At 71.3% G+C, this 56,984-nt stretch carries 48 protein-coding genes and 4 pseudogenes (1 of these 52 running past the window's edge); 25 read left to right on the top strand and 27 right to left on the bottom strand.

What is annotated here, in order from left to right:
- Positions 1–182: 182 nt before the first annotated feature.
- On the bottom strand, positions 183–1,811 hold the full coding sequence (locus ACZ4UV_RS50740; protein ID WP_467849694.1) for a carboxylesterase/lipase family protein: 1,629 nt from the start codon (positions 1,809–1,811) through the stop codon (positions 183–185).
- A gap of 74 nt (positions 1,812–1,885) precedes the next feature.
- On the bottom strand, positions 1,886–4,333 hold the full coding sequence (locus ACZ4UV_RS50745) for a glycoside hydrolase family 3 C-terminal domain-containing protein (protein WP_467849697.1): 2,448 nt from the start codon (positions 4,331–4,333) through the stop codon (positions 1,886–1,888).
- A 186-nt stretch (positions 4,334–4,519) separates the two neighbouring features.
- On the opposite strand from ACZ4UV_RS50745, the gene ACZ4UV_RS50750 reads away from it, so the two are divergent.
- The 5 genes and pseudogenes from ACZ4UV_RS50750 to ACZ4UV_RS50770 all read left to right on the top strand — a co-directional run.
- The gene (locus ACZ4UV_RS50750; RefSeq protein WP_451022528.1) at positions 4,520–5,671 is read left to right on the top strand and encodes an ROK family protein; all 1,152 of its coding nucleotides are present in this window, start codon (positions 4,520–4,522) and stop codon (positions 5,669–5,671) included.
- 271 nt (positions 5,672–5,942) lie between these two features.
- Positions 5,943–6,518 (top strand): hypothetical protein, encoded by a 576-nt coding sequence (locus ACZ4UV_RS50755; protein WP_467849703.1) that lies wholly within the window; start codon positions 5,943–5,945, stop codon positions 6,516–6,518.
- A gap of 168 nt (positions 6,519–6,686) precedes the next feature.
- Positions 6,687–7,925 (top strand): 4-hydroxybenzoate 3-monooxygenase, encoded by a 1,239-nt coding sequence (locus tag ACZ4UV_RS50760; protein ID WP_467849706.1) that lies wholly within the window; start codon positions 6,687–6,689, stop codon positions 7,923–7,925.
- A gap of 1,188 nt (positions 7,926–9,113) precedes the next feature.
- Positions 9,114–9,803, top strand: a complete 690-nt coding sequence (locus tag ACZ4UV_RS50765; RefSeq protein WP_467849709.1) for a transposase — start codon at positions 9,114–9,116, stop codon at positions 9,801–9,803.
- Positions 9,804–9,867: 64 nt separating this feature from the next.
- A pseudogene (locus ACZ4UV_RS50770) lies at positions 9,868–9,960 on the top strand (IS5/IS1182 family transposase); the annotation flags it as partial.
- Between the two features lie 21 nt (positions 9,961–9,981).
- On the opposite strand, the gene ACZ4UV_RS50775 reads toward ACZ4UV_RS50770, so the two are convergent.
- Positions 9,982–10,398 carry a nuclear transport factor 2 family protein gene (locus ACZ4UV_RS50775; RefSeq protein WP_390044631.1) on the bottom strand — a complete coding sequence of 139 codons (417 nt, stop codon included), beginning with the start codon at positions 10,396–10,398 and terminating at the stop codon, positions 9,982–9,984.
- 714 nt (positions 10,399–11,112) lie between these two features.
- Between ACZ4UV_RS50775 and ACZ4UV_RS50780 the strand changes: the two are divergent.
- Both ACZ4UV_RS50780 and ACZ4UV_RS50785 read left to right on the top strand, forming a co-directional pair.
- Positions 11,113–11,334 (top strand): annotated as a pseudogene (locus ACZ4UV_RS50780) (IS701 family transposase); the annotation flags it as partial.
- A 140-nt stretch (positions 11,335–11,474) separates the two neighbouring features.
- A complete protein-coding gene (locus tag ACZ4UV_RS50785; RefSeq protein ID WP_451020025.1) occupies positions 11,475–12,260 on the top strand; it encodes a class I SAM-dependent methyltransferase in 786 nt (261 codons plus the stop codon).
- A gap of 333 nt (positions 12,261–12,593) precedes the next feature.
- Here the strand turns inward: ACZ4UV_RS50785 and ACZ4UV_RS50790 are convergent, their stop codons facing one another.
- Complete coding sequence (locus ACZ4UV_RS50790) at positions 12,594–13,790, bottom strand: MFS transporter (RefSeq protein ID WP_451020026.1); 1,197 nt, start codon at positions 13,788–13,790, stop codon at positions 12,594–12,596.
- 106 nt (positions 13,791–13,896) lie between these two features.
- On the opposite strand from ACZ4UV_RS50790, the gene ACZ4UV_RS50795 reads away from it, so the two are divergent.
- A complete protein-coding gene (locus tag ACZ4UV_RS50795; RefSeq protein WP_351493652.1) occupies positions 13,897–14,478 on the top strand; it encodes a TetR/AcrR family transcriptional regulator in 582 nt (193 codons plus the stop codon).
- Positions 14,479–14,500: 22 nt separating this feature from the next.
- On the opposite strand, the gene ACZ4UV_RS50800 is transcribed toward ACZ4UV_RS50795, so the two are convergent.
- A complete protein-coding gene (locus ACZ4UV_RS50800) occupies positions 14,501–17,521 on the bottom strand; it encodes a glycosyl hydrolase (RefSeq protein ID WP_467849717.1) in 3,021 nt (1,006 codons plus the stop codon).
- 188 nt (positions 17,522–17,709) lie between these two features.
- Positions 17,710–19,482, bottom strand: a complete 1,773-nt coding sequence (locus ACZ4UV_RS50805) for an ABC transporter ATP-binding protein (protein ID WP_451020028.1) — start codon at positions 19,480–19,482, stop codon at positions 17,710–17,712.
- A gap of 246 nt (positions 19,483–19,728) precedes the next feature.
- Here ACZ4UV_RS50805 and ACZ4UV_RS50810 point away from each other — a divergent pair, with 246 nt between their 5' ends.
- From ACZ4UV_RS50810 to ACZ4UV_RS50820, 3 genes are all read left to right on the top strand, one after another.
- Positions 19,729–19,992: a DUF2630 family protein gene (locus ACZ4UV_RS50810; protein WP_390044619.1), complete on the top strand. Its 264-nt coding sequence runs from the start codon at positions 19,729–19,731 to the stop codon at positions 19,990–19,992.
- A 287-nt stretch (positions 19,993–20,279) separates the two neighbouring features.
- Entirely contained in the window at positions 20,280–21,179 is a 900-nt protein-coding gene (locus tag ACZ4UV_RS50815) for a phosphotransferase (RefSeq protein ID WP_467849722.1), read from the top strand.
- A gap of 1,214 nt (positions 21,180–22,393) precedes the next feature.
- Positions 22,394–23,545, top strand: a complete 1,152-nt coding sequence (locus ACZ4UV_RS50820; protein ID WP_451020030.1) for a DNA gyrase subunit B — start codon at positions 22,394–22,396, stop codon at positions 23,543–23,545.
- Positions 23,546–23,948: 403 nt separating this feature from the next.
- Here the strand turns inward: ACZ4UV_RS50820 and ACZ4UV_RS50825 are convergent, their stop codons facing one another.
- The 4 genes from ACZ4UV_RS50825 to ACZ4UV_RS50840 form a co-directional block, all read right to left on the bottom strand.
- On the bottom strand, positions 23,949–24,764 hold the full coding sequence (locus ACZ4UV_RS50825) for a helix-turn-helix domain-containing protein (RefSeq protein ID WP_451020031.1): 816 nt from the start codon (positions 24,762–24,764) through the stop codon (positions 23,949–23,951).
- A 10-nt stretch (positions 24,765–24,774) separates the two neighbouring features.
- Positions 24,775–25,803 carry an SDR family oxidoreductase gene (locus tag ACZ4UV_RS50830; RefSeq protein ID WP_467849727.1) on the bottom strand — a complete coding sequence of 343 codons (1,029 nt, stop codon included), beginning with the start codon at positions 25,801–25,803 and terminating at the stop codon, positions 24,775–24,777.
- A 386-nt stretch (positions 25,804–26,189) separates the two neighbouring features.
- Positions 26,190–26,807: an NAD(P)-dependent oxidoreductase gene (locus ACZ4UV_RS50835; protein ID WP_467849730.1), complete on the bottom strand. Its 618-nt coding sequence runs from the start codon at positions 26,805–26,807 to the stop codon at positions 26,190–26,192.
- Positions 26,808–26,858: 51 nt separating this feature from the next.
- On the bottom strand, positions 26,859–27,710 hold the full coding sequence (locus ACZ4UV_RS50840) for an inositol monophosphatase family protein (RefSeq protein WP_467849735.1): 852 nt from the start codon (positions 27,708–27,710) through the stop codon (positions 26,859–26,861).
- A 115-nt stretch (positions 27,711–27,825) separates the two neighbouring features.
- On the opposite strand from ACZ4UV_RS50840, the gene ACZ4UV_RS50845 reads away from it, so the two are divergent.
- The gene (locus ACZ4UV_RS50845; RefSeq protein ID WP_451016636.1) at positions 27,826–28,764 is read left to right on the top strand and encodes a LysR family transcriptional regulator; all 939 of its coding nucleotides are present in this window, start codon (positions 27,826–27,828) and stop codon (positions 28,762–28,764) included.
- A 267-nt stretch (positions 28,765–29,031) separates the two neighbouring features.
- Here the strand turns inward: ACZ4UV_RS50845 and ACZ4UV_RS50850 are convergent.
- The 3 genes and pseudogenes from ACZ4UV_RS50850 to ACZ4UV_RS50860 all read right to left on the bottom strand — a co-directional run.
- Positions 29,032–29,181, bottom strand: a pseudogene (locus ACZ4UV_RS50850) (cupin domain-containing protein); the annotation flags it as partial.
- 500 nt (positions 29,182–29,681) lie between these two features.
- Positions 29,682–30,227 (bottom strand): hypothetical protein, encoded by a 546-nt coding sequence (locus ACZ4UV_RS50855; protein WP_467849743.1) that lies wholly within the window; start codon positions 30,225–30,227, stop codon positions 29,682–29,684.
- A 76-nt stretch (positions 30,228–30,303) separates the two neighbouring features.
- Positions 30,304–31,311, bottom strand: coding sequence for an ArsR/SmtB family transcription factor (locus ACZ4UV_RS50860; RefSeq protein WP_451016634.1), 1,008 nt, complete (start codon positions 31,309–31,311; stop codon positions 30,304–30,306).
- Positions 31,312–31,367: 56 nt separating this feature from the next.
- Here ACZ4UV_RS50860 and ACZ4UV_RS50865 point away from each other — a divergent pair, with 56 nt between their 5' ends.
- Both ACZ4UV_RS50865 and ACZ4UV_RS50870 read left to right on the top strand, forming a co-directional pair.
- Complete coding sequence (locus ACZ4UV_RS50865; protein WP_451016633.1) at positions 31,368–31,700, top strand: Rossmann-fold NAD(P)-binding domain-containing protein; 333 nt, start codon at positions 31,368–31,370, stop codon at positions 31,698–31,700.
- 8 nt (positions 31,701–31,708) lie between these two features.
- Entirely contained in the window at positions 31,709–33,037 is a 1,329-nt protein-coding gene (locus ACZ4UV_RS50870; protein WP_467849757.1) for an MFS transporter, read from the top strand.
- 103 nt (positions 33,038–33,140) lie between these two features.
- Here ACZ4UV_RS50870 and ACZ4UV_RS50875 read toward each other — a convergent pair whose 3' ends face one another.
- The 7 genes from ACZ4UV_RS50875 to ACZ4UV_RS50905 all read right to left on the bottom strand — a co-directional run bounded on the left by ACZ4UV_RS50875 (position 33,141) and on the right by ACZ4UV_RS50905 (position 38,538).
- Entirely contained in the window at positions 33,141–33,278 is a 138-nt protein-coding gene (locus ACZ4UV_RS50875; protein WP_467849761.1) for a hypothetical protein, read from the bottom strand.
- 182 nt (positions 33,279–33,460) lie between these two features.
- Positions 33,461–33,640 (bottom strand): hypothetical protein, encoded by a 180-nt coding sequence (locus tag ACZ4UV_RS50880; RefSeq protein ID WP_467849766.1) that lies wholly within the window; start codon positions 33,638–33,640, stop codon positions 33,461–33,463.
- 13 nt (positions 33,641–33,653) lie between these two features.
- Entirely contained in the window at positions 33,654–34,541 is an 888-nt protein-coding gene (locus tag ACZ4UV_RS50885; RefSeq protein WP_467849770.1) for a hypothetical protein, read from the bottom strand.
- 115 nt (positions 34,542–34,656) lie between these two features.
- Positions 34,657–36,309 carry a caspase, EACC1-associated type gene (locus ACZ4UV_RS50890; protein ID WP_467849775.1) on the bottom strand — a complete coding sequence of 551 codons (1,653 nt, stop codon included), beginning with the start codon at positions 36,307–36,309 and terminating at the stop codon, positions 34,657–34,659.
- Between the two features lie 2 nt (positions 36,310–36,311).
- Positions 36,312–36,683, bottom strand: coding sequence for an effector-associated constant component EACC1 (locus tag ACZ4UV_RS50895; protein ID WP_390044591.1), 372 nt, complete (start codon positions 36,681–36,683; stop codon positions 36,312–36,314).
- 334 nt (positions 36,684–37,017) lie between these two features.
- Positions 37,018–37,500, bottom strand: coding sequence for an MSMEG_6728 family protein (locus ACZ4UV_RS50900; RefSeq protein WP_451016628.1), 483 nt, complete (start codon positions 37,498–37,500; stop codon positions 37,018–37,020).
- Positions 37,501–37,875: 375 nt separating this feature from the next.
- Positions 37,876–38,538, bottom strand: coding sequence for a Tat pathway signal sequence domain protein (locus ACZ4UV_RS50905; protein WP_451016627.1), 663 nt, complete (start codon positions 38,536–38,538; stop codon positions 37,876–37,878).
- Between the two features lie 309 nt (positions 38,539–38,847).
- On the opposite strand from ACZ4UV_RS50905, the gene ACZ4UV_RS50910 reads away from it, so the two are divergent.
- The gene (locus ACZ4UV_RS50910) at positions 38,848–39,591 is read left to right on the top strand and encodes a TetR/AcrR family transcriptional regulator (protein WP_467849789.1); all 744 of its coding nucleotides are present in this window, start codon (positions 38,848–38,850) and stop codon (positions 39,589–39,591) included.
- 73 nt (positions 39,592–39,664) lie between these two features.
- On the opposite strand, the gene ACZ4UV_RS50915 is transcribed toward ACZ4UV_RS50910, so the two are convergent.
- Positions 39,665–40,849: an acyl-CoA dehydrogenase family protein gene (locus ACZ4UV_RS50915; RefSeq protein ID WP_451016626.1), complete on the bottom strand. Its 1,185-nt coding sequence runs from the start codon at positions 40,847–40,849 to the stop codon at positions 39,665–39,667.
- A 318-nt stretch (positions 40,850–41,167) separates the two neighbouring features.
- Here ACZ4UV_RS50915 and ACZ4UV_RS50920 point away from each other — a divergent pair, with 318 nt between their 5' ends.
- The 9 genes and pseudogenes from ACZ4UV_RS50920 (at position 41,168) to ACZ4UV_RS50960 (ending at position 51,161) form a co-directional block, all read left to right on the top strand.
- Positions 41,168–42,751, top strand: coding sequence for an ABC transporter substrate-binding protein (locus ACZ4UV_RS50920; RefSeq protein ID WP_467849801.1), 1,584 nt, complete (start codon positions 41,168–41,170; stop codon positions 42,749–42,751).
- Between the two features lie 2 nt (positions 42,752–42,753).
- Positions 42,754–43,710, top strand: a complete 957-nt coding sequence (locus tag ACZ4UV_RS50925) for an ABC transporter permease (RefSeq protein ID WP_451016624.1) — start codon at positions 42,754–42,756, stop codon at positions 43,708–43,710.
- Positions 43,707–44,606 (top strand): ABC transporter permease, encoded by a 900-nt coding sequence (locus ACZ4UV_RS50930; protein WP_351493691.1) that lies wholly within the window; start codon positions 43,707–43,709, stop codon positions 44,604–44,606. Before ACZ4UV_RS50925 ends, ACZ4UV_RS50930 begins: the two co-directional genes overlap by 4 nt.
- On the top strand, positions 44,606–46,333 hold the full coding sequence (locus tag ACZ4UV_RS50935; protein ID WP_467849808.1) for a dipeptide ABC transporter ATP-binding protein: 1,728 nt from the start codon (positions 44,606–44,608) through the stop codon (positions 46,331–46,333). Before ACZ4UV_RS50930 ends, ACZ4UV_RS50935 begins: the two co-directional genes overlap by 1 nt.
- A complete protein-coding gene (locus ACZ4UV_RS50940; RefSeq protein WP_467849812.1) occupies positions 46,330–48,339 on the top strand; it encodes a CocE/NonD family hydrolase in 2,010 nt (669 codons plus the stop codon). The genes ACZ4UV_RS50935 and ACZ4UV_RS50940 overlap by 4 nt, the downstream gene beginning before the upstream one ends.
- Entirely contained in the window at positions 48,336–49,004 is a 669-nt protein-coding gene (locus tag ACZ4UV_RS50945) for a TetR/AcrR family transcriptional regulator (RefSeq protein WP_467849819.1), read from the top strand. Before ACZ4UV_RS50940 ends, ACZ4UV_RS50945 begins: the two co-directional genes overlap by 4 nt.
- Before the next feature lie 109 nt (positions 49,005–49,113).
- A complete protein-coding gene (locus ACZ4UV_RS50950; RefSeq protein ID WP_451016619.1) occupies positions 49,114–49,800 on the top strand; it encodes an LURP-one-related/scramblase family protein in 687 nt (228 codons plus the stop codon).
- A gap of 85 nt (positions 49,801–49,885) precedes the next feature.
- A pseudogene (locus ACZ4UV_RS50955) lies at positions 49,886–50,103 on the top strand (ATP-binding protein); the annotation flags it as partial.
- Between the two features lie 197 nt (positions 50,104–50,300).
- Positions 50,301–51,161, top strand: coding sequence for an endo alpha-1,4 polygalactosaminidase (locus ACZ4UV_RS50960; protein WP_467849826.1), 861 nt, complete (start codon positions 50,301–50,303; stop codon positions 51,159–51,161).
- A gap of 88 nt (positions 51,162–51,249) precedes the next feature.
- Here ACZ4UV_RS50960 and ACZ4UV_RS50965 read toward each other — a convergent pair whose 3' ends face one another.
- Positions 51,250–51,606: a polysaccharide deacetylase family protein gene (locus ACZ4UV_RS50965; protein WP_451016617.1), complete on the bottom strand. Its 357-nt coding sequence runs from the start codon at positions 51,604–51,606 to the stop codon at positions 51,250–51,252.
- Positions 51,607–52,175: 569 nt separating this feature from the next.
- Between ACZ4UV_RS50965 and ACZ4UV_RS50970 the strand changes: the two genes are divergently transcribed.
- Complete coding sequence (locus ACZ4UV_RS50970) at positions 52,176–52,415, top strand: hypothetical protein (RefSeq protein WP_451016616.1); 240 nt, start codon at positions 52,176–52,178, stop codon at positions 52,413–52,415.
- A gap of 46 nt (positions 52,416–52,461) precedes the next feature.
- On the opposite strand, the gene ACZ4UV_RS50975 is transcribed toward ACZ4UV_RS50970, so the two are convergent.
- The 5 genes in view from ACZ4UV_RS50975 to ACZ4UV_RS50995 are tightly spaced (at most 32 nt apart) and all read right to left on the bottom strand, a layout consistent with a single transcriptional unit that may run on beyond the window.
- Positions 52,462–53,397 carry a sugar phosphate isomerase/epimerase family protein gene (locus tag ACZ4UV_RS50975; RefSeq protein ID WP_467849840.1) on the bottom strand — a complete coding sequence of 312 codons (936 nt, stop codon included), beginning with the start codon at positions 53,395–53,397 and terminating at the stop codon, positions 52,462–52,464.
- Positions 53,394–54,002: a nucleoside deaminase gene (locus tag ACZ4UV_RS50980; RefSeq protein WP_467849846.1), complete on the bottom strand. Its 609-nt coding sequence runs from the start codon at positions 54,000–54,002 to the stop codon at positions 53,394–53,396. The genes ACZ4UV_RS50975 and ACZ4UV_RS50980 overlap by 4 nt, the downstream gene beginning before the upstream one ends.
- Before the next feature lie 2 nt (positions 54,003–54,004).
- Complete coding sequence (locus ACZ4UV_RS50985) at positions 54,005–55,558, bottom strand: GMC oxidoreductase (RefSeq protein WP_467849853.1); 1,554 nt, start codon at positions 55,556–55,558, stop codon at positions 54,005–54,007.
- Between the two features lie 32 nt (positions 55,559–55,590).
- Positions 55,591–56,721 (bottom strand): ROK family protein, encoded by a 1,131-nt coding sequence (locus ACZ4UV_RS50990; protein WP_451016638.1) that lies wholly within the window; start codon positions 56,719–56,721, stop codon positions 55,591–55,593.
- Positions 56,722–56,729: 8 nt separating this feature from the next.
- Positions 56,730–56,984: the final stretch of a carboxylesterase family protein gene (locus ACZ4UV_RS50995; RefSeq protein ID WP_451016613.1), read on the bottom strand. 1,086 nt of this gene lie beyond the right edge of the window; the window shows 255 of its 1,341 coding nt (coding positions 1,087–1,341); the start codon falls outside the window, past its right edge; its stop codon occupies positions 56,730–56,732.

Consider the following 56,984-nt stretch of genomic DNA (forward strand, 5'->3'; position numbering starts at 1 on the left):
GGCGCTCGGGCTTGGCCTCACCCCCCCTGGCGTTGCTCTCTGCGCCCCGGCGGGGGGGGGGGGGGCGCGGCGCGGCGGCGCCGCCCCGGCGGCCCCCCCCCCCCCCCCCCCGGGCGCCCCCTCGACGACGACCGCCTGCCCGCTGACGGGCGGTCATTGGTCGTGCCCAACGCATCGTGCCCTCAGGAGCCGTGGCTGACCGCCATGGTGTCCCAGAACGAACACCGGTGTTCGGCGGAGACCTGGGCGTCGTCGATCAGGACACTCCTGCCTCCCGCCCGCAGCGACAGCGTCAACCCCTTGCCGCTGTGGTAGGCGGGCCAGGCGGACTGCCGGGCGACGTGCGGTCGGCCGGTCTTCGTGAAGGCGCCCCAGTACTGCGTCATCTCGCGGGCCAGCCGGCGCTCGCCGGCGTCGAACAGCGGGGCGATCGGCGTGCCGTTGTCGAAGCTGGGCCAGATGTAGGCGAGTTCCGCGGCGTGGCCGGCTCCCCAGACGTAACCGGGTATCTGCGTCAGGCCGGGCCCGGTGCGGTGGTCGAACTCGTACGAGTAGGTGGGGGTGTAGCGCTCGAAGGTCCGGACGAGCGAGCGCTGCCCGCACCCGCCGATCCCGCCGATCACCCCCGAGTCGGTCATGATCGCGCCGACGAGGTACGCCGCGGTGTACGTGCCGGACGACTCGGGCCACGGGTAGCGGGCGAGGACCTCGACGGCCCGGTCCCCGGCGACGCTCTGGACGAAGGCGAGGTAGGCCTCCTTGCCCGCCCCGATGTAGCCCTGGGCGAAGGTGCGGCCCTCGTCACGGTTGGCACCGACGACCAGCGGCACGCGGGCGAACCGGCCGCTGTCCACCGCCTCGCGTACGTTGACCGGAAACGTCGGGGTCCCGTCCACGAAGGCGGCCGAGAAGGTCCGGCTCGCGTCGAGGAGCGAACCCGCCGAAGCCGACCGGAGACAGCCGAGGACGGCGGCCTGGTCGGTGGAGTCGCAGCCGGCCTGCCGGGCGAACGCCGTGCCGGCCGTCTCGGCCTGAGCCTGCGGCTCGCTGGGGCAGGATCCGCTCTGCATCATGGCACGGGCGAACAGACCGCGGGAGCCGGGCGACACCAGATGTCCGCAGACGGACCAGCCGCCCGCGGACTCGCCGTCGATGGTGACCGCGGCGGGGTCCCCGCCAAAGGCCGCGATGTTCCGCTGCACCCAGCGCAGCGCGGCCTGCTGGTCCATGAAGCCGTAGTTGCCGGACTCGCCGCCCTCCTCGGTGAGGGCGGGCAGCCCGAGGAAGCCGAAGACGCCGAGCCGGTAGTTGAGCGAGACGCCGATGACGCCCGTCTCCCGTACGAGCTTCGACTCGTCGTTCTGCGCGCCGCTGCCGTTGGTCAGGCCACCGCCGTGGATGAACACGTGCACGGGAAGACGGGCGCCGGCCCGCACTCCCGCCGGCCGCCACACGTTGACGTCCAGACAGTCCTCGGTCTCGCTGCGCGGGCCGTTGCCGCTGGGGAGTACGGGGCAGGGATTGCCGAAGGCGGTGGCTTCCCGAACGCCGGCCCAGCGCGCGGCGGGCCGCGGCGGTTTCCAGCGCAGGGCGCCGGTGGGGGAGGCCGCGTAGGGGATGCCCAGGAACCGCTCGACGCCTTGGGAGACGGCGCCGCGCACGGCGCCCTGGTCGGTGGGCACCACGGTCGCCGCACTCGCGGACGCCGTCACGGACGCTGCCGCCGACGCCGTCGCGGGCAGCAGCCCGCCGGCGGTCATGGACAGGATCAGCGCGCCGCCCAGGGCAGTGCGGATTCTGCTCGCAGTCATGGAGACCTCTCTGGGGGGATGCCGGCCGCGGCGGTGCGGCCGGCACGCCTGATGGTGGGGGAGTGGCCGGGCGGTCAGCGGGTGACGCCGACGCCGCCGTGCAGGGGGAGCGTCCGCGACGAGGAGCCGACCCACACGTCCCGTTTCCCGGTGCCGAGCACCCAGGCGTGGGAGGACGTGTTCCAGTACTTCAGCTGCTGGGCGTCGACCCGGATGCGTACCGTCTTCGACTGCCCCGCGCGCAGCCGCACCTTCTGGTAGCCGCCGAGCGAGCGCGCCGCCTGCGGCGCGGTGGTCGCGCGGCTGGCCCCGACGTAGACCTGGGCGACCTCGGCACCGGCGCGGGTGCCGGTGTTCTTCAGGGTGAACGAGACGGTCAACGCGCCGTGACTCTGCCGTACCGCGAGGTCGCGATAGGCGAAGGAGGTGTACGACAGTCCGTAGCCGAACGGGAAGAGCGGGGCGGACCGCTCCTTGTCGTACCAGCGGTAGCCCACGTAGACGCCCTCGGAGTAGTTCTCCTGGTCGTCCACTCCCGGGTACCTGAGCGGGTCGCCGGCCACCGGTGTCGCGGACTCGCTCGCGGGGAACGTCTGGGTGAGCTTGCCCGAGGGGTTCACGTCGCCGAAGAGCAGCCCGGCGGTGGCCTCGGCGCCGTTCTCCCCGGGGTAGTACATGTCGAGCACCGCCTTGACCTTGGACAGCCATGGCATGGTGATCGACGACCCGGTGTTGAGGACGACGATCGTGTTCGGGTTGGCGTCGGCGACGGCGGAGATGAGCCCGTCCTGGTCGGCCGGCAGGGAGAGGTTCTTCCGGTCGAAGCCCTCGGTGCCGTCGTCGTAGGCGAAGACGACGGGGGTCTTGACCTGGCGGGCCAGGGCCACCGCCTGCTCCCGTGCGGCCTGCGCGGCCTGCGGGGTGACCCAGTTCAGCCGGACCTTCGTCGGTCCGCCCTGGATCGCGAGGGCACCGGCCGCGAAGCTGTGCGCTCCCGCCGTGAGGTGCACCGTGGCGCTGCTGGAGCCCAGGAAGCCGGTGATGACGCTGTTCCCGTCGATCTTCACCAGGCCGTACGCGGCGGGGAGGTCGAAGACGAAGGAGTAGTCGCCGTCGGTCGGCACGATGAGGGTGCCGCTGTAGTCGAAGGAGGCGTCCGGTGTGACGGGGATCGTACCGTCCGCGTCGACCGGCAGGGCGGGGCTGAGGGCCGAGGCGGGAATGGGGTCGCCGGTGTCGACGCCGGCCGCGTAGCGCACCGTGGCGTGCCGGCCGGCCCGCGCGGTGATGGTGTCCAGCGGCGAGGCAGCGGAGTCCGGTACGACGTTGGAGCTGCCGCCGCCGGTGACCTTCGGCGTCTTCGCGGTCGGGCCGACGAGCCCGATGCTGGTGTCCTCGCCGGTCAGCGGAAGCGCTTCGCCGGTGTTCTTCAGCAGGACCGCGCCGGATTCGGCCACCTTCTGGGCGACTTTCGCGCCGCCTTTCGGATCGCGTGCGGGCCGGTGGGCCGCCGCACCGTCGAGGAGACCGAATCTCGTCATCTGCTGCAGAATGCGCGCGACCGAATCGTTCAGCTCCGAGACCGGAATGGTGCCGTCGGTTATCGCGGTCTTCAGTTCCTCGCCGAGGTGGACGCCGCTCGGCATCTCCTGGTCGAGGCCGTTCACGATGTCGGTCGTCGCATGGGTCGCGCCCCAGTCCGACATGACCCAGCCCGTGAAGCCCCACTGCTCCTTGAGGACCGAGTCGAGCAGCTCGTCGCTGCCGCAGCCGTGGCTGCCGTTCACCGAGTTGTACGAGCACATCACCGCCCCGGCGCCGGCCTTGACGGCTGCCTCGAAGGCGGGCAGCTCGATCTGACGCAGGGGCTGCTCGGCGACGTTGACGTTCACCCCCATGCGGTTGTCTTCCTGGTTGTTCTCCGCGTAGTGCTTGACGGTGGCGATCAGGCCCTGGCTCTGGACGCCCGCGACCTCGCCGGCCACCATGCGGGAGCTGAGCAGCGGGTCCTCGCTGAAGGTCTCGAAGTTCCGCCCCGCGTACGGCACCCGGACGGTGTTCGTCATGGGCGCGAGCAGGACGTCCTGGCCGAGCGCGCGGCCGTCGCGTCCGACGGTCCGGCCCAACTCCCGGGCCAGCCCGTCGTCGAAGGACGAGGCGAGCGCGACCGGCGCCGGCATCGCGGTGGCGTGCTCGTTGACCCGGACGCCCGCCGGACCGTCGGTGAGCCGCAGTTCGGGGATGCCGAGGCGGGGCACCCCCGGGATGTACCCGGCCTGCCCGAGCGCCCGGGGATCGGTGCCGCCATGGACGAAGGACAGCTTCTCGTCCAGCGTCATCCGGGCGATGAGGGCGGCGACGCGGGCGGACACCTTGACGGTCACGTCCGCGCTGCCCGCGCCCGAGGCGCCGGGAGCCACGGCCGTGCTCCCGGCGAGGAGCGCCGCGCTCACCGCCGCGATCAGCGCCGTACGGCGTAAACGGCTGCCGTGGCGTCGTACCGATCTCCGATCGGGCTCCATGCGGACTCCTCACCACTGAAGTGCTCGACGATTTATGTCTCCGCTGGACAGAATTCGACTCAAAGCAGGTGGCTCTATAAAAGATCGAACGTTCAAGGAGGTTAAATTCGCACATTCGACGCGTCAACCCTCTGGAATTCCGCTCTTGCCAGACATAAATTGACGCCCTCACAAGGGAGGTGACACGTGTCGGCTCGTGACGAGGTCCTGGCCCATGTCCGGCGGTACGGGAGCGCGTCGCGCCCCGAACTGCAGGCGGCGCTCGGCATCAGCCGTCCGGTCGTCGCGGCCGTCGTCCGCGACCTCCTCGCCGAGGAGCTGCTGACCGAGCACCGGGGGGAGAACACGGGCGGCCGTGGGCGCCCCGGCCGACGGCTTCGGCCGCGCTATCCGGCGGGCGCGGTCGTCGGGGTGGACGTCAGCCACCGGCATCTCACCGTCGCCGCGGCCACCCTCGACCTGGCCGTCCGGGCCGAGCGGCGGGTGGCGATCGATGTGGACAGGCGGCCGACCGCGGCCCTGGACATCACGGCCGACGTGATCCGGCAGACCGTCGAGGAGGTCCGGCTCACGGTCGACGGCCCCGTGAGCGCGTGCGTCGTCGGCATACCGGGGCCGCTGGACATGAGCAAACGGGCGATCGCCTCGCCCACCATCCTGTCCAGCTGGTCCGGGCTCGATCTTGCGGCCGAACTGGGCTCCCGGACGGGACTGATGGTCTCCCTCGACAACGACGCGAATCTCGGAGCCCTCGCCGAACACCGGCACGGTGCCACCGACAACCGCGGCAACCTCATCTACGTCAAGGCGTCCGACGGCATCGGGGCGGGCCTCATCGTCCACGGGATCCCGGTCAGCGGCAGCTTCGGGGCCGCGGGCGAGATCGGGCACACCCAGGTCATCCCGGACGGAGACTGGTGCCGGTGCGGCAACCGCGGCTGCCTGGAGACGATCGTCTCGGTCCGTCAGGTGCTCCAGCAGGTCCAGCACTTCTACCCGGGCGACACCGACCTGCGGTCCCGGCTGCCGGAGATCGCCCACCACCCGGTGGCCCGGAAGATCTTCGCCGAGTCCGGCCGTACCCTCGGCCGGGTCCTGGCCAATCTGTGCGCACTGCTCGACCCCGCGGCCGTCATCATCGGCGGCGAGATGAGCCAGGCGGGCGAGGCGTTCGTCGACGGCGTCCGCGACTCGATCGAACGGCTCGCCCAACCCGGCTTCGACAGCCGCGTCCTGGTCGCCGCGTCCGCCCTCGGCACCCGCGCCGAGCTGATCGGGAGCCTCACGCTCGCCCGGGACATCGCGCTGCGGGGCCGAATCCGGCAGGCCGCGGGCTGATCAGCGGCGGACGGGTCGGCGGGTCGTACCTCCTCGGCGCCCCCGTCGTACCAGCGCGGCTCCGATCGCCCGACCGGCGCTCGTGGTCGTCGCCGACGCCGTCAGTGGCTCTGCCTGCAGGTCGGCTGGAAGGCCGCCGTACCATCGAAGGGCGATCGGCGGCTTTCACCGCGTGGCCTCACGCCCGCGCCGTGCCCGTGTGACGCGATCAGCAGTGCGGTCACCGACGGAATCGGCCCGGGCCGGGAGCTGATATCAGGGACAGGCAAGGATGAGCGAGCAGAGCAACCCCACCGCCACGACGGGTACGACGGTCAAGCCGTTCGCACTGGACGGTCCCACGCTGCGCCGCCGCCACCGACGGGCGGTAGGCCAGCTTGCCCTGTGCGTGTTCGTGCTCGTCCCCTGGACCGTTTTCCTGGCCGTTTCGCTGCCCGATCGCTTCGAGGCTCGGTACTGGCCCATGGTCTGGGTGGGCTTCGACGTCATGCTGCTCGTGTCGCTGGCCGGCGCCGGGCTGGCGGTCTGGCTGAGGCGGCAGGCACTGGTCCCGATGTCCTTCGTGGCGGCCACGCTCCTGGTCTGCGATGCCTGGTTCGACGTTTCCCTGAGCTGGGGGCGAGGCGACGTGTGGGGAAGCATAGCCTCGGCCGTGCTGGTAGAACTGCCGCTCGCCTTCCTGCTCGTCATGCGCGCGCGCCGGGTGCTCAAGATCTCGGCTCGGCTGGCATGGCAGCGACTCGGACTGGCAGGCGAACCTCCACCGCTGTCCAAGATGCCGCTGTTTGTCACCCTGGCAACCTCAAGCAGCGTCCAGTTGGACCTCAAGGAAGCCGAGGACATCTGACGGCCTCGGGACCGGCCCGGGAGTCGTGCCTTGGCAGCCGCCCCGCCTCTGCCGCCCAAGACACCACTCCGGTGCGGGAGGCCTGTCCATGCATCGGGAACGGCGACTCGTCGTGGTCGAGGCCCCAGTCCGCCGGTTGCGCGGCTACGCTGGCTCCGGAGGTGCCAAGTGGCCGAGGCGCAGCGGCAGTTGGACGAGGTGCGGGAGTCCGCGACCGTTGTGGTGGTCGGCGGGGGTCCGGCCGGGCTGACCGTGGCCGCTCTGCTGCGCCGGTGCGGCGTGGACGGTGTCGTCCTGGAGCGCCGCAGCCGTGAGCACGTGGCGCAGCGGCAGCGGGCCGGCATCGTGGAGGCTCGCGCCGTTCGGATGTTCGAGTCCTGGGGGCTGGCTGACCTGGTGCTGGCGGGGCCGCCGCACGACGGCATCCTGGAGTTCCGGGTGGACGGCGTGAGCCACCTCGTCGACGACAGCGGCGGCGGGGAGGGCCCCGGGGCGCGTCTGTGTCCCCAGCAGGTCCTCGTGCACAGGCTCACGGCCGCCCTCCTCGCCGACGGCGGCGACCTGCGCTACGAGGCGGCCGACGTCACCCTGCACGACCTGACGGGGGAGCGCCCGGTGGTCCGCTACCGCTCCGCCGACGGCACCCCGCACGCGATCACCTGCGCCTTCGTCGCCGGCTGCGACGGTGACCACGGCGTCACCCGCGCCGCCGTCCCGGGCGGCCACCTCACGGCGCACACCTTCGACCACGGCATCGGCTGGCTCACCGTCCTCGCCGACGCCACACCCCCCGCCCACCCCCTGCTCGCCGTCAGCGCGCAGGGCTTCGCCGCGCACTTCCCTCGCGGGCCGCACAGCAGCCGCTACTACCTCCAGTGCCCGCCCGACGACCTGCCCGGCGCGTGGCCCGACCACCGGGTCTGGGGCGCGCTGCGCACCCGGCTCGCCGACCCCGCCCTCGCCGCGGGCCCGGTCACCGACCGCGAGACCTTCCGGCTGCGCAGTCTCGTGACCGACCCCATGCAGTACGGCCGGCTGTTCCTCGTCGGGGACGCCGCCCACATCGTGTCCCCCATGGGCGGCAAGGGCATGAACCTCGCCCTGTACGACGCCGACCTCTTCGCCCGCGCCGTCCGCGACCACGTCCGCGACGGGGACGACACCGCACTGCGCACCTACTCCGAGCGCTGCCTGCGGCGCGTATGGAGCGACCAGGAGTTCTCCCACTGGCTGACCCAGACGGTCCACGACGCCGGTGACAGCACCCGCTGCGGCCCCTTCCTGAACCGTCTGGCCCGAGCCCGCCTCGACCGGCTCTTCACCTCCCCGGCTGCCGTGCGGGCCTTCGCGGAACTGATGGCCGGCCTGGACCCGGCAAAGGAGCGCCCCGCCTCCACCGGCCGCTGACCGCCACAGGAACTCGCACGGACCGGCGCGACCCCGGCGCGGCTGCGGCGCGGCTCCGTGAGGACGCCGCCCGCCCGCATGCCTCGTGGCCCCCTTTCGCGCGCAGTACCCGATTCATCCCGTCGGGTCAAGTCACGACCCCTCGGAGCGTGACCGTGCGGTGTCCGCCGGGCGTACTTGAAGTGCGGGCCTCACCGGAAAAGAAATCCGGAAAACAAATGAGGCAGAACGGTGGGACTTGAATCCGCACCGGAATTTCCGGGGCAGATGGAAAACCCCGTGCATCGACAGGAGAGAATCCATGAATCGCATTTTTCGAACCAGCAGCAGGAACGGTTCCGGGCGTCGGCGCTTCGGTCTCGCGGCGCTCGCGGCCTCGGCCGCGGTGGTCACCGGGGGCGTCGTCCTGCCGGCGTCCGCCGCTTTGGCCGCCCCGATGCCCGCCGCGCCTGTCGCGAGCTTCGTCCACGGTGGCGGCGCCGGCGGCGACGGAGGTGCAGGCGGTGGCGGCCTCATCGGCGGCGGCTCCCCGGCCCGGCGTGGGCCGGGGCGCTCTTGAACATTCCACGGCGCAGCCACCGTACGGAAGACACTTCATTCGAAATGAGGAATGCCATGCGTACGCGTTCTTGGAAGGCCCGTCTCGGACTCACGGCCTCGGCCGCACTGGCCGCCGGTGTCGCGGTCGGCGCACTGGCCCCGGCCGCGACGGCGGCGCCGGCACCCCAGAGCCGCATGGCCGTCGCGGCCGCTTCCCGCCGACAGCGCCAGACCGGGCGGCAGCCACATCCTGTTCGGCGCTGTCAGCGCGGGCGACGGCAGTGTGCGGATCGGCGACCGGGTCTGCGCGGGCAACTGCGCCGGCACCGTCAACGGGAGCAACGGCAGCCGGGACGGGGGGGATCTGCGCCGGACGGTGCAACGGCAGCGCCAACGGCGGCACGGGCGGAGCCGCGGTGGGCACCGGCGACGGCGGCCGCGGTGGCACGGGCGGCACCGGCGGGATCTGCCTGGGACTCGGCTGCGCGACCGGCGGCCGGGGCGGCACGGGCGGCGACGGAGGCACCGGCTGACGTCCCCACCTCGGCTCGTGCAGGGCGCCACCGGGCCGGTCACCTGCAGACAGACCGCATGCGGCACTGGCAGAACGGGCGTACAGAGTCGCCCCCATGGAAACAGCGACCTGTCATGGTGAACATAAAGCGTGACCCGGTGGTGCTGGCCGATCTGGCCGTCGGGAAGGCCCGCTCGAAGATCACCGATCTCCGCGAGGCACTGACCGGCCGCTTCGAAGACCACCACGCCTTCTTGACGTCCCAGGCCCTGGCCCACATCGATTCCATCGACGTGTTCGATCAACGCATCGATGCCAAGACCGCGCCCTTACGCCGGCAGCACGACCTCCTGGTCACCATCCCCGGCGTCTCAACCCGCCTCGCACAGGTCGTGATCGCCGAGACGGGCGCCGACATGACACGCTTCTCCACCGCGGCCGCTCTGGCAAGCTGGAGCGGCGTGGCTCCTGGAAACAACCAGTCAGCGGGCCGAAGTTACTCAGGCGCCACGACGCACGGCAACGTCTGGCTGAAGGGCGCCCTCGGCGATGCGGCAGCCGCCGCGGCACGGACCAAGGGCACCTACCTCAACGCTCACTACCGACGGCTGATCAGACGCATGGGCAACAAACGCGCACTCGTCGCGGTCATGCACAAGATCGTCATTGCCGCCTGGAACATGCTCACCAACGACACCGACTACCAGGACCTCGGACCCAGCCACTGGCAACAGCATCCGCAGCAGGTCAAGCGACGCCAGCAACGGCTCATCGCCGAGCTGAGCGCCCTCGGGGTCGACACTTCCGGCCTCGCACCCGCTTGATTTCCCGTACCCCAGCCGTACTGCCGGGGCAATCAGCCCTGCCCTCGTGTGGCCATTTTCGAGTCAGATCCTCCGAGACTGCCGCCTGAAGGGCGACGGTGTCCACCACGCCATGCTCGGCGTCGCCCGCCTGCACAATGCCGTCCTTACCAGCTAGGACCAGGTGAGACGTTCTTGGTCAGCCGGGCTTTGTCATCCCGTTCAAGGGAGTTCGGCGTGGCGAGATCTTGCGATGGCTGATCCGCCAGCCGTCAGCGGTGCGCACGACGGTGTCGTCATAGGAGACGGAACCGCACGAGCCGTCCGCCTTGATGCCCAACCCCTTGGATCGGACCTGCACCCGACCGTCCACCGACGCCATTACGACGACGTTGGTGACGTGATGCGCGACGGGGTTGGCGGCTCCCAGCACCCAGGCCGCTTCTCGGATGGCCGCCACCCCGGACAGCGGCGCCTGGCCGAAGTCAGTGAGGTCGTAGACCACATCGGAGGTGAACAACTCCTCCAACCGGTCAAGGCTTCCGTCGTCAACGAGGTGACCATGCAACGAGACCAGTTCGGTGATGGCCAAGCGATCTTCAAGAGCGAGCGACACACGCGTCCTCTCCGGCCCGGCGTGGAGAGCGCCAGGCCGAGCATCGATCCGTCAACAGCACGGCACCACAACGCTCAACGCGTTCGGGCGCGTCTGGCAGGAACAGGGCCGTGCACGTCGTGATCGTTCCTTACGGGCGGTCAGCCTGCCACCGACTTCTCCACCTGCGCCCTGCCACCGTCAGCCGAAGCACGGTTTCGTCAGGCAGTACGGACCTGCGGGCGCCTTCCGGAAGTCGTCTCGTCCGTCCAGCCAACCGCAGAGCCGTTCCGCGAGAGTGAGGTCCTCGGGGAACAGAGCGTATCCGTGTTCCGGGCATCGGGCGTTGGGATCCCAACCCCACATGTGGCCTTCGGGCGTGCTGTAGTCGACGAGGGACCAGATCGCACAGCCCCATGTCAGGAGCGGTACAACAGACCGCGGGTAGTTGGGGGTTCCGCGCCAGCCCAAGTACGCCTCCAGCAGCCGACCACTGTCGCTGAAGCTGTAGTCCGTATCGAGAGCCAAAGCCTCACCCCGGCGGCCGAACCCACCGTCGGCGACTTCGAGAGGGATCCGCCTGAGGAGCGGCGGCATCCTGCTCCCGGATCGCATGGATGATCTCGTCGTCGGTCATGCCGCCCTTCGTAGCAGCTGGCACCGATGACTTGCCCGGACTGTCCGAGACAACTGATTGCAGCCACCCTTGATCAACGAAGGCTGTGTAAAAGAACGGTGACACGGTGCCGCGCAGGCCACGGCACAGATCCCACCCGCTGGAAGGAAGCCTTTCGACGGTCTGACGGGGCGCTTGGCGGCCGGTTCGCGCGGGTCGAACCGAGTCGACGACCGCTGGTGCTCGGGCTCCTGTCAGATCTGCCACGCAAGAACTGCCGGCGGTTCGCCGAGTGGGCCGGAGAGGCCGACCGCTGTGGCGTGCAGTACATGCTGTGCCGTGACGAGACCGGCGAGTTGTGCGTCCCGCGTGTGTGGACGCGCGACCACGCCTGTTGCCGGGACGCGGGCCTGGGCGAGGACACCTACCTCGCGCACCTCGCGACAGGAACCGAGCTGATGCGGCAGACGTCTCCCGCACCATGATCTCCAACGAGCACCAAGAGCACACGAGCTCCACCGGGCGCACCACGCCGCCCGCGGTGACTGTGGATCCGCCGAAGGTCAACGACTACAACAGCTTCGCCGAGGCCTACACGGCCGAAAACGAAACCAACCTCATCAATGCCCACTACGAGCGGCCCGCGATGCTGGCACTGGCCGGAGATGTGGCCGGCCGGCGGATCCTCGACGCCGGCTGCGGGTCCGGGCCCCTGTTCGCGGCGCTGCGCGACCGTGGCGCCGTCGTGAGCGGTTTCGATGCGAGTGCCGGGATGCTGGAGCTGGCCCGGAGGCGGCTCGGCGATGCGGACCTGCAGGTGGCGGACCTGGGCAGCCCGCTTCCTTACTCGGATGACACGTTCGACGATGTCGTCGCCTCCCTGGTGCTGCACTACCTGGAGGACTGGGGGCCGGCGCTCGCCGAGCTGCGCCGCGTGCTCAGGCCCGGCGGTCGGCTGATCGCGTCTGTCGACCATCCCTTTGCCATCAACCTCATGCACCGGCAGGCCGGCCGCGAGGCCGAGTACAAGTACTTCGACACCACCAACTGGACCGAAGAGTGGACCATGGGCGGCCAGACCGCTCTGATGAGCCTCTGGCACAGGCCGTTGCACGCGATGATCGAGGCTTTCACCGGGGCCGGCTTCCGGATAACCGTCATCAGCGAGCCGGAGCCCGATCCAGCCGCCCGCGAGCTGTTCCCCGAAGTCATCGCGGCCAAGCCGCGCTTCCTGTGCTTCCTGTTCTTCGTCCTGCAGGCCGAGTAACAACCGGACACGCCCACCCCCCTGTCACTGGAGTCAGACTCAGTGAGTGGTTTTGAACCGGCAGGAGTCCGTCGTCCACCGACAGCATTCTCGACATCGGTGGAGCTCTGGAGATCACGCCCGGACTGGGCGGCTGGATCAATGGGACAAGCGGCTCGGGCCACCGGCACGAAGCGCGGACCGAGGGCTCGACGACGCCCGGCGGTCCGGGGCCGTCGGCACAACCGGCGAGACGGAAGCCCGGGCAGAGGTCGGTGCCCGGCTCGGCATCCTCGGCAACAGCTTCGTGGGGCCCGCGAGCGGGAGCCGGCGGGTACCTGACGGGCTCCGGCCTCAGGTGCCCGCCGGTTCCGGATCGCCCGCCTCCCGGGGCGAGCGCGCGGCCGGTGTGGCGAAGACGGCGGCGACCACCAGGACGAGCACCAGGATCAGGGCGTGCCGCAGCCCGAAGTGCTCACCGAGGTAGCCGAGGGAGGGCGGGCCCACCAGGAAGGCCACGTACCCGACGGTCGCGGCGAGCGCGACGCGGGCGGCGGAGTCGGCACCGGAATCGCCCGCCGCGGAGAGCGCCACGGGAAACCCGAGGGATGCCCCGAGGCCCCACAGGACGGCGGCGGCAGCCGCGACCGCCTGGTTGTCGACGAAGATCACGAGGGCCAGCCCGGCGGCCCCGACGAGCGCGCTCCCGCACAGCGCCGCCGCCCGCCCGAACCGGTCGACGAACCGTCCGCCGACGAAGCGCCCCACGGTCATCGCGGCGGCGAAGACCGCGTACACGGCCGAGCCCAGCGCGGCGTCGAAGCCGTGGCCGTCCACCATGACCAGGGGCAGCCAGTCGTTCGCGGTGCCCTCGGCCATGGCGAGCGCGAGGATGACACAGCCGATGAGCAGCAGTGCGGGATCCTTCCACACCGCGGCGCGCGGCGCGCCCGTCGCGCGGCGTCCGGCGGCGGTCTGCCGGCCCACCTCGGCCGGGACCCGCCGGATGACCAGGGCCAGCGCGCCCAGCACCACCGCGGCCACGACGAGCAGATGGACCAGGACCGGGAAGTCGACCGCCGTCAGGCACATGCCGGCCACCGCCCCGAGCACGGTGCCGAGACTGAAGAAGCCGTGCATGGCGGGCAGCGTGGAGCGGCCGAGCAGCCGCTCGACCTCGGCGCCCTCGACGTTGAGGGCCACCTCGCCGCCGCCCATGCCGAGACCGAACAGTCCGAGGCCCAGCGCGACACAGGCCCCCGAACCGACGGCGGCCCCCACCCCGACCACCGCGGCACCGGCGGCGACGGCCGACGTGCCGGCCAGGATGACGAGCCGGGCACCCCAGCGGGCCACGACCGTGCCCGAGCACAGGATGCCGAGCATCGAGCCGACCGAGAGCCCGAACAGGATCAGACCCATCTGCGCCGTGGAGGCGCCGAGCAGGTCGCGTACGTCCGGGGTGCGGGTGACCCAGGAGGAGATGGTCAGCCCGGGCGCGAAGAAGAGGACGAAGACGGCGGTACGACGCCGGGCGAGGTCAGAGGTCATGAGCGGTGGCTCCAGCGGGATCCGTACACAAGTCTGTACGACCGTACACACTGACCTGTACGTCTGTACACACTCGGCAGGGGGCAACCCATGGCACATTGAGGGCGTGAGCGGCACACGACGCGAGATCCCGAACGATCCCGGACGCAAGGAGCGGATCCTCGATGCAGCCCTGGACGTGATCTCCGAGAGCGGCGTACACAGCACCACCCACCGGAAGATCGCGGCGCGGGCGGACGTCCCGCTGGGCTCGCTCACCTACTACTTCGACGGCATGGCGGACCTGCTCGCCCAGGCCTTCGCCCGGCTGTCGGACACCATGTCCGGGCTCTACCGGCGGACCCTGGAGTCCGCCGGCTCCACGGCAGAGGCCGAGGCGGCCGTCGTCGAGCTGATCTGCGGTCCGGCCTACGCCACGGAACGCGACATGACCCTCATCTTCGAGATGTACGCCTACGCCAACCACAACGAGGCGGTCTCCGCCACGACCCGCACCTGGCTCGAACGCAGCAGGGACAGCCTCGCCCTGCACTTCGCGCCCGGAGTGTCCCGCGCCCTCGACGCGCTGATCGAGGGCTGGCCGATGCACCGGGCGTTCGCCGACGCACCCCTGGACCGCCGGCTGGTCACCGAAACGGTCCGCGCGATCGTCGCCGCCGACCCACGCCTGTCCGCGGACGCCACCTGAACAGCGTCGCCCTCTCCCCGGATCAGGCCACGGTCCGCTGGACGTAGGGGACGAGCCGGACCGGGCCGACGAGGCCGTACGCCTGGCGTGTCGCCGTCCCGAACACGCCCGGGTTGCTGACCCGCAGCCGGTTGAACAGCGGGGTGGCGACCTCGACTTCGACCGTGTTGGTGCCCGCGCGGAGCACACCGCCGAGGTCCACCTCGGGGTCGAGGCGGTCCACGGGTCCGACCCGGGTGCCGTTGACGGTCACCCGGCAGGTGTCGCCGACGCTGCCGAGCCGCAGCACGGCCCCCGTGGACGAGGTCCAGTTCTCCGGCAGTGTGACGGTCGTCCGGTAGCGGCCGATGCCGCCCACGTCGGCCAGCTCCGGGATCTGCGACCAGGGCAGCAGCGCGTCGAGGGCCACGGTGTGCCCGACGACCTCGGTGCTGGTGGCGTCGGCGCCGGGCCGCCAGTCGTCGACGGTGAGGGTCCACTGGTCGAGGGCGACGGGCGCGGGCACCTCGGGGATCTGCGCGGTGACCGTGCGGCCGTTCGACAGGGTCGTGACGTACGTCCCTGCCGTCGCGGCACGCACGGCCAGCGAACCGTCCGCGAACAGCACGCTGTCCGCCTCGGTCGCCACCGCGTGCGGACGTGTCCCGGTACGGTCCCCGAACGCGGCGGGCCGCGCCAGCGCGACGACGAGCGTCTCACCGGGCTGGAGCGCCACCCGGAACGTGAACGCGTCCCCGTCCTGGGTGTACTCGGCGAGCCGGGTGACCTGCCCGGTCCAGGGATCCAGCAGATAGGGGACCGTGCCGGAACCGGCGCGCCGGGTGCTGCGCACCGTCACGTCGTGGTCGACGGCGGCGACCGGCGGCTTGACGGTCTCGGCGTGCTTGCCGTTGCAGAAGTAGTAGAAGTCGGCGTCGTCGGTCGCCCGGTGCGCGTTGAGCAGGGTCGAGGGCGTGCCGTAGGCGACGTCGGGCGTCACGCCGAGGTCCGCGAAGGCCGCGCCGACCAGGGTCTTGTCGGTGACCTTGCGGACGTTCGGGAGGGCCAGCAACTGGGCGGTCAGGGCACGCAGTTCGTCGGTCTCGGCGTCGTCGGGGAGGCCCGGGGTGAGGGCCTGGTCGAAGGCGCCGAACAGTACGGTGGGCAGCCCGGCCCGGGCGAACGCGAGCAGCTTGCGGGCGTCGGCGACGGCCAGCGTCGGGCTGGAACCGTAGAAGAAGTCGCCTTCGAGGAACAGCGCCTTGTAGGCGGGCCCGTCCGGCGCGAGCCGCTTTCCGGACACCCTGGCCGAGGGCAGGTCGAGCAGTGGCCCGCTGAGGAACTGGTGGGTCCAGCCGAGCGGGACGCCGGTGGAGGTGAGCCAGGACGCTCCGATGCCGGTGGCGCTGTACCCGGTCTGCCGGAAGACGGCGACGTCGGCGCGGACGGTGCCGGACTGGAGTACCTGGTGCACCCGTCCGAGGTAGCCGGCGATGTCCGGGACATGCTGCCAGGTGGGCTGGCGCGGCCCCCAGGACTCTCCGTACCCCACCGTCCCGTTGTAGGGGCTGAACGCCGCGAACCCGGGCCAGGCGGTCCCCGGCGCCGTCGCGTAGGAGAAGCCGTGGATCACGGTCTGGTTGACGCCCGCCGCGTACGCGCCGCCCATGGTGCGCAGGAACTTGTCCCAGGTCGTGTTGTAGGCGCCGCCCGCGTACGCGCCCGCCTCGCAGGACAGGATGCGGTGCCCGGCCATGTCCCGGCCGCCGGCGAGACAGCGGTAGTCGTCCAGGTTCTTGAAGCCGAGCGACTCGCCCTCGGGGATGTCGAGGACGGCCGCCGAGGCGATGGCGTCGGTCTGGAGGCCGTACGGCTGCGAGCGCAGCTTCATGCCGTGGCCGTGCGCCCAGTCCCGCAGGGCCCCGAGGTGGTGCTCGTTGAACAGGTTCGACACGGTCTCCCAGAAGTCGTGCCGGATCTCCTGGGTGAGCCGGGCCTCGAAGGCGAAGATCTGGTTGCCGTTGTCGAGGACGACGGCCGGCAGGTACGGCAGCAGGTCGCGCCCGGTGTGCCGGCGGAACGCGTCGGGCAGCGCGGGCGTCCACTGCAGGCCCTTGGTCTCCAGCTCGACGGAGTCCTCGAAGAAGGCGCCGCCCGCCGATGCGAGCAGTCTGCGCAGGCCGGCGTCAAGGATCTCGCGGTCCCAGTACCGGGTGACGGCCGCGGTACCGGCCGCGCTGAAGTGGTCGACGACGTACGCGGCGGGGGAGGAGTGCGGGCCCGCCTCGGGCTGCTGTCCCGAACCCCGCTGCCAGTACGCCAGGATCACCCAGGTCGCCGAGTCCGGCGGGGTCCAGGTCAGCGTGGAGCCGGAGACCCGGGCGGTCAGGTCGGTGACGCTGTCGGCATCCAGGCCGGTCGCCTTGCCGCTGGAGTAGGCGGTGTTGACCCGGGCGGCCTGTATCGCGAACAACCGCTGCACGGTCACTCCGGAAGCGGCCGGGTAGACCGAGGCCGGCACCGGTCCGTCGTACCCGGCACCGCCCGTCAACGTGACCTTGCCGTAGACGAGTTCCTTGACCGCCGCCTCGTCGTCGGGGGCGACACCGGGTACGGCGACGGGCCAGCTCGGGCCGAGGGTGAGGTCCACGGTCAGTCCGCGCCGGGCCGCCTGGCGCAGCGCGGCCTTCACACCGTCGCGCCAGGGGGTGCTGCCCCACCCGTGGCGTCGGGTGTCCAGAACGGAGGTGTCGGCGATGCTGTGGTGCACGGCCGCGATCTCGGCCCCGCCGAATCCCGCGTCCGCCATCTGGTCGATCTCCCGCGCGATCTCGGCCGGATCGACCAGCCCGTCCGGCCACCACCAGCGGAACTTCGGCCGCACGGCCTTGGCGGGCTGGGCGAACCAGTCGGCGGCGGGTCCGGCCGCTGCGGAGACGGCACCACCAGGTGCGGCGAAGGCACCGGCCGCAGGCCCGAGAGCGGCGAGGGCACCGGCCGACAGACCGGCCGCAAGCACCGACCGGCGGGTCGCCCCGCCGCGCTGAGAGGAGGATTCGAGCATGGTTCAACCCCAAGTGGTCCCAAGGGCGGTTACGGACAAGGGTGATTGAATCGTTTCAATCGAGGTGGACGCGGGAACGGTAATCCGGCCCTCAAACCAAGGTCAAGAGGTGCGACAACGATTCAAGAGGACCAAGACTGCCGAGGGTTGCCCGCTCGTATCGAGCAACGGCCCTGCGCCGACGCCCGTCAGGCCACCTGGCCGCCGTGCAGCGCGGTGTAGGCGCCGCCCCGGCGCAGCAGTTCCTCGTGCGTGCCGATCTCGCGGATACGGCCCTCGTCCATCACCACGATGCGGTCGGCACCGCGCACGGTGGACAGCCGGTGGGCCACCACGAACGTCGTACGGCCGCGCAGCAGTCGGGCCAGCGCCTGCTGCACCAGCGCCTCGGAGCGGGTGTCCAGTGCGGAGGTGGCCTCGTCCAGCACCAGGACGCGCGGATCCCGGATCAACGCCCTCGCGATCGCGAGGCGTTGACGCTGGCCGCCGGAGAGCCGGGCGCCGCGCTCGCCGACCACGGTGTCCAGACCGTGCGGCAACTGGTCCACGAACTCCAGGGCGTTGGCGTCCCGCAGCGCGGCGCGCACCGCCTCCTCGTCGGCCTCGTCCTCCATGCCGTAGGCGACGTTCTCCCGGACCGTGCCGTCGAAGAGGATCGACTCCTGCGGCACGACCGAGACGAACCGCCGGTAGGTGCGCAGGTCGAGGCCGCTCATGTCGGTGCCGTCCAGGAGCAGCCGGCCGGAGGTGGGCCGGATGAACCCGATGACCAGGTTGAGCACGGTGGACTTGCCGGCCCCCGAGGCGCCCACCAGAGCGACCGTCTCACCCGGGGCGACGTCGAGGCTGAACTCCGCCACGGCCGCCCGCCCGGCGTCCTCGTACTCGAAGCCGACCCGCTCGAAGGCGACCGCCCCACGGACGGCGCTGACCTCCACCCGGCCCTCGTTGTCCTCCAGTTCGGGAGCCTGGAGCACCTCGCCCACCGAACGCACCGACTCCAGGCCCTTGGTGATGACCGGCGCCAGACTCGTCAGCGTCGTCGTGGAGTTGGTCAGCGTGGTGAGGAAGGCGCTGAGCATGACGACGTCGCCGGGCGTGACGCCCCACACGCCGTAGTACGACACCAGCGCGGCGGCGGCCAGGACGGCGACGCCGATCACGTTCAGCACCACCCAGGCCAGCGAGCCGAAGCGGCCGTTGACCAGGTCCAGGCGCATCCCCGAGGTGAGCAGCCGGCTCAGGGTGCCGTCCATCCGGCGCAGCGCCTTGCCCTCCAGGCCGTGGGCCCGGGTGACCGGGATGAGCCGCGTCATCTCGGTCACCCGCGAGGACAGCGTCTCCACCTCGTGGCGGAAGTGCTCGTTGTGGGTCCGCAGCCGCGCCCGCAAACGGGCCACGAGCAGCGTCGCCGCCGGCACCACGACCAGGAAGACCGGCAGGAACTCCGGTGTGCGGACGCCGATGATGACCAGTCCGCCGGCCAGCACGGTCAGCGCGCCCAGACCCTGCTCGGCGGTCTGCTGGACCATCTGCTCGACGGTCTCGACATCCCGTACGACCTTGGCCTGGAGCACGCCGGCGCTGACCCGGGAGTGGTAGCCGATGGACAACTGCTGCATCCGCGTGCAGAGCGCGGAGCGCAGCGTGGTCCCCATCCGGCGGACGCTGCCGTAGAGGAGCCGTACGTACAGCACGTGCAGCGGATAGTTGACCAGCAGGATCGCCATGATGACCGCGACGGACGTCCACAGCCGGGAGACCGGCCCGTGCTGGACGACCGTGTCCACGACGGACGCGGTGATCAGGGGCAGGAGCCAGATGGGGCTGTGCTTGACGGTGAACACGACGACCGCCGCCGCCAGCTTCCGGCGGTCCGCGCGCAGCAGATAGGCGAGCGTCCGGACGGGGTGTTCGCCCCGGTAGCGGTGGTCGAGCGGCCGTTCCGACGTCGACGCCATCGGCGGTGATCCTCCCCTGTCCCTGTCCCCGACCTTCAGCAACCGCTTTCCCCCGGTCCGCGGGCCACCGTACCCTGCCCGGATGGCGTCGGCGCGCCATTTCTGGGAGGGGCCAGGAACCGGTGGTCCTCGGCCCGATGCGTTTGAGCTCCGGGTGAGAGAAGGTAGTAAGGGGGCAGGGGTGCACGGACGGGCGGACGCCCCCGCCGAGACCACCGTCCACATGTCGTCCGGGAAGGGGCAGCCATGGCAGGGTCCGAGGCCGGGGCCGAGAGGGAGATCCTCGGCCACATCACGGAAATGATCAGTCAGGAGAAGGAGCTGCGTGATCGTCTGGCGCGGCAGGAGATCGACGAGCCGACGGAGCACGCCCGCCTCGCAAGCCTGGAGACCGAACTGGACCGGTGCTGGGACCTGCTGCGGCAGCGCCGCGCCAGGATCGAGGCGGGGCAGGACCCGGGCGAGGCGAACGTCCGGCCCGCCTCAGAGGTCGAGGGCTACCTGTCCTGAGGACCGCGCTCGGTCGGCGGGGGTGAATTCGTTTCTGCCCGGTGCAGAGCCGCGCTGAGATTGATCTTGCCGGAACCGGCTTGCTTGGGGGCCAGCCCAGTTGAGCCCAGGCACCCGAGGAACGGCCGGGCAGGCCGACCTCGTCGGCACCGAACTGGAGGACGCCCCTCTTGAGTCGATGCGCGCCCGGAACCGCCGGCTGGCTCCAGGGCCGGGCAGATCGAACCGGAAGCCGGATCTTCCCAGGACAAGGTCGGCTCCGCCCACCTCGAGTACTGTGACTTGGCGTGATCGAATCCGAGATCGAGATCAGCGAGGATCTGGTCCGCGCCCTGCTGCGGGAACAGCATCCGGACCTGGCGGAGCTGCCCATCCGCGAGGTGGAGGGCGGCTGGGGCAACCAGATGTGGCGCCTCGGGGACGAGTTGGCCGTCCGGATGCAGCGGATGGACACGCTCCCCGATCCGCAGCTCAAGGAGCGCCGCTGGCTGCCGGTGCTGGCCCCGCGCCTGCCGCTTCCGATCCCGACCCCGGTGCGGAGCGGGGCACCGTCCGAGCGCTTCCCCAAGGTCTGGACCGTCATGACATGGGTGGAAGGAACGCCGCTGGACCACGGCTCGATCACCCGCGTCAACCACGCTGCCGACACGCTGGCCGCCTTCCTCAAGGCACTGCATGCGGAGGCGCCCGCCGATGCGCCGGACGCCTCGGACTTCGGTGCTCCTCCCAGCAAGTGCACGGACGGCTTCGAGAGCTTCCTGCGGGCCGTGGACCTCGGCCCCTTCGCCGAGGACGACATCCGGGCCGTGTGGGACGGCGCGGTGGCGGCTCCCGAGTGGGAGGGCCCGCGGGTGTGGGTGCACGGCGACCTGCATCCCGCCAACGTCGTCGTCGCGGACGGGACACTGGCGGGCATCGTCGACTTCGGCGCACTCGTCACCGGCGACCCGGCATGGGACCTTGCGGCCGCGTGGCTGCTGCTCCCCGCGGGCGGCGCCTCACGGTTCTTCGACAGCTACGCGGACGCGGACGAGGCGACGGTGCGACGGGCGCGCGGACTGGCCGCGATGAAGTGCCTGTTCCTGATGCTGATGGGCCAGAACGGGGACCGCGGTTTGCCCGGCGGCAAGCCGAACTGGGGGCCGGCGGGCCGGTCGGCACTCGATCGCGTCCTGAAGGGCCTTTGACGTCGGCGGGCATCGACCGGCCCTGGCCGGTTCCCGCACTGGGAACGGGGCCGGCCGGCGAAAAGGATGATCCTGGCTAGCCATTGGTGCAGGTCGGCGGAAGCATCCTCGGCCGGGCCGTGCTCGTCTTGTTGGCCGATCTGGACGGCTTACGGAGACGAAGGCATCTACGGAGGGCATCCGGAGTCTGCAGCCGGTCTTGCCGGCTGGAGTGCCGACGGTCGGGCAACCTGGGCCCCGGAAGGGCGCCTTCCTGACGTGCCTTTGGAGGGATGCACCGCTGCCACCGAGGGGGACCGGGTCTGGCTGATCTGGTGTTCCGGCAGCCGACGGGGAGGCACGTTCTTGACGCGGATCACCCCGTCGACCGGTGAGGTGACCAGTTGGCCCAGCCCCGTACGCGACCCGGACGGGTTCGCCGTGCGCGGCCGTCGAGCAGTCCTGACCAGGCGCGTTCACAACCAGCGGTCAACCGAAGTGGTGCGAGTTGAGTTGGACGGTGACACCTGGAGGGTGACCGAGCGGCGCAGGATTCGGGTGCCCGGACGGCTGGTCATGCACTGTGGTCAGGGTCGTGACGGTCTTCTGTGGCTTCGCACCGGCGACACGTGGATTCGTATCGAAGCCTGATGGCAGCCGAAGACGTCCGGCTCGTGATCGACGGACCGCCTCGGCCGCATCGGCCATTCTGGCCGCGTCGGCAGACCATCGTTCGGCTGCCAAAGGGCTGCTACCAAGCAGGAGTTGCGGCAGGGCTGGTGGCATCTGCGTACATAGGTCGAGCGGGCGGTAGGAGATCCGGTGGGCCCGTGTGGCGACGCCGATGCCAGAGGTGAACTTGCTGCGGACGGCGCAGACGACGACAGGACCGGCGGCGTAAGGGCCCTGGTGGGATGGGGAGGTGAGCCAGAGGCCGATGTGGGTCTGCCGGCAGGTTGCCGGCCTCGCACCCTGGTTTCTGAACCAGGCCAGGACCTAGGCGAATTGGTGGCCTCAGGGATGCTCAGAACAGGGTCGTGCGAGGCTTTCGCGGGGCCCCGGCCACGCGACGGACACGGTATGCGCTCCCGGGGGCGACGCTTCCCCCGCAGGTCCCGATCCGCCCGTCTGCGACCTCGACGAAGGACATCTGACCTGGTGTTTTCTTGGATTCCTCCTAGGCTGTGGACATCTGCCGAACGCCTGCGGGAGGGGTCTTCGTGAGTGGGGAAGGCATGCTCTATGACGCTGCCGACATCGAGGTGCTGGAGGGACTGGAGGCCGTTCGCAAGCGACCCGGGATGTGGGTCGGCTCGACCGGTGAACGCGGCCTGCACGAGATGGTGTTCGAGGTCGTCGGCCGGGCGGTGAACGGGGTTCTGGCCGCGGGCGGTGGCTGCGTCGACGTCACGCTCACACCCGACGACGGCGTGCGGGTGGTGGACGACGGGGTGGAGGTGCCCTTCGAGGACGCCGTGGGAAGCGGCGCCCTGGGCCTCGAAGCTCTGCTGACGAGCCTTCGTACCGGACCGGAGCCCGCTGCCCGGCACATCGCGCTCCTGGGCCACTTCGGTGTGGGGCTCTCCGTCGCCAATGCCCTGTCCAGCCGGCTGACCGCCGAGGTGCGGAGCGGGGGAGTCCGCCGGGTTCAGGAGCACGTCCGCGGCGTTGCGCTCGCTCCGCCCGCCGCCGTGGGATCCACGGGCACAAGCGGGACGACTGTTGCCTTCTGGCCGGACGCCGACATCTTCGAGACGACGCGGTGCTCGTTCGCCGTGCTGGCGGAGCGCTTCCGGCAAGTCGCCTTCCTCAACCGCGGCCTGGAGATCTCCCTGACCGACGAACGCCCGGCGGGAGGGGCCCGCAAAGTGAGCTTCCGTTTCCCGGAAGGTGTACGGGACTTCGTGGCCGCCCTCGACGCGGAGACTGACGCGGCCTTGGCGCAGGAGGTCATCGCCTTCGAGCGGGAGGACCCGAGAATGGCGGGCACGATGGAGGTCGCCCTCATGTGGGGCAGCTCGCGCGAGGAGCGGGTGCGCGGCTTCGCCAACAGCCGGTTCACCCGCGAGGGCGGCACGCACGTGGACGGCTTCCACGACGGGGTGGGGGCGGCGGTCACCGCCTGGGCAGGCAGGTGGGGCCTGCTCACGGGGCACGACGCCGGGCCCGGCACCGGCCGGTTCGGTGGGGGCCTCACCGCCGTCGTGTCGGTGAAGCTGGACCACCCGGAGTTCCTCGGCCCGATCCGCGGACGGCTCGGCGGCGCCGAGGTGCGCGCCTGCGTCGGGGAGGCCGTCCAAGAACATCTCGGCGCCTGGTCCGAGAAGCACCCGGACCGGGCCGCGGCGATGGTCGGTCGGATCATCCGAGATCGTCACCGGGAATGACCGGCGGCGGATGTACTGCACGGCGAACCACGCCGAGTGGGCAGAGCCGCGGGGTGCCGCGACGGCCGGGCGTGAGCCGTCCGGGGACCAGGCGCGCGGGTTCGGAAAGCGCCTGGTCATGGTGGGCTCAGCAGACCGCGCCGCTCGGCCCGGTGGACGAAGGCCCCGGAGGCGCGTTCCAAGGAAAGGACGGCGTCGAGCTCCCGGCGCGGGTGATGAGCAGGTGTCGTGTGCACCCGCCGCCGTGACGCAGCCAGGACTGCGGGTGCGAGGCGGTCCACGGCTGCAGGGGTGGCGACGGCGAGCCTCGTGAAGGCCGTCCCCACGCTTCACCTCGCATGGGCTGGGACCGGAAGAAGCTCACTCGCCTCGCTGCTGTGGGATCCGCTGTCCTCGCACGCTGTCAGAGGCTGCTGAGGAGTGCCAGGCGCTCGGCGCTGGTGGAGTCCTGGTCGGCGTAGTAGACGACGATCAATTGGCGGGCCTGCGGACGCACCATCTTCTCGTAGTGCAGGTCGAGTTCGCCGACCAACGGGTGGTTCAGCCGGGTGAGGCCGGTGTCGCGGCGGCGGACCTCGCGGCGGGTCCACAGGGTGCTGAACCGCTCGCTGGCGACGGTGAGTTCGCCGATGGTCTCCAGTAGCTCCGGGTCGGCCTCGTCGACGTCGATGATGGCGCGCAGTCCGGAGACGGCCTTCGCGGTCATGTCGTCCCACTGCGGATAGAGGCTGCGCATCTCCGGTTCGAGGAAGGCGGCCCGCAGCGGGTTGTGACCGATGGCGAAGAACGGGCACAGGAGCACGGCCAGCCGGTTCGCGGCGACGACCCGTCCGCTGGGCCCCTGGGCATAGGCAGGGGTCTGCGGCCAGCTGTCCAGCAGCGGCTGGAGATCGCCCTGGTTGGTACGGGGGCGGCTGCGCGGCCTGCGGCTGGGTGGGGCGGGGTGGGCGAGGCGGTGCAGGTAGGCGACGGCGTCCTCGTCGAGCTGGAGCGCGCCGGCCAGGGCGGCCAGGATCTGGTCGGAGGGGTTGAGGTTGCGGCCCTGTTCCAGGCGCAGGTAGTACTCGGGACTGATGCCGGCGAGCTGGGCGACCTCCTCGCGCCGCAGTCCGGGGACCCGGCGCCGCTCGCCGACGGGCAGCCCGACCTGCCGGGGGCTGATCTGCCCGCGCCGGGCCCGCAGGAACTCGCCCAGGGTGTCGGCCGTCTCGCGTGTCATGCTCTTGACGCTAACCGCTCAGCAGCCCGAGACGGACCAGGCTCTCCGCGGTGGCCACGACGGCGTCCTCGTTGGAACGAGGAGACCAGTCCAGCTCCTTGCGGGCCTTGGCGTTGGACGCCCGGCGCACCACGCCCAGCTGCGGCACCATCTCACGCAGCGCCGGGTTGACCGTGGCCAGCAGGCGCAGCAGCCAGGCCGGGGCCGTCCCGGTGGGGGCCTTGACGGCGGCCTCGCCCAGCCGCGCACGCAACGCCAGGGCGATGTGGTGGAAGGAGATCGGCTCGCCCGCGAGCGCCAAGTATCGCTGGCCGGCGGCCTCGGGCGCCGTCATGGCACGTAGATGCAGGTCGGCCGCGTCTCGGACGTCCACGGTGTTGGTCCAGATCGGCGGCGCGGCCCGCATTGCGCCGGTCAGCATCGCGTGGACGATACGGATCGAGGCGGAGTAGTCCGGTCCGAGGACCGGCCCGAAGATGCCCACGGGGTTGACGACCGCCAGCTCCAGCCCGTCGCCCTCGCGCTCGACGAAGTCCCAGGCGGCCCGTTCGGCAACCGCCTTGGACTTGATGTACGCGGACACCCCCGGCCCGTCGGTCTCCGTCCAGTCGTCCTCGCCGAACGTTCGTCCGGTCCGCCCGTGACCGTAACCCACCGCCGCGAAGGAGGAGGTCAGCACAGTGCGACGGACACCCGCCTCCCGGGCGGCGCGCAGCACACGCAGGGCCCCGTCACGGGCCGGGACGATCACCTCGTCCTCGTCCTTCGGCAGCGTTCCGGGAAACGGCGAGGCCACGTGGAGGACGTATTCGGCTCCCGCCACCGCCCGGTCCCAGCCCCGGTCAGACGTCAGATCCGCCTCCACATAGGAGACACGGTCCGCGTGCGGCGATCCAGCCACCTTGAGCATCCGCTCGACGTCGGACCGCCGGGTCAGTGAGCGCACCGTGGTCGTGACGGTGTGCCCGGCGGTCAGGAGCTGCGCGATCGTGTGGGAACCCAGAAACCCGGTTCCGCCCGTGACGAGTACATGTGCCATGCGTTCATGGTCGGCAGCCGGGTCGCCGCGTTCCAGATCTCGCCGATACCAGTACTCCCAGGGACAGGCTCAGCGACGCTGCCCCCTTGAGTTTCGACGCACACGCTCTAGGTTCGGTCGCATCGGACAACCCGCCGGTCCTGAACCGCCAGGGCAGCTTGCGCACCGGCGGTGCTTCGGAGCCCGGCGATGTCGCCAGGGCGTCTCAGGTTTCTGACTGCGACCGGTGGTTGTGCGTGCGTGTTCCCGCCGGCGAGCCGCCTCTCGGCGCGCCGCCGCGTGACCCTCCGCGAGCCGAGTTCGTGGAAGGACGATCGGCTATGGGGCCCCAGCCGTGCTCCCGGGGCGCGACCCTCCCGGTTGTGGAGCGGTGCCCCGCCCGGCGGTCAGGCCCCGAGGGGGACGGCGATCCGGCCGGGAAAGCGTGGGGTCTGTGCCTCGTCGAGCATGGCGGCGGCGACCGTCTCCCGGCTGATGCGGGCCGGGAAGAACCGCTTGGGGGTCTCGTTCAGTCCGACGGTGCGGCGCGTCGTACTCGCGGGGCCGTTCGCGAAGGGGCCGGAGTGGAAGACGGTGCCTCCGGCGGCCAGTACGGCGGCGTCGGCGGTGACCTTGTCGGTCAGTTCCGCGCCCAGTGCCGTGAGCAGGGTGCGGGTGGCGAAGCCGGCGGCCCGCGCGGACGGGCCCGTGCCGTAGGCGCCGAGCCAGACGATCCCGCCCGGCCGCGCGTCCAGCACCGCGCGGGAACCGGCGGTGAGGGCGCCGGGCTTGTCCCCCTTGGCCACGCCCAGGCCGGACAGGACGACCTCGCTGCCGCGCAGTGCCTCCGCGATGCTCCCCGGATCGTGTACGTCGGCGGCCACGAGGGTCAGTCGGGGTGAGTCGGGCACGGTGATACGTGCCGGGGTGCGGGCGACCGCGGTGACGGTGTGCCCGCGTTCGAGGGCCTGGCGGGTCAGGGCGAGCCCGACGCCGCCCGAGGCGGCCAGAATGGTCACGTGCACGACGTGTCTCCAGGTTCCGGTTCTCGATGATGTCCGTGGCTGCGGGCCCGTTCAGGCGACCGTGGCCAGGACCCGGACGGCGGGGGTGTGCAGCGCCGGGGCGGTGGCCAGGATGGTGTCGGCGCCCGGGCTCCACGGGGAGCCGTCGATGCGGGTGACCATGCCGCCGGCCTCGGTGATCATCAGGGCGCCGGCGGTGACGCCGGGCAGGACGGGCTCGTACTGCCAGAAGACGTCGTTGTGCCCTGCGGCCACCAGCAGCATCGGGAACGTGGAAGGCACGCCGGCGCGCACCAGCAGGGCGTTGCCGAGCATCGCCGTGATCGACTGCCCGATGCGGCGGTAGGTGCCCTCCTGGTCGGCCTCGGCCTGCCCGGTCACCACGATCGCGGCGTCCAGGTCGGTCTTCGCCGAGACCTGCAGCGGGACGCCGTTGAGGTGGGCGCCCGCGCCGCGCAGCGCGGTATAGGTGAGGTCGCCCACGGGCTGACGCACGACAGCCAGCACGGCTTGCCCGTCGCGCACCAGTGCCACGGTCACCGCCCAATCGGGCAGTCCGTGCACGTGGTTGACGTTGCCCTCGACCTCGTCGACCACCCACCACTCGCCCGGCGGCAGCTCGGCGGTCTCGTACTCGTCCGTCAGCCAGCGTGCCTCGGGGCGCAGTGCGGTCAGTCCCGGGCGCAGCACGGCGAGCGAGACCTGCCCGTCGGCCGTGCCCCTCCGGAACATGTCCTGGCGCCCGGCCGGACGGGCCTGCGTCGAGTACCTGGCCTCCAGGGCGCGGCCGGCCTCGGTGGCGATCCCGACCACGGCGTCGAGCAGCTTCCGGTCCTGGGGTGGCGCGATCGGGGTCGCGGAGGCGTCGGGCGCCGTGGCGGCAGTGGTGTGAACGGTCGTCATGATGCAGTCCTGTCTGTGGAGTTGGGGCCTGCCGGCCTCTCGCGACGTAACGCTACGAGTGCCGTCACATGATTTCCAGTGCACTCTCGTAAGGCCATCAGTTACCGTGGCGCATGTGGATCTGAACTTGCTTGTGGCCCTGGACGCCCTGCTGGAGGAGAACAGCGTCGCGGCGGCAGCCGAACGGCTGCATCTGACCCCGCCTGCCATGAGCCGAACCCTGGCCCGCATCCGCAAGGCCACCGGCGACGACATCCTCGTGCGCACCGGACGTACGATGACCCCCACCCCGCACGCGCTCGCGCTGCGCGAGGAGACCCGGGACCTGGTCGCCCGCGCCACCGCGGTACTCACGCCCGTGACCGCGCTCGACCTCGCAACACTGGAACGCGGCTTCACCCTGCGCTGCCACGACGCGCTCGTGTCGGCGCTCGCCCCCCTCCTGACCGTGGCCGTCGCCGGGGCCGCACCCAACGTCTCGGTCAGGTTTCTCGCCGAGCCCTCCGTCGACGTCGCCGACCTCGCGCGCGGACAGACCGATCTGGAGGTCGGAGCCGCGGCGCCCAGGCGGCCCGAGATCGCCGCCACCCGGGTCGGCGCGGACCGGATGGTGGCCGTGATGCGCGCGGACCACCCGCTGGTCGCCGGCGCGCTCACCCCCGAGCGCTTCGCCGAGGCCGAGCACGTCACCGTCTCCCGCCGCGGACGGCTCACCGGCCCTGTCGACGACGCCCTCGCGGGACTCGGCCTGCGCCGACGCGTCCGTGTCGCTCTGCCCACCACCGCGGCGGCCCTCGAACTCGTCGCCGGCACCACCATGGTCGCCACGGTCGCCGAACAGGTATGCCGACCGGCCTGGACCAGCCTGGGGCTACGCGCCCGCCCGCTGCCCCTCGACCTGCCCCCCGTCCCGGTCATCGTCGCCTGGCACCACCGCTACGACACCGACCCCGCCCACACCTGGCTCCGTACCGAACTCCTGACCGTCCTGCGCACCATCCTCGGCACAACGGCCCCCGACACCGCCCCGACCGCACTGGTGGACGGCACCTGAAGCCTGCCGGAATCCCATGGGGGGGTCGGCAGGCTTCAGGGCTGAGGGACAGCGGTCACGGATGCCCGTCGAGGAGAGCGGCCGGAACATCGCGTCGACGGCGAGCGGAGGACCGAGCACGATCTGTCCGTTCGCGGCAGTGGCCCTGCTCAGCGCCTCAGGGGTGACGGCCCAGCCGGCCGGCTTCGGCCGGGACCGGTTCCGGCCGGCGTCCCGGAAGAAATCCTCCATGCCCGAGGGGGTGGCGATGGCGAGCATGTCCACGTTGTCGGAGCTGAAGCGGTACGCGTGCGGGATGCCGCGCGGCAGGAACGCGACGCCGCCGGCGGCGAGTTCGAACCGTCGGCCCTCGATCCAGACCAGTCCGCTGCCGCTCACCATGACGAAGATCTCGTCCTCGGCGGGGTGCACATGCACAGGGGACGCGCCTACTGCTTCGGCACCATCGATCCTGGACCCTGCTGCTCACCGACGACGTCTCCGAGGGCATACCGCCCGGCAGCGGAGGGCTGGCCGCGCACAACGAGTACCTCGTGCCGGACGTGGACACGTTCGCGGACCTCGCGCGCACGGGCCGTACCGTCGGGATCCTCAGCCGCAGCGCCGGTGGCGACCCGAGCCGAAGTGCCCGCTTCCATAGCGGTTCTGCCGGTCATCGGTGCCCGGCATGAGTTGCGTGCCGTGTTCACGACGGACGGGGAGTGCTGAGGGGGGGCACTGACCATGTTCCGGCAGGCCGGCCGGGGCGCCGCCGGCGAGCCGGCTCGGCACCTTCTCGCCGCAACAGACGATCAGCCTGCGGAAGTCGCGCGGTTGCAACCCGCTGAACGGGGCTGTCCCATGCGGTTCCGGAGCCGTGGTCACACCAGCCATGTGAAGAGATCGTTCCGCACCTGTGGACCTCGGAAAGCCGCGAATCAGCCGCAGCGGCTCTCTCGTCGCTCCACGGAACCCACCTGCTCCATGCGCCGGATCTCCCGCTCCGCTGCTTCCAGGTGCCCGAGGTCGAGGGCCATCGCGGCACGCCCGGCGACGTAGAAGATGTCCTGCCGGGTCCGACAGTCCAGCCCCGGTCGGCGGCACAAAGCCAGGAACCGCACCTCGAGCCCGAGTTCGATGCGGCCCATCTCGTCCCGGACGCCGACCGAGAGTGCGGCGTGCCGGAGATCCTTGGCGTAGTCACGCGTCTGCCGGTCGGCCTCGTCGGGGCGGGCTTCCACGGGACGACAGGGATGATCGGCCCACTCCGTGTCAGCCCACCGGACGAGTTCGTCCAGGTGCTCCGAGGCGACCGCCAGATCCGGGGGCGAGGCGGAGAGGGCCGCGTCGGCGCCGGCAACCAGCTGGGCGAGACGGTGTCGCGCGTGGTCGTCCCCCGCCACGCACATCGCGATGAAGCCCGACAGCACGTCGAGCCGGCGCGACACCTCCACGCGCTGCCAGATCTCGTACAGTCCCGCCATCCACCGTTCCCTCTCCGCCGACGCGTCTCCGCGCCCCGAACCCTGTGCCGCGCCACCGCCAACAGGTCCAACGGCTTCAGTTGTCGTGGGTGCGCGGTCTGGTAGAGGTGGTCGTGAGTCGGTCGCCGAGTGCGCTTCTCCGGTACAGCACATGCCGTCCGTCACGTGTCCGGGTGACCAGTCCTGTGGAGTGCAGGACACCCAGGTGCTGGGAGACAGCGCTCGGGGTGACCCTGAGACGGCGGGCGAGTTCTACGGTGGGCAGCGGCTCTTCCAGGAGGCTGAGCAGTCTCGCGCGGGATGAACCGAGCAGAGAGACCAGGGCGGTTGTGTCGACGGTGGGCATCTCCGTGCCCCACAGCGTGGCTACGCCCCGGCTGGGGTAGACCAGGCTCGGCGGCTCGTCCGGGCTGACGGGGGGCGCGGGCTTGTGTGCGAACACGGACGGCAGGAGCAACAGCCCCCGGCCGGATGCCGCAACACGGTGGTTGCTGATCATCTTGTGGATGTGCAGCTCTCCGTCCTGCCAGCGCAGGTTCGGGTGCATGCCGGCGAACAGCTGTCGGGCGCCGCCCAGAGCGAGCCGACGGGCACGGTAGGTCATGTCGGCTTCCAGTACCAACCGCATCTGCGGCCATACCGGTTCGATGGCCAGCTCCCAGTACTGCCGCAGCAGATCGCAGATGGCGTCGCGGAGTCCGGCGACAGGTGCGTCTTCGGCGGCGGTGGCGTCGCGGAGGGCTTCGGGGACGGGGTCGGGTGCGTGTGCGAGCAGCAGGTCATGGCGGACTCGAGCGCAGGACGCCTGACGGACGACGGAGAGTTCTTCTTCGAAGGCGGGCGCGAAGCTCGCGGGATTCGGGGTCAGGAAGTCGGGGAGAGTGCGCCGCTGGGCGACCAGGGACATCAGCAGACCGGTGTCGAGCGTGCCGAGTCTGCCGAGTACGGACCTGCGCCAGGGCAGATGCAGCGCCGACAGGCCCGGATCCTGCAGCACCCGCAGGCTGAACAGGGTTTCGTGCAGGGGCGAGAGGGCGAATCGGGTGTCCGCGAGGTCCTCGACGCCGAGCACAAAGCTGATCATTAAGGCATACGCTACATCGATTGGCGACGCAGCGTCGATGCCGTGGACTTCCTCCCATGACACACACAGCTCATCTGCAGCACAGGGCGGCTGCCTCCGGTGGACCGCCGACGGTGCTGGTCGACGACGCCCGCATCGGCCCCCGTGCCGGCCTGGTGGGGATGACCACGCAGCAGTGGGGGACGGTGGTCCCGGGGACCAACCGCGGCGGCCCGTTCTTCGCCGCCCGGGCCGTCTGCCCGCGCATGGCGAAGGCGGGTCTGATCGGATTCACCGAGTCCCCGGCTCTCCAGTCCGGACCGTGTGGCATGACCGCGAACGCCATCGCGCCGGGATTCGTCTCCGGTCGGGTCATCTGCGCGGCGGGGGGCCGGTGGACTGAAGGATGAGCCGCCGGATGATCCTGATCCTGGCTGTCACGTGCGCCGTGGCGGTAGGCAACATCTACTTTCCGCAGGCCGTCGGTCCGCTGGTCGCCGCCGGGCTGCACGTGTCGCCTGATGCGGCCGCTTCGGTGGTGACCGCCACACAGGCCGGCTACACGGCCGGGATGGTCTTGCTGGTGCCGCTCGGCGACCGGTTCCCGCACCGCCCGTACCTCGTCGTCCTCCTTGCCCTGACCGGCCTGGCACTGACCGCGGCGGGTTGCGCACCGGGTCTGCCGGCCCTCATCGCCGCCAGCACCCTTGTCGGCCTGACCACCGTGGGTGCGCAGATCGTCGGCCCACTGGCAGCCGGTCTCGTGGCCGCCGACCGCCAAGGAGCGGTGATCGGGACCCTGTTGAGCGGATCGACCGGCGGCATGCTGCTGGCGCGGACCTTCAGCGCCACGCTCGGTGAGTGGCTGGGCTGGCGGGCCCCCTACCTGATCGCCGCCATCCTGGCCCTGATCCTCGCCACCGTCCTGGCCCTCGCGGTGCCGACCACAACCCCGCCCTCCCGCCGGCCGTACACAGCGCTTCTGGCCGAGCCGCTGCGCCTGCTGCGCACCGAGCCTGACCTGCGCCGCTCGTGCTTCTACCAGGCAGCCGTCTTCGCCGGGTTCTCCGCTGTCTGGACATGCCTGGCGCTCCTGCTCGCCGAACCGGCCTACGGACTGGGTGCCCAGGCGGTAGGGATGATCGCCCTGGTCGGGGCGGCGACCATGGTCTGCACCCCGCTCGCCGGCCGCCTGGTGGACCGCTACGGCCCCGATCCGGTGAACCTCGTCTGCCTGCTCGGCGTCCTCGTCTCAGCCGCGATCCTCACCATGGGTGCCCGGGGCGGCACGCTGGGACTGGTCGCCCTGACACTCGGCACGCTGCTCCTCGACACCACCATGCAGGCCGGCATGGTCGCCAACCAAGTCCGCGTCTACGCCCTGCGCATCGACGCCCGCAGCAGACTCAACACCGCCTACATGACCTGCGCCTACCTGGGCGGCAGCGCAGGTTCCTGGCTCGGGGTACGCGTCTGGAGCCAGGCCGGCTGGTGCGGCGTGTGCGTGCTCGTCGCGCTGCTCGCCGCACTCGCCCTGGCCCGCCACCTCCTGGCGCCGTACAAGTTCGAGAAGAGCCCGGCCGGGAGGCGTGTGGCGAATACGGATGGCCGCGACCACCGCCCTGGTGCCGGCGGAAGCGATCAGGCCGCGTACAGCGTCTCCGTTCCTCGGCCTCGCCGTCGTCCGACTCGTCGTGAGCGTGGGGATCACGCAACGGGCGCGGGCCGGGCGCCGCGGGCCAGGTGAAGGCATAGCGGCCGTTGAAGTTCAGGTGGTTGCACCGAACAGCGGGGGAGAGCTGGGCGAGCAGCTCGTCGGGGACGGGAAAGCCGTCGGTGGCGAGCTGGTTTCAGGTGATGGCCGAGTCGCCGTGATCGATGGGCTCGCTCAGTAGTTCGCTCGCCGCCCGATGGACCTTCGTCAGGGCGTTCAAGAGGGATTCGCGTTCGGCCTCGGTGAGATCCGCGGTGACCTTTTCCTCGATCAACCGCCGTTCCGCCTCGATCGGTTTCCGCAGCGCACGCCCCGCGTCAGTGAGCCAGCGGATGTTCAGTGGTTCCGACAGCGCTCCGGCGCACTCCTTGTTCGACGGAGCGGGCAGGTCCGAGCCCCGACTTCCGGCCGTGGCAGAACAGTCGACGCCGTGCGGCGGCGGCCTGGTCGACCGGGTCAGGACGTCCGCCTGGTCCCCTTGCCGGACGAGGTGCAGGCGAACCAGGTCTGCGTCTCGTCTGCGGACAGGACACGGGCCACCTCGACCGTGCCCGGGAGCATCGGGAAGAACCGGTCGGCGTTCCAACTGCGCGGGTACGCCGGCTCGTCCAGCACGAGCAGGCGGCGCCCCTCCACAACGGGGATGTCGTCAGGCAGCCCCTCGTTCCAGATCCGCTCCCCGTCCGGAGCGAGCAGTTCGAAGGCCCCGGTCGAGACGATCCCGGTGCGCCCCCGGGGCCGGTTCGGGGTCCGTGGCCAGACGGACGCTCTCCGCCGACGGTGCGGTGCCGGGCACGTGTCCGCCGCCGATGAGAACGTGGGCGAGCAGCGTGTGCAACTGGAAGTTGTCCCCGATGCCGCCGATGCGCACCTCGAACCCGGTCCCAGTGGGCCGGTGCAGCACCACCAGGGGCTCGTCGTCCAAGATCGCCAAGGCGTAGGCCAGGCACATGAGGTCGTGCCGCTCCAGCGCCGCCAGGTCGCGGCAGGCGGGGAGGAGCGCGGATGCGTATCGGCGGCGCACCTCAGCGCTGCGGCACAGCACGGCCAGCGCGGGCGGCTGCCACTCCTCGACCGAGCACCAGGCGAGCGCCAGCCGCAGAGCCTCGTGTGCCTCGTCGCCGAGTCGGGCCGTCAGCGCGTCGTCGATGACCTCCGTGTCGGGTTCAGGCAGTTCATCCTCGGGGCCGCCGGTCGCGGTCCAGAGGCGGGCGAACTCCAGGGCGTCGAGCAGGTCCTGGTGGGTGCCGTCGAGGATCGGCTCCGCACAGGCCGCCGGGTCGGCACCGCGTTCCACGCAGAAGCCGGCCGCCGTCGCCAGCATCGGCCGCGGGCCGGTGGGCGGAAAGGCGGGAAGCAGCGCGGCCAACCGGGGCCCCACCGCTATGCATTCGGTCTCCGTCGTCGACTGCAGACTACTCGTCGCCGTCTTGAAGGCCCGCTCGGTGCGGGCGCCGTCGCGAGCGGCCACTGCCTGCTCCAGCTCGGACACGGCGGCGGCCAGGTCCGACGCCTTCTGCTTCCTTCTGAAGATCACCGACTCATCCTGACGAGCCGCATTTCTTCGGTAGCTCGGCCTTGGCCACGGGCGTGGCGATGGCTCGTCTACGCGGTACGCGGCAGGCCACCATGCGGCGCGCGTTGACCGGGGGTCAGGCCCCGGTCCCGTCGTGGTGCGGTGCGCGGTCCGCCGGACCGGCGATCCGCACAAGTCCCTTCTCGGCTTCCTGGGCGATCCACCGAGGGCGGAGCCGGGAGCTGACTTCCACGGCGCGCCTGTAGTGTTCGCTTGCCTGCGTGAGGTCGCCGGCCTGCTCTGCGCACATGGCGACGTGAACCAGGCTCCAGCCGGTCAGAGACTCGTTGTGACCGGCCAGGCCGTTGTGGACGGCGGCTTCGTAGTGCTCCCGCTCCTGGTCGGCATCCCCCTCGGCATGCGCCATCTTGGCCATCTGGTGGTGGATCCAGCCTGCCGCTGTGTGGCACCGATGGACGTCTGCTACGGACAGGGCCCGCCGGAAGAAGTCCTTGGCGGTCGACACGTCGCCGTGTTCTCGCCGGTCCACGCCGAAGTTGTACAGGGACCAAGTCTTCAGAAGCATGTCACCTGTCTCGTCGGCGATGCGATCGGCGCGGGTGAAGAACCTCAGCGCCATCGCGAAGTCCCCGGCTCTCCAACGGCAGGAGCCGAGGCCGTCCCAGGCCCAGCCCTCCTGCCGTCTGGCGCGGTGCTCTATGGCGAGATCGAGAGCCGACCAGTAGCGCTCTTCGGCCTGTTCGGGCGCGCCTGCGTCACGTTCCTCGGTCGCCTGGTCGATCAGATCCTGGATCTCAGCCGGCCCTGCAGCGATGTTCGGGGGGCGTCCGGCGGTTTCTCCCACGGTGGCTGCCGCGGCGGACACGGTGCGGCTGTCGTCGTCCGCCAGGAGCCGGAGTTGCTCCGCCGCGCGGGCGCGGACCGTCACGTTGCCGATACGGTACAGGTGGGCGAGTTGCTCCACACCCCCGAGCCGCTGCGTCGCCAATGGACTCTGCAGCGCGTTCTGGAGCTGCGCGGGAAGGGCCCAGTTGACGTTCTGAGCGATGACGGTACGGCCCTCGATGTTCTCCTGCTTCTTGGGCCGCTGCTGCGGCATCTCGGCGACGACCTTGCCATGGACGTAGGCATACAGCTCGTCGAGGGTGATGTCGCCGTCGTCGTCGAGGTCGGCGCTGCCGTCGCGCAGCCCTTGCACCAGGTGCTTGGTGAAGACCGAGCGAGGGGCGCTGCCGTGCAGCCGGTCGCCCTCGAAGGCGTGCTGGGCTGCGTCGGAGGCGGTCAGCACGGTACGGCCTTGGCCCTGGAACCGCTCCAGCGCGTGCACGTCGGTGTCGCCCTTGGCGAGCCGGCCTGCAGGGAAGGCGCCGCTGTAACAGCAGTCGAGGATCAGCACCTGCCGGCGCGACATGCAGGCGGTCATGGCCTGGTCGATCTGCTCGGCGGGCAGGGAGGTGAACGTGCGGTTGGCGAGGCGGGTGTTGACCGTGGCCAGGTGGAGGCGGCCGTCGTCGTCCTTGAGGCCATGCCCGGTGAAGTACAGCAGGGTGAGGTCGTCGTGGCTGCGGGCACGGAAGAAATCGCCGATGGCCGACCCGACCTCGTGGTGCGGTCTGTTGACGAGGGTCGTCACCTCGAACCCGGCGATGTCCGGGTCGCGCAGGACTTCGGCCAGTGCCTCGGCGTCGTGGCCGGGCGCGGTCAGCTGGTGCAGCCCTTCGTCCTCGTAGGCACAGGTGGCGATCAACAGGGCGAACCGGCCTCCCACGACTACTCCCCACCCGCGCCGTGACGGCGCACGAACGCGTCGATCAGCTGCTGCCGTTCTTCGGGAGTCGGCGCAGGCAGATCCAGTGTGTCGCCGTCGAGGGTGATCGAGACACGATTTCGGCCGACCTGCCGCCCGAGCCAGTCCTGCACCAGTCCGATCAGCGAGGTGAGCACGCCGCCCGGAACGCTCAGCGCCAGGACGACCGCCCCCGCGGTGACCCCCTTCGAGCCCTCACGCGGGGCGCCGTCGGCCACGGCCTGCAACGTGTGGAGGTCGAGCCCGCGCAACTCGGCCAGCAGCCTCCTCGCCAGCCGTTCCCTCTCCTCTGCGCTCGCAGCGCTGTCCGGCACCACACTCAGCAGGACGTCCATGATTCGCACCCCCGATGGACCGCGGAGCCCCTTTCTCCACGGCGTAGATGCCAGTGTGGCGAGTGGGCTGCTTTCCGGGGGCGGATTCAGGAAAGCCCGCGATCGCGGCCCTGCTCGCGCGCGGCGCGTCGGCGACGCCGGCGCCGACGGACATGCGGTGGCCGCACGACTCGCTGATCACACCCTGCGCCTTGCAACACCTCATGAAACGCATTTCGTCGGTCGGCCCCGCCTGCTCCGGTGTGCCGCGGTGTGCTCGTCGGACTTGGCAACGGACGCGTTCGGCACCGAGCCGATGCACCGCACGCCCTGGCCGCGAGCGGCGGAACGCGGTTCACCGGCCGGTGGGGCTGTCGGCGCGATCCGACGAGGGCCACACGTACGGCAGGTCGTCGCTCACCCCGGAAAACAGGCCGGCGTACACGTCATGGTCCTTGCGGACGAGTACCGAACGGTGGCTCTCGTGGAACGACTCGTCGCCGAGCCAGGGCGGGAGCTCCCCGGCGGCCGCGAGTTCCGCCTGGTCACGGACCTGGGCGCCGGGACGGTACGCGGCGAGGTCGGCGACCAGGGAGGCGGCGCAGCTGTCCTGGTGTCCCTGCTCCCGCCAGACCCGGCAGATCTCCAGGCCGTAGCGTACGAGCGCCTCCTCGTAACCGGTCCACATCCGTACGGCCGGGTGGCGGCGCCATCCGTAGCCGGGGACGGTCAGGCCGCGGAGGACCTGCAGTGCCTCGACGCGCTGCTTGCCCAGTCGGCGCCGGTCCAGCAGGAGCGCCGTCTGCCGGAAGTCGGGGTCGGGCAGAAACGTCTGCATCACTCACCGGTCCGTCTCCTGCGCGGCACGGACGGCGTGTGGAGGTCCGACCTGCTGCCGGTCTCGGCGCCGCACATCCGGTACGGCGGGTCCTGGAGGAGGACCGTCCACCGTACGGTCCGCAACCTCGGGTGATCACGGAGGCGGCGACTCGACCTGGCCGCTGTCCGCCTCGACCGCCATCCTTGCGTCCTTCGTATTCTCCGCGTGCCTCGTGGTCTCCGCCAACGCGGGCCCCTTTCCTCTCCGAGGCGTCCCCTCGCCTCGCGCAGTCGAACGGGGATGGGCGAGGTCCGCATGCCAGAGGTCCGGCCGGCCGTCACGGGGGCGGCGGGCCGGACCTCTGGGCCGGGTGTCAGTCCACTCTGCCGGCGGTCAGTTGGTGTAAACGGCCGGGGAGCCGCTGACGCTGCTGTCGACGACCGGCGCGTAGGCGGCCGTGAAGTATCCGCTTGCCGCGCACAGGGACGATCCGGACGCCTTGGTGAAGGCCTGGTTGGTGAAGGTCAGGCTGTTGCCGGTGTTGGAGCTCACCGCGGAAAGACCGGACGCCCGGTAGACACAGTTGACGGTGCCCAGCAGGGTGGAGAGGACCACCGTGGTCTGGATGGTGCTGCCCGAGGCCGGGGTCACTGTCACGGCGCCGCCCGAGGCGGCTGACGTGGTGTAGGGCAGGTTGTTGACGGTGACGCTCTGCACGCCGGTGACGCCGAGGACGTTGCTGGTGCAGCCGCTGAAGGTCTGGGAGGTCGCGGACTCGGTCGCGGTGCCCGGGGCGGCGGGGTTCGACGTCACCGTGGCGGACAGCGACGAGCCGGTGCAGGTGATGCCGCTGGAGCCGCCGCTGGCCGTGGCGAGGGTGGCCTTGGTGCCGCTCGCCAGTGACGCGGTGAGTACGTCACCCACGGAGACCGCGCTGCCGCCGGCGCTGCCGTAGGTGAGAACGGAGCCGGCCGCCGATACCGAGGCGGCCGGAAGGAAGGTCAGGGCGGACAGAGCGGCGGTGACGGCTAAGGCGGAGACACCGATTCTGCGCATGCGGGAGTCCTCTTTCGGGCGTGCGGGTGGTATGAGGAAGGGGCGCCCGTCCGGGACATGGAGAAGGACGGGCGGCCCGGGCATGGCGGTCCTGGGTGGCGGACTGCCGGACCGGTGCGCGTTGCTGATGGCTGACCCGGCGTCAGGGACGCCGGGGCACTTGTTGGCGCCTTGCGGGTGCGTGACACTGACGGCTCCAGCAGGTCGTCCACCGCAGGTCCGCGTGAGAAGAAAACCTGTGAAGGTTGTAAACCTGACGAGTATTCAACGTCAAGGCATGACACGTGACGTCGTGAGAAGGGGCCTGGAATGGCAGCAGGTTCGCCGGTGCCGCCTCCGCTGGTGTTGCCCGGTACCCGCAAGGGGCGCGACCCGGAGCGCTCGCTGCGGCGGGGTCCGCGCCGTACCTCGCCCGAGGCCGTCGCCGCCAACCAACGGGACCGGCTGCTCGACGGGTTCGTCCGCACCGTCGCCCAGGTCGGCTACGCCGGCACCCGGGTCAGCGACATCTGCCAGGCCGCCGGCGTGACCAGGCCGGTCTTCTACGAGCTCTTCAAGGGGAAGGAGGACGCCTTCCTCGCCGCTCACCACCACGGCACCTCCCTGGTTTTCGCCGCGATGGAGGAAGCCCGTGCCCAGGCCCGTGACTGGCCGGGGCAGGTGCGCGCCGGCCTCGGCGCACTGCTGGTGATCCTCGCCGAGGCACCCGCGTTCGCGGCGATGGCGATCGTCGAGATCGACGCGGTGGGCCCCGCCGGACGAGAGGCCCGCGAACACCTGCTGACCCGCTTCCGGGACTACTTCACCGACCTGCCCGACCTGGTACTCCCCATCCCGGAGGAGGAGTTGGTCGACACGGTGGTCGGTGGTGTGTACTCCGCGATCTACCGCCGCATAGCCACCGGCCGGACCGCCGAACTGCCCGCACTGCTGCCGGGCCTGGCCTTCTCCGTGCTCGCCCCGTTCCTGGGCCCGGAACGTGCCGCCGCCTGCCTGGCCGCCCCGCCCCCTGCCACGGGCCCCCTACCGACCTGCCTGAACCCGGAGCCCTGAGCCGGACACACCCGCGGCGACCGAGCCGCCGAGCGGCCCGGCCGGCACCGCTGGGCACCGGAGGAACCCAGCACTAGAGGAACGGCGTCCCGGCGTCGAGCCCTGACAGCACCCTGCCGTACAACTCCAGGTTGGCGGCGGGATGGACGAACGAATGCAGGTTCAGGGCGTTGAGGTCCCGCACGATCCGCTGGATCGGCACCTCCCGGTGCAGGGACGAGGCACCCGAAGCGGACCCGACCAGGTCCGCGGCCTCCTTGCACAACCGCGCCAGATACCCGCACTGCGCCCTGATCCGGGACCGCTCCAAGGTCGTGTAGGGCTCTCCGTCGGTCACCCGGGATTCGATCAGCCCCACGAAGTCGGCGGCGAGCAGTTCCGCGGAGGAGACCTTCATCGCGGCCTCGGCGAACTGGAGATGCGTCACCGGGGCCTCGTGCTGGCGCTCGTAGAAGGTGTAGGTGATCCCGCGCTGATGGATGCGCTCGCTGAATTCCGTCAGAGCCGCCCGTGCCAGACCGAGGGCGTTCGCGGCCGTCCAGGCGCAGAACAGCAGCAGCACCGGCATGTGGTAGAAGGGGTCGGTGCCGGCGCGCTGCGACGGGAACGAGCCCGCCAGCAACGGCCCGACCGGCAGTACGCGATGGGCGGGTACGTGCACCTCCTGCGCGACGACGGTGTTGCTGCCGCTCCCGGCCAGGCCGGAGACGTTCCAGTCGTCCAGGACCTTGAGATCGGTCATGGGGATCGCCAGCCACAGCATCTCCGGCGGCCCCTGTCCGGTGTCGGCCGACGCGGTCAGCAGATGCCAGTCGGCATCCTGACAGCCGGTTGCAAAGGGGGACTTCCCGCTCACCACGTAACCACCGTCCGCCGCAACGGCCTTCGAGCCAGGGATGAGCGTGCCACCCACCCGCACATCGGGATGGGTGAAGATCTCGTCCTGTGCCTTGTCGGGGAACAGGGCCGCGATGAACGCGCACCCGGCCTGGATCAACGCCATGAACCCGGCCGACCCGCACGCGGTGGAGACCTCGCTCAGCGCGTCGACCTGCGTCCGCAGCGAGCTCTGGTAACCCCCATGGCGGCGGGGGACGTTCATACGGTGGATCCCGGCGCCCGCGAGAGCCTCGACGACCTCCTCGGCGACTCGCCCTTGCCGCTCCGCACGCAGGGCGTGCGAGCGGATGAGGGGTTGGAGTGCGCGTACGCGTTCGACGAGATCGGTGTCCGAGCGAGGTGCAGACGAACCGGCCAAGTGACGACCTCCGCTCTCGGGGCCCAACAGGAACTCTCTCTCGGGGCCCAACAGGAACCCTCACCGTCGCGCCGATCCCGTCCACTGTCAACGCACCCTCAGCGCAAGGTAGTTGATCCACCCGCCCGGGAGTGCGGGGCGGAGCCGGTGCCGGTCCGGCGTACCGGCACCCGCTTCGGCGGGGCGGGCTGTTACCGGTGCGTGTCCCGAGGTTAATTTCTGCGCCCGACGGGTTGGCGGAGAGTCGTCCGCTGGTTATCGTTCACGGACTTCACTCAATCGTTCCACTGAACGAATAGCGAGAGAGACGGTCGGTCCATGCCCGACACCCACCTCCCGGGGCGCCGCTCGATGCTCGCCGCGGGCGCGGCCGCCGCGGCCTCGCTCGGCGCGTCCTGGCTGCTCACCGGCTGTACGGGGGCAGCCGCCGCCCCCGGCCTGACGGCTGCCGCCCCGACGGGCGCCCCCGACCCCGGCGGCACCCTGCGCGTCGCCCGGCCCCCGGCCTCCGACGCCGAGACCCTCGATCCGGCGAGCTCCCTGTCGGCCTACGAATACCTCGGCGCCCTCTACAACCGGCTGGTCCGCGTCGGCGCGGACGGCGAACTCGCCCCCGACCTGGCCGAGTCCTGGGAGTCCGACACCAGGGCCCGCACCTGGACCTTCCGGCTGCGCAAGGGCGTCACCTTCCACGACGGCCGCGCCTTCACCTCCGTCGACGCCGCGTACACGCTCCGCCACATCCTCGACAAGACGACCGCCTCACCCCAGGCCGCCGTCCTTGCCCCGCTCGTCGACCCGAACACCCTGCGCACGCCCGACGCCCACACCCTCGTCGTCCCGCTGAAGACCCCGAACGCCGAGTTCCCGAGCCTGCTGACGCACTACAACTGCTACGTCGTCCCGGACGGCAGCGCGAAGGGCATCGGCCGCACCGGCATCGGCACCGGCCCCTTCACGCTGGAGTCCTTCGCCCCGGCGGGCCCCGGCCGGGTCACCGCGAGCAAGGACCACTGGGCCGGCCGCCCGGTCCTCGACGCCATCGCCTTCTACTCGGTCGCCGACATGTCCGCCCGCGCCAACGCCCTCCTCGCCGGCCAGGTGGACCTGCTCTCCCAGACCAACCTCGACTTCGCCACCGCCCGCGTCGTCGCCGCCTCCGAACGAGCCACCGTCGCCCGGGTGAAGGACGCGCAGTGGTACGTGCTGCCGATGCTCACCACCGAGAAGCCCTTCACCGACGTCCGCGTCCGCCAGGCGATGAAACTCGCCTACGACCCCGAGCACGTCGTGAAGGCGGCGCTCCAGGGCGCGGGCACCGCCGGCTGGGACAACCCCGTACCGCCGAGCGACCCCGCCCACCTCGCCGCCCACCCCGCGCACGACCCCGAGCGGGCCCGCCACCTCCTCAAGAAGGCCGGATACGAGGGCCTGGCCGTCGACCTCTACACCTCCTCCTACGACCCGCTGTTCACGCCGATGGCCCTCGCCTACCAGGAATCCGCCAAGCGGGCCGGCATCCGGATCCGGGTGAAGACGGCCGCCGCGGACTCGTACTACACGCAGATCTGGATGAAGAAGCCGCTGATGGCCACCTACTGGTTCACCGGCCGGCCGGTCGACCAGCTCTTCACCCAGATCTTCCGCAGCGGCTCCCCCTACAACGAGACCGCCTGGTCCGACAAGGAGTTCGACGCCGTCCTGGACCGGGCCCGCGCCGAGACCGACGACACGAAGCGCCGTGAACTGTACGGCGAGGCACAGACACTGGTGATCGAACGGGGCGGGGCGATGACCCCGATGTTCGCCGACCGGCTCGTCGGCATCTCCCGCAAGGTCCGCGGCTACGCCGAGCACGGCTTCGAGTTCGACTACCTCACCATCGGTGTGAAGGGGGCCTGAGCATGCTGTCGTTCACCCTGCGCCGGCTGGCCTCGGCCGTCGGCACCCTGTTCCTCTCCTCCGTCCTCGTCTTCCTCGCCGTCCAGGCCCTCCCCGGTGACGTCGCCACCCAGATCCTCGGCAAGGACGCCACCCCCGACGCAGTGGCAGCCCTGCGCGGCCAGCTCGGTCTCGACCGGCCCGCCTGGGAACGCTACGTCGACTGGATCAAGGGCGCCCTGCACGGTGACCTCGGCACCTCCCTCGTCTCCGGCAAGGGCGTCGGCGGCGAAGTCGCCCAGTACCTCGGCAACTCGGCGCTCATAGCCGTCGTCACCGTCCTGTTCGCGGTGACCGGGTCCCTCGTCCTCGGTGTCCTCGCCGGCCTCTACCGCGACCGCTGGCCCGACCACCTCATCTCCACCGTCAGCCTCGTCGGCATGAGCGTCCCCGAGTTCGTGGTCGCCACCGTCCTGGTGCTGTGCTTCTCCGTCGCACTGCCCTGGTTCCCCGCGGTCGTCCTGTACGGCCCCGAGGCGAGCGTCGGCCAACTCCTGCCCGCCACATGGCTGCCCGCGCTCGCGCTGGCCGTGGTCATGGCCGCCTACATCGTGCGCATGGCCCGTACCTCCGTCATCGACGTGATGGCCGGCGAGTTCGTCACCACCGCCCGCCTCAAGGGTCTGTCCACCTGGCGGATCGTCACCCGGCACGCCCTGCCCAGTGCCCTGCTGCCGACCCTGCACGTGATCGCCCTCAACGTCGCCTGGCTCGCGGGCGGGGTCGCGGTCGTCGAGAACGTCTTCAACTACCCCGGCATCGGAAAGCTGATGCTCTCCTCCGTACAGAACCGCGACCTGCCCGTCATCCAGGCCATCGCCCTCGTCAGCGCCGTGATCTACGTCGTCTGCAACCTCGCCGCCGACCTCGGCGCCATGGCCCTCAACCCCAGGCTCCGCACCCGAGGGAGGACCCGGTGACCGCTCTCGACACCACCCCGGCGACCACGGCCGCCACTCCGGCGGGCCCGCACGCCGTCACTCGCGCCTGGCGCGCCCTGCGCTCCTCCCGCACCGCCCTCGCGGGCCTGGCCGTCGTTGCCGTCCACATCCTCGTCGCACTGCTCGCACCGCTGCTCACCTCCTACGACCCGATCGCGGGCGACGCCTCGCACGCCCTGCTCGGCCCGAGTCCGCAGCACTGGGCCGGCACCGACCAGTACGGTCGCGACGTCCTCGCCCGGGTCCTGTACGGCGGCCGGTACGCGCTCGGCGTGTCCGTCGCCGCCACCCTGGTCACCGTCGCCCTCGGCACGGTCGTCGGCTGTGCCGCCGCCCTGCGCGGCGGCTGGTTCGACGACCTGCTCGGCCGGGTGCTGGACGCGATCCTGTCCGTACCGTCGATCCTGGCCCTGCTGGTCGTCGTGACCGCCCTCGGTACCGGGCCCGCGGTGATCGTCCTCGCCATCGCCGTCGTCTACGTCCCCCAGGTCGTCCGCGTGGTGCGCGGCGCCGCCCTCGCGATCGTGCCCATGGACTACGTCACCGCCGCCCGCGCCCGTGGCGAGAGCACCTGGGCGATCCTGCGCCGCGAGGTGCTGCCGAACATCACCGACGTGGTCTGCGTCGAGTTCGCGATGCGCGCCTCCTGGGTGGTGCTGCTGATCTCCTCACTGTCCTTCCTCGGCTTCGGCGCCGACCCGCCCACCCCCGACTGGGGGTTGATGGTCGCCGAGAACCGCACCGCCATCACCGTCGTCCCGATGGCGAGCCTCGCGCCGATCATCGCCCTGGCCACCCTGGTGGTCGGGCTCAACCTCGCGGCCGACGGTCTCGCCAAGGCGTGGGGCGTGGACCGGATCAGGGAGGGTTCCTGATGACCTCTGTCGTTTCCGTCGACTCCCTCTGCGCCGCCTACCGTTCGGCAGGCCGCGAGGTACCGGTCGTGCACGAGGTGTCCCTGGAGGTGGCCCCGGGCCGTACCCTCGCCCTCGTCGGCGAGTCCGGCAGCGGCAAGTCCACCGTCGCCGCCACCCTGCTGGGCCATCTGCGGCACGGCTCCCGCGTCACCGGCGGCAGCGTCCACGTCGACGGGCGGGACGTGTTCGCGCTGTCCGCACGGGAGTTGCGGCAGCTGCGCGGCGGGACCGTCGCCATGGTCGGCCAGAACGCCGGTCAGGCGCTGACCCCGACCATGCGCATCGGTCGGCAGATCGAAGAGGCGGGCGGGGAGGTGCCGGTCGTCGACCTGCTCGACCAGGTCCGCCTGCCCCGCCCCGCCGAACTCGCCCGCCGCTACCCGCACGAACTCTCCGGGGGCCAGCAGCAGCGCGTCGCCATCGCCATGGCCATCGCCGCCCGTCCCAAGGTCCTCGTCCTCGACGAACCCACCACCGGCCTCGACGTCATCACCCAGCGCAGCGTCCTCGACCTGATCGCCGCCCTGCGCGACGAACTCGGCCTGGCCGCCGTCCTGGTGAGCCACGACCTCGGCGTCGTCGCGCACATGGCCGACGAGGTGTGCGTCCTGAACACGGGCCGGGTGGTGGAGTCCGCGGACACCCGCCGACTGTTCGCCGCACCCCAGGACCCGTACACCAAGCGGCTGTTGGCGAGCGTGCCGCGCCTGGACGACGCCGGACTCGCGGTCGTGGACGAGGCGGGGCAGCGGACGGTCCGCGCCAAGGCCGCCGTCCCCGACGACGCGCCGGTCGCCGTCGCCGCGAACGACGTGACCATCGACTACGGCAGCACCCGCGCCGTGCACGGCGTGTCCTTCGACGTCCGCCGGGGCGAAGTCCTCGCCCTCGTCGGCGAGTCGGGCAGCGGGAAGTCCACACTGGCCTGGACCCTGGCGGGGCTGCGCACCCCGTCCGGCGGCACCATGACCCACGAGGCCGGGGACCTGGCCCGCCCCGCCCCGATGCGCCCGCTCTCACTGCGGCGCCGGGTCCAACTGGTCTTCCAGAACGCCGACACCTCCCTCAACCCCCGCCGCTCCGTCGGCGACGCGGTCCGCCGTCCGCTCCGGTTCTTCGGCACCGCGACCGGCCGCACCGAGGCCGCCGAACAGGCCCGCCGGCTCATCGCCGACGTACGCCTGGACCCGGCCCTCGCCGACCGGCTGCCCGCCCAGCTCTCCGGTGGGCAGCGCCAACGCATCGGCATCGCCCGTGCGTTGGCCGGGGAACCGGACGTCCTGATCGCGGACGAGATCACCACCGCCCTGGACGTCTCCGTCCAGGCCGAGGTGCTGCGCCTCCTGGACGACCTGCGCCGGGAACGCGACCTGGCCTGCCTGTTCATCAGCCATGACCTCGCCGTGGTGCGTGGTATCGCGGACCGGGTCGTCGTACTGCGGCACGGAGTCGTGGTCGAGGAAGGCCCCACCGAAGCCGTCTTCGGCGCGCCCGGCCACCCCTACACCCGGCGGCTGATGGCGGCCGCCCTGGAACCCGACCCCGACGCACCGTCCCGCACCGACGACGCCCTCGACCGGGCGGACGTGACCGACGCGGACGCCGGCTGGACCGACCTCGGAGACGGTCACCGCGTCCGCCGTTGGGCGCCCCTCAACACCCCCGTGGCCGAAGGAGTTTCGTGAAGTACCGCGAACAGTTCGAGCGCCAGGTCGTCCGCGAGGACGTCTGGATCCCCACCCGGGACGGCACCACCCGGCTGCATGCGCGGATCTGGCGGCCCGTGGACGCCGAGGCCGACCCCGTGCCCGCGCTGCTCGAATACCTCCCCTACCGCAAGACCGACTGGACCGCGCCCCGCGACGCCCAGCGCCACCCCTGGTACGCCGGACACGGCTACGCCTCCGTCCGCGTCGACATCCGCGGCCACGGCGACAGCGAGGGCACCCCCGGCGACGAGTACGACGCCCAGGAACTCGCCGACGGCGTCGATGTCGTCAACTGGCTCGCCGCTCAGCCCTGGTGCACCGGCAAGGTCGGCATGTTCGGGATCTCCTGGGGCGGCTTCAACTCCCTCCAGATCGCCGCCCTCGCGCCTGAACCGCTCAAGGCGGTCGTCACCGTCTGCTCCACCGACGACCGCTACGACAACGACGTCCACTACACCGGCGGCGCCGTCCTCGGCATCGACATGCTCGCCTGGGCCGGCACCATGCTGGCCTTCGCCGCCCGCCCGCCGGACCCGGCAAGCGTCGGCGCCGACCGCTGGCTGCCCATGTGGCGCGAGCGCCTCGACGCCCTCCAACCCCTCCTGCACACCTGGCTCGACCACCAGGAGCGGGACGCCTACTGGAGACACGGCAGCGTCTGCGAGGACTACACGGCCATCGACGCCGCCGTCCTCGCGGTCGGCGGCTGGCACGATCCGTACCGCGACACGGTGTTCCGCCTCGTCGAGCACCTCCCGGCCGACCGGGTGCGCGGGCTGCTCGGCCCCTGGTCCCATCAGTACCCCGACCGAGGACTGCCACCCGGCCCCGCAATCGGCTTCCTCCAGGAGACCCTGCGCTGGTGGGACCAGCACCTCAAGGACACCGACACGGGTGTCATGCGGGAACCGCTCCTGCGCGCCTGGATCAACGACCCCGTCCCGCCCGCCACTTCGTACGACGTGATGCCCGGCCGCTGGGTGGGGGCGGACAACTGGCCGTCCCCGAGGGTGACCTGGAGCGAACGTGCCCTGGCACCCGGCACCCGCACCCCGGTCCTCGTCCGCTCCCCGCTCCACACCGGAGCGGACGCCGGCCGGTTCTTCCCCTTCGGCAACGCCGGCGACCTGCCGCCCGACCAGCGCGAGGAGGACGGCCGCTCGGTCTGCTTCGACTCCGAGCCCCTCGCCGAACGCGTCGAGATCCTCGGCAGACCCCGCGTCCGGCTCCGCCTGGACAGCGCCACCGCACGGGCCCACGTGATCGTCCGGCTCTGCGACGTCGCATCCGACGGCTCCTCGACACTCGTCACCCGCGGAGTGCTCAACCTGCTCAGCAGGCACGGCCGGGACAGGGCGGTGGAATGGACCCCGGGGACGTACGAGGACGTCGAGGTCGAACTCACCGGAAACGGCTACGCCTTTCCGCCCGGACACCGCATCCGGGTCGCCGTCTCCGACGCCTACTGGCCATGGGTGTGGCCGCACGGCGAGCGCGGCGAACTGCGGGTCGTACCCGCCGACAGCGCCGTGCTGCTGCCGGTGCGGGCGGCCGGGGCGGAACCGCCGATCGCCTTCGAGGAGCCGGAGCAGTCCCCGCCGCTGCCGGTCACGTACGACGAGCCCGCCGAGGCCCGGCCCGAGCGGCTGGTCACGCACGACGTGGTGGCGGGGGAGTGGACCCTGGAGGTCGACCCCAACTACGGGGGATCACGGACGTACCCGGACGGGCTCCGCTACGAGGAGAGCGCACGCGAGACGTACCGGATCCGCGCCGACGACCCGCTGTCCGCGAGCGCCGTGTCACAGTGGCGGATCCGGCTGCGGCGCGGCGACGACTACGACGCTGAGATCATGGCGCGTACGGAGCTGCGCGCCACGGCGGCGGACTTCGTCATGGACAGCCGTATCGAGGCACGGGCGAACGGAGAGACAGTGGTCAAGCGGTCCTGGCACCACACCAGCGCGCGGACGTCAGGATGACCGCCGCCAAGCCGCAGCGCTCCGCGAAGGCCCCGCGTCGGGCCGTCGCCGCCGCCGAGCGCACCCGCCAGCCCACCGAGGTGCGCCGGCGGCTGATCGTCGAGGCGGCCGTCCCGCTGATCGCGGAGCGCGGCTACGCCTCGGTGGGCGTCCGGGACGTGGCCGCCGCGGCCGGGGTGTCGGTCGGCACGGTGACCTATCACTTCGGCAGCGTGCAGGAGATCCTGTCCGAGGCGATGGTGCTGCACATCGAGCGCTACTACCAGGAGCTCAGCGAGGCCGCCGAGCAGGCCGGCAGTGGCGCCGAGGCGCTGCGGCTGCTCGTGGACGCCCTCTTCACCGAGGACACCGACCGGCACTGGCGGATGTGGTTCGACTACTGGCACGCGGGCGAACCGGCCACCGACGAGGCGTTCGCGCGCGGCCAGGCCGAGCGTTACGCGGCCTGGCACCGGCAGATCCGCACGCTCGCCGAACGGGGCGTCGCGGACGGTGATTTCAGCAGCGATGACCTCGACGGTTTCACCGTCCGGTTCGCAGCCCTGGCCGACGGCCTCGCTCTCCAGCGGCTCCGCCAGTCGCCCCCGCTCAGCACCCAGGACGCCCGCCGCCACCTGTACCAGCTGGTGAAGACGGAACTCACCGCCCGCGCGGACCCCGACTGACGGGGAGGTGGACGACGCAGGGCGTCGATGCCCCGCGATTCGTCACGGCGTGGCCACGAGACGGCGCGCGGCCGACCGGGACACGGCCCCCGGGGAGTAACGTGCCGCAGTGACCACACAATCGAACACTCCTGACCCGAAGGTCAGTCGCCAGGTGCGGCAGCAGGCCGGGATCGCCCCGAGCGGGCCCGGCGGCGGCACCCTCTTCACCGAACCGGTTCTGGTCGTGAACCAGAAGGCCAAACTCATAGAGCTGACCAACGAGTACAAGGTCATGGACCAGCACGGCAACCAGCTCGGGTCCGTGGCCGAGGTCGGGCAGAGCGCGCTGCGCAAGGTCGTACGCTTCATCAGCGACTGGGACCAGTACTTCACCCACAGGCTGGAGATCCGGGACGCCCAGGGGCAGCCGGTGCTGCAACTGACCCGTCCCGCGAAGATATTCAAGTCGCGGGTGATCGTTGCCCGTCCAGACGGAGAACTGGTGGGCGAGTTGGTCCAGCAGAACGTCTTCGGAAAGATCAACTTCGCCATCAACGCCGGTGGGACCCAGATCGGCGCCATCAAGGGAGAGAACTGGCGCGCCTGGAACTTCGCCGTCGTCGACCAGGCGGGCACCGAGGTCGCCCGCATCACCAAGACCTGGGAGGGCCTCGCCAAGACCATGTTCACCACGGCGGACAACTACGTTCTCCAGATCCACCAGCAACTCCCCGAGCCGTTGCGGAGCCTGGTCGTGGCCACGGCACTGACGGTCGACACGGCTCTGAAGCAGGACGCCCGCGGACTGGGCTGACGACGAGCCGCGTCGGGAGCGGCGCACGGTGCACACGTCGGGGCAGCGGAGCCTGCCCCGACCGGATCGACACGGCATCACATTGCTCGTCGCCGACGACGGTCACGGCATCGCGCGCGCCGACCGCGCCCGCGTCTTCGAGCGCTTCGTCCGCCTCGACGAGGCGCGCAGCCGCGACGACGGCGGAGCCGGGCTCGGGCCGGCCATCGCACGGGACGTCGTACGCAACCACGGCGGGACCTCACCGTCACCGACGCGCCCGGAGGCGGCGCCGCCTTCCGGGTCACCCTGCCGCGGGCACCGCTCGACGCCGGCGGCACAAGTCGGTTGCGACGACTTGATATCGTCACGGTGTCGGACCGCCCAGCGCCGTCGCGGTCCGCGGAACCATGGCATTCCCAGCCGGTGACACGGACCTTCGACCCGTCAGCCCGGCCCCAGTCGCCAGGACCACGCGCGTCCGAGGCGGGGCATGCTCTCCCGTCCAGAGACAGGCCGTCATGCACAAGTCCCAGGCAGATGTCTCCTGCGCCGCCGTCCCCCTCGCCGTCGCCGTCGTCCTGGCCGCAGCCTCCCTCACCGCCGGCTGCTCCAGCACCACCACCGACACGGGCAGCACCCCGAAAGCCTCGACGGCGAAAGTCTCCACACCGCCCGTCCACGCCGGCGTCGACTACCAGCTCGGCGGCGCCTACACCCCGCCGAAGGGCGTCTCCGTGGTCTCCCGCGACCACACGGCGTCGCCCGCCGCGGGCCTGTACAACATCTGCTACGTCAACGCGTTCCAGGCCCAGCCCGACGCGCATAAGGAATGGGACGCCGGCCTCCTGCTGCGGGACCGCTCCGGGAAGGTCGTCATGGACGAGGACTGGGGCGAGGCGATGCTCGACATCAGCACCCCGGGCAAGCGCGCGCGGATCGCGGAGAGGGTGGACGGCTGGATCGACCAGTGCGCCGACAAGGGATTCGACGCCGTCGAGCCGGACAACTACGACAGCTACACCCGCGCCCCGCACGGACTGCTGACCGCATCCGACGCCGAGGCGTTCCAGACCCTGCTCGCCCGCCACGCACACTCCCGGCACCTTGCCATCGCCCAGAAGAACACCCTCGAACTCGCCAAGGACCGCAAGCGGGTCGGCCTCGACTTCGCGGTGGTGGAGGAATGCGGGCAGTACGACGAATGCGGGTCCTACGTCGGCGCGTTCGGCGACCACGTCATCGTCGTCGAATACACCGAGAAGGGCCTGAGGAAGGCCTGCGCGGGCTGGGGCGACCGGATCAGCGTCGTGCGGCGTGACCTCGACGTCACACCGGCCGGCCACGACGGCTACCTGCGCGAGACCTGCGACCGTTACTGAGGAGGGCCCGTCAGCTGTCGACGATGTCCCGCGAGGGCCCCTCCCACGGACCCGGAACTGTACGACAACTACGACGACGTCGGCCGGGTCACCCGCCGGTTCGTCTGGGCGGCGGCTGGATGTGGTCCTCCAGGCGGGCCACGGCGAAGCCCTGCTCATGGATGCGCCGGAGCAGGTTGGCGAACATGTGCGTCATCGTGGTGCCCTTGAGTTCGGACGGCCCACGGAAGTGGGCCAGGATGATGTCTCCGGGGTGCAGCTTCTTGTCTGCTGACCGGTACCGCACGGTGCGGATCTGCATGGACTCCCGCCACCACACGATCGCGCGGGGTCCGCACTCGCCGACCGCCATCTTGGTGTTGGTGTTGTACGCGCCGTAGGGCGGGCGGAACAGCAGCGGCGCGGTGCCGTACTCCTTGGTGAGGATCTTCTGGTCGCCGCACACCTCGGGACCCTCAGGTCCCGCAGCATCTGGATGAACTCGGGGTCTTCCTTTTGTCCGTCGTCCACGGTGATGAAGACGACCTTCTGCGCGGTCGGTACGCGGGTGAAGACCGGAACGGTTCCGGTCGCCGAGAGCCGCACCGGCTTGCCGGCCGGGGGGCGCGGGGCGGCGGGCAGCGGAGTCAGGCCCCACTTGCGCCAGGCCGCCGCGGCGCCGGAGCCCCTTAACGCGGAAGCAGTCGGGGACTTCGGAGAATTCCGGGAGGCACCTGGCCCGATCGATCCCTCCCTGTGCCGCGTCGCGGCCGTCATATCCGATTTCCTCGCCGGACAGTAGTCGCCAGGCTCACCTGCCCCACCCCCAGCTGCTGACCGGCAACCAGTCCTGCGCTCGCCGACCGAGTCGTCGTGATGCGCGCATGTGCCGTACACAGCACCCACCTCCGACGGGGGGCCCGCCAGCGGGCATGGAGCAGCGGGCGCATCGCCCACGGCCGACGAGACGCCTGAACCCGCCACCACGGGCTCATCACCACTCATCTCCGTTCGTCGCCCCCCGTGAGGATCACCATGCCCTCTTCTCTCCCCACCCGCTTCGGCGTCCAGCTCCCCGACTGGGTGACCTCCGAACTCGCCGACGTTCCCGACACCATGCCCACCGACGAGGACCGCGTCCGCCTTGTCAAGCGCCTTGCCGCCCGCAACACCCGTGAGGGGCGAAGCCATCGACGTCCCGAGGACTGCGGCCAACGCCCCGACGTCGTCGTCCACAACGCCCGAGGGCGCGGCTCGCTCCGCAGCGAGCCGTAGCCCTTGGACGAAACTCACCCGGCGAGTGCCATCCGGGCCCAAGCGGTCACACGGCCCTGTTCAGTGATGCCCGCGCCACGGCCGTTCCGGCCTGGAGCGCCGCGACCGGGTCGGGTGCCATGTCGAGTTCGATGAGGACCGTGCCGGCACCCGGCGTGCGGGACATGGCCTCCGCCCAGCCTGGCCAGTCCACGATGCCCTTGCCCAGTTCTGTCATGTACGGCTGCTGCTGGGCATACACGGTCTCGTCGATGGTGAGGTGGGTGTCGATCGGTCCGACCGCGTCCTTCCAGTGGGCCAGGGCAATGCGCGGGGTGTGGCGGCGGGCGACGGCCACCGGGTCGCCGCCGCCGAGGGCGATGTGGCAGGAGTCGGGGCACAGCCAGACGTACTGCGGGTCGGTGAGGGCCATGAACAGGTCGATGTCCCGCTCGTACCAGAGAGTGCTGTTGGACTCGGTGTGGAGGGCGAGTCTCACGCCGTGCCGGGCGACGGCCTCGCCGACGGCGTGGGCGACTCGGGCGAGGCGGTTCATGTAGTCGGCGTCGACGAAGAGGGGTGGGCGGGTCCCGAACGTCTGACGCATGGGCAGTCCGGCGACGAGGAGGTCGGCTCCGGCCTCGGCGAGGAAGGCCGCGCGGCGCTCCGCGTCGGCGACGATCGCCGGGAGGCTGTTGTCGTCGCGCCAGTCGGGGGCGTCGCTGTCGGCGACGAAGGCGCTGACCACCGACAGTCCGCGGTCGGCCAGTTCTCGTTGGAACGCCGACGCGCAGCCGAACGCGCGCAGTGCTGAGCCGATGTCGCCGGGCGCGAAGGTCAGCTCGATGCCGGTGACGCCGGATTCGGCCATCGCGTCCATCACCCGTTCCCAGAAGGCCAAGGGGTGGGCGAGGGCCCGATCACGCACGGCGTCGGCGGAGTCTAGTCCCCAGAAGTCGGGGTGGTAGAAGGTGATGATGTCGGTGGCGAAGCGCGGTGTCACTCGGAGCCTCCTCGGGCGTTGTAGACGGCGACCTCGGCCGCGTCGACGGCTTCCCGGTAGGCGCGGAACACGGTCAGTGCCTCGTCGCGGAGCACGTCCTGGACGACCTTGATGCCGCGGGTTTCGAACTGTTCGGCCCAGTCCGCGCCGAGCGGGCCCTCGTCGAAGGTGGTGATCTCCTCCAGTTCCGGGCCCTGTCCGGCGACCACGAGGCCGCGTACCCCGGACCACAGGGTGGCGCCGTAACACTGCACGCATGGACGCCAGTTGACGACGAGTTCGTGGGGCGGCAGGCCGTGGCCGCCGAGGTCCCAGCTGCCGGTCGCCGTCTGCGCGAGGCCGAGGGCGAGGACCTCGGCATGCGCGCTGGAGACCCCGGAGGCGAGGACGACGTTCACGCCCACGGAGACGATCCGGCCGGTGTCCTGCTCGGCGACGAGCGCGGCGAACGGACCGCCGTTGCCCTCGCGCCAGTTGCGGTCGGCCAGCCGGTGCACGAGCCGCATCCGGTCCGTCCGGTCGGGGATGACGGCGGGCACGTCGGCCAGCTCGTCGTCGATCCATGCGGGCAGCGCGACGCGGAACTCCCTGGAGATTTCGATCATGTTCAGACTTTCTGTCGGGGGGTGGTGAGCGTGGACTCCGGCCGGCGAGCGGTGTGTGCGGCGATGGCGCGAGCGGCCCGGACGGCGGTGATCGCGCCCGTCAGGGTGACGTTCGCGGCCATCGCGGTGGGGATCACGCCGTTGCCGGCGAGGTACAGGTTGTCGTGGCCCCACACCCTGCCGTCCGGGTCGCACACGCTGGTGCCGTCGTCGGCGGGGCCGGAGCGGACGGTGCCGGTCAGGTGCAGTGACGAGCCGGGTGGCAGCAGGGCGCTCTCGGTCGCGGGGTCGAAGGGGCCGAACTCCTCGGCCAGCGACCGGGCTTCGTCCTGGGCCCGGCGGATCAGCGTCAGGTCGGCGGCGGAGTGGGTGAACTCGACACCGATCCGGGGCATCCCGGCGAGGTCCGTGTCCGAGTCCGAGAACACCAGCCGGTTCTCCGGCCGCGACTCGACCGGGACGTACAGCGAGATGCCGACCGAGTGGGCGAGCGGCCGTCCTGTCGCGTCCAGGTACGTGCGGTTCATGATCTGGCCGTGGAAGGGCTGCTCGGCGCCGTTGTGCGGCAGCCACAGGGAGTCGGTGCTGAACTCGCCGGGGCGTGGCAGCGGTAGTGCGTCGAGGCCGATGCCGAACCGGTCGGGGTCGAGCAGCGCGCGTGCGGTGACGAAGGCGTGCTCGTTGAGCCGGCGGCCCAGTGCGTCCGGCCGGATGCCCGAGGCGAAGAGCAGTTGGGGTGTGCGCAGCGCGTCGGCGCACACCACCACGGCGTCCGCGTCCAGGTCCGTCTCGAAGCCGTCGGTGACCCGGCGCAGCCGGGCGCCCGCGACCCGGCCGTGCGTGACCCGGAGCCTGGTGACGAGGGTGCCGGTGACGAGGGCGAAGGCTGGGTCCGTGCCCGTCGCGAGCGCCGGGAAGATCGTCCCGGGTGCCGTACGCGGCATGGGGCCGGCGGCCGTCGGCGTGACGGCCATCGGCATCGGCTGCGGGCGGCGGTCGGCCGGGCCGATGCCGCCGTATCGGCGGCGCAGTACGTCGAGGACCAGGTGCCCGATCGGGGTCGGGCCGATCGCGGCCGGGGCCACCGCGAGCAGCCGCCGCGCGGTGTCGAGGTCCTCGGCCCACCCGGCCGCGTCCCCGAAGTCGAACACCTCGTGCCCGGCCGGCCAGGGTGTCGCGGCCGTCCAGTGCACGCCCATGCCTCCCGCGTTCCACGCGAGCGCCGCCTGGGGCATCGCCTCGGCGGCCTCCCCGAAGGCGAGGGCGTGATACATGCCGGGCGGCAGGGAGGTGAGGTCGCCGGGCACTTCGCGCACCACCTCGGCGCCCGTGTACATGCCCTGGATGCCGGTGGCGACCTGCTCGTTGTACCGGGCCCACAGGGCGGGGTCGTCGAGGTCGTGCAGGTGACTGCCGGGTTTCTCGCCGATCGCGGTGCCGGCTTCGACCATCGTGATCCGCAGCGCCGGATCGGACTCGCGCAGCAGCCGGGCCGCGACGGCGCCCATGATGCCGCTGCCCACGATCAGGACATGGGCGTGGGGGGTGCGGGGCACAGAAGACTCCAAGGGATCGAGGACGCGGGGGATCAGAGGCTCGGTACCAGAGGCCCGAACAACTCGGTGTCCATGCGGTCGAGCGCCAGCTTGACGGCGCCGACGAGGGCGGCGTCGCGGCCCAGGCCGGTGGCCCGCAACTCGACGGCGGGGGTGCGGGCGGCCCGCAGTGCCTCGCGGACCCGGGGCAGCAGCACGTCGGCCGCGTCCTCCAGTCCGCCGCCCAGCACGATCAGGGAGGGGGCGACCGTCCAGGACAGGGTGGTGAGGATGGTGGCGATGTGTGCCACGAACTCGTCGACCTCGGCGAGCGCGCCCGCTTCGCCCGCCCGGGCGGCCTCGACGCGGCCGAGCGCGATGGCGCGTCGCTGCGGCTCCGGCGAGGTGAGCCAGGCGACCGGCCGGTCCTCGACCGAGTCCGTCCGCATCGGCACCGCCTCGATGATCTCGCCGGCCGCGCCGTCGAGGCCCCGGTGCACCGCTCCCCGGATCAGGATGCCGAGGCCGGCCCGATTGCCGAGCATCGCCCAGACGACGTTGTCGTGGTCGCTGGCCACGCCGCGCCAACGCTCCCCGAGGGCACCGAGGTTGGTGTCGTTGTCCGCGAACCAGGGCACCCGGATCCGGCGGGCGAGTGCCGCGGGCAGATCCACGCCCTCCCACCGGGTCGTGTGCACCAGCCGCCGCATCACCCCGTCGTCGTCGATCGCGCCGCCGCTCGCGAGCGCACCGGCGCGCAGCCGCTCCGGCGACCCGCCCGCGTTCTCCAGGGCCTCCCGGACCACGGTCGCCGCGTCGTCGAGCGAGGACTGCGGGTCCGGGTAGGAGCGCAGCGGCCGGTGGGCGCGGCCGACAATACGACCGCGCACGTCGGCGACGACCGCGGACACCGTCTCCGTCGTGATCTGCGCGGCCGCCAGCAGGGCGTGCTCGGCCCGCAGTTCGTAGCGCCGGGCGGGTCGGCCGGCGCAGCCCTGGGCGGGTACCCGGTCGAGTTCAGCCACCCAGCCGGCGGCCAGGAGGGAGTCCAGGATCAGCTCTATGGTGCGGCGTGACAGAGTCGTCCGTTCGGAGAGAGAGGTGAGCGTCGTCGGCCCGGCCGACACCGCCAGCGCCCGCAGGATCACCGAGGTGTTGACCCGGCGCACCGCGCTCTGGTTCATCCCCGCCATCAGTACGCCTCCGCCGCTGCCGGGACCACGGGGTCGTACCCGCCCGTGGTGTCTGTGGCGGGCGCGGCGCCGGGACGGCCGTACTCGCGTGCCGTATCGCCCGGCTCGCCCGTCGCCGGCGCCCAGGACGGCTGTCGTCCGTGCACGAACCCGACGAGATCCGCGTGCATCCGCGCAGCCAGCTCCCGGGGCGGACGCGGGCCGAGGGCCGCCGCGACGCCCGGGGCGTCGAGGACGTCGTAGAAAAACGGGAT

It is taken from the genome of Streptomyces sp. NPDC028289, assembly GCF_055565975.1.

What these genes read in the sequence shown, in the direction of transcription:
- ACZ4UV_RS50840 (WP_467849735.1), bottom strand. Translation starts at nt 27,710, where the DNA reads ATGACGACCGTTCACACCACTGCCGCCACGGCGCCCGACGCCTCCGCG.
- ACZ4UV_RS50980 (WP_467849846.1), bottom strand. Translation starts at nt 54,002, where the DNA reads ATGATCGAAATCTCCAGGGAGTTCCGCGTCGCGCTGCCCGCATGGATC.
- ACZ4UV_RS50855 (WP_467849743.1), bottom strand. Translation starts at nt 30,227, where the DNA reads ATGGCGGGACTGTACGAGATCTGGCAGCGCGTGGAGGTGTCGCGCCGG.
- ACZ4UV_RS50900 (WP_451016628.1), bottom strand. Translation starts at nt 37,500, where the DNA reads ATGCAGACGTTTCTGCCCGACCCCGACTTCCGGCAGACGGCGCTCCTG.
- ACZ4UV_RS50825 (WP_451020031.1), bottom strand. Translation starts at nt 24,764, where the DNA reads ATGACACGCGAGACGGCCGACACCCTGGGCGAGTTCCTGCGGGCCCGG.
- ACZ4UV_RS50960 (WP_467849826.1), top strand. Translation starts at nt 50,301, where the DNA reads ATGCACAAGTCCCAGGCAGATGTCTCCTGCGCCGCCGTCCCCCTCGCC.
- ACZ4UV_RS50755 (WP_467849703.1), top strand. Translation starts at nt 5,943, where the DNA reads ATGAGCGAGCAGAGCAACCCCACCGCCACGACGGGTACGACGGTCAAG.
- ACZ4UV_RS50790 (WP_451020026.1), bottom strand. Translation starts at nt 13,790, where the DNA reads ATGACCTCTGACCTCGCCCGGCGTCGTACCGCCGTCTTCGTCCTCTTC.
- ACZ4UV_RS50895 (WP_390044591.1), bottom strand. Translation starts at nt 36,683, where the DNA reads ATGGACGTCCTGCTGAGTGTGGTGCCGGACAGCGCTGCGAGCGCAGAG.
- ACZ4UV_RS50910 (WP_467849789.1), top strand. Translation starts at nt 38,848, where the DNA reads ATGGCAGCAGGTTCGCCGGTGCCGCCTCCGCTGGTGTTGCCCGGTACC.
- ACZ4UV_RS50925 (WP_451016624.1), top strand. Translation starts at nt 42,754, where the DNA reads ATGCTGTCGTTCACCCTGCGCCGGCTGGCCTCGGCCGTCGGCACCCTG.
- ACZ4UV_RS50935 (WP_467849808.1), top strand. Translation starts at nt 44,606, where the DNA reads ATGACCTCTGTCGTTTCCGTCGACTCCCTCTGCGCCGCCTACCGTTCG.
- ACZ4UV_RS50870 (WP_467849757.1), top strand. Translation starts at nt 31,709, where the DNA reads ATGATCCTGATCCTGGCTGTCACGTGCGCCGTGGCGGTAGGCAACATC.
- ACZ4UV_RS50970 (WP_451016616.1), top strand. Translation starts at nt 52,176, where the DNA reads ATGCCCTCTTCTCTCCCCACCCGCTTCGGCGTCCAGCTCCCCGACTGG.
- ACZ4UV_RS50740 (WP_467849694.1), bottom strand. Translation starts at nt 1,811, where the DNA reads ATGACTGCGAGCAGAATCCGCACTGCCCTGGGCGGCGCGCTGATCCTG.
- ACZ4UV_RS50865 (WP_451016633.1), top strand. Translation starts at nt 31,368, where the DNA reads ATGACACACACAGCTCATCTGCAGCACAGGGCGGCTGCCTCCGGTGGA.
- ACZ4UV_RS50805 (WP_451020028.1), bottom strand. Translation starts at nt 19,482, where the DNA reads ATGGCGTCGACGTCGGAACGGCCGCTCGACCACCGCTACCGGGGCGAA.
- ACZ4UV_RS50945 (WP_467849819.1), top strand. Translation starts at nt 48,336, where the DNA reads ATGACCGCCGCCAAGCCGCAGCGCTCCGCGAAGGCCCCGCGTCGGGCC.
- ACZ4UV_RS50800 (WP_467849717.1), bottom strand. Translation starts at nt 17,521, where the DNA reads ATGCTCGAATCCTCCTCTCAGCGCGGCGGGGCGACCCGCCGGTCGGTG.
- ACZ4UV_RS50785 (WP_451020025.1), top strand. Translation starts at nt 11,475, where the DNA reads ATGATCTCCAACGAGCACCAAGAGCACACGAGCTCCACCGGGCGCACC.
- ACZ4UV_RS50810 (WP_390044619.1), top strand. Translation starts at nt 19,729, where the DNA reads ATGGCAGGGTCCGAGGCCGGGGCCGAGAGGGAGATCCTCGGCCACATC.
- ACZ4UV_RS50920 (WP_467849801.1), top strand. Translation starts at nt 41,168, where the DNA reads ATGCCCGACACCCACCTCCCGGGGCGCCGCTCGATGCTCGCCGCGGGC.
- ACZ4UV_RS50745 (WP_467849697.1), bottom strand. Translation starts at nt 4,333, where the DNA reads ATGGAGCCCGATCGGAGATCGGTACGACGCCACGGCAGCCGTTTACGC.
- ACZ4UV_RS50990 (WP_451016638.1), bottom strand. Translation starts at nt 56,721, where the DNA reads ATGAACCAGAGCGCGGTGCGCCGGGTCAACACCTCGGTGATCCTGCGG.
- ACZ4UV_RS50765 (WP_467849709.1), top strand. Translation starts at nt 9,114, where the DNA reads ATGGTGAACATAAAGCGTGACCCGGTGGTGCTGGCCGATCTGGCCGTC.
- ACZ4UV_RS50860 (WP_451016634.1), bottom strand. Translation starts at nt 31,311, where the DNA reads ATGATCAGCTTTGTGCTCGGCGTCGAGGACCTCGCGGACACCCGATTC.
- ACZ4UV_RS50820 (WP_451020030.1), top strand. Translation starts at nt 22,394, where the DNA reads ATGCTCTATGACGCTGCCGACATCGAGGTGCTGGAGGGACTGGAGGCC.
- ACZ4UV_RS50830 (WP_467849727.1), bottom strand. Translation starts at nt 25,803, where the DNA reads ATGGCACATGTACTCGTCACGGGCGGAACCGGGTTTCTGGGTTCCCAC.
- ACZ4UV_RS50905 (WP_451016627.1), bottom strand. Translation starts at nt 38,538, where the DNA reads ATGCGCAGAATCGGTGTCTCCGCCTTAGCCGTCACCGCCGCTCTGTCC.